Source organism: Paenibacillus harenae (assembly GCF_030812415.1).
GTDB classification, from domain to species: domain Bacteria; phylum Bacillota; class Bacilli; order Paenibacillales; family Paenibacillaceae; genus Pristimantibacillus; species Pristimantibacillus harenae_A.
On record NZ_JAUSST010000003.1, the window covers coordinates 1 to 57,671 of the forward strand.

41 protein-coding genes and 6 pseudogenes (1 of these 47 running past the window's edge) are annotated in these 57,671 nt (G+C 45.9%); 34 read left to right on the forward strand and 13 right to left on the reverse strand.

What is annotated here, in order from left to right; translation table 11 throughout:
- Nucleotides 1-605 precede the first annotated feature (605 nt).
- Complete coding sequence (locus J2T14_RS10120) at nucleotides 606-1,397, forward strand: phosphotransferase (protein ID WP_307470437.1); 792 nt, start codon at nucleotides 606-608, stop codon at nucleotides 1,395-1,397.
- 973 nt (nucleotides 1,398-2,370) lie between these two features.
- On the opposite strand, the gene J2T14_RS10125 is transcribed toward J2T14_RS10120, so the two are convergent.
- Together J2T14_RS10125 and J2T14_RS10130 are read right to left on the reverse strand one after the other, a co-directional pair.
- Nucleotides 2,371-2,655 (reverse strand): hypothetical protein, encoded by a 285-nt coding sequence (locus tag J2T14_RS10125; protein ID WP_307470438.1) that lies wholly within the window; start codon nucleotides 2,653-2,655, stop codon nucleotides 2,371-2,373.
- A gap of 115 nt (nucleotides 2,656-2,770) precedes the next feature.
- The gene (locus J2T14_RS10130) at nucleotides 2,771-3,430 is read right to left on the reverse strand and encodes a TetR/AcrR family transcriptional regulator (protein WP_307470440.1); all 660 of its coding nucleotides are present in this window, start codon (nucleotides 3,428-3,430) and stop codon (nucleotides 2,771-2,773) included.
- Nucleotides 3,431-3,709: 279 nt separating this feature from the next.
- Here J2T14_RS10130 and J2T14_RS10135 point away from each other — a divergent pair, with 279 nt between their 5' ends.
- The 11 genes and pseudogenes from J2T14_RS10135 to J2T14_RS30845 all read left to right on the forward strand — a co-directional run.
- Complete coding sequence (locus tag J2T14_RS10135; protein ID WP_307203420.1) at nucleotides 3,710-4,561, forward strand: SDR family NAD(P)-dependent oxidoreductase; 852 nt, start codon at nucleotides 3,710-3,712, stop codon at nucleotides 4,559-4,561.
- A 94-nt stretch (nucleotides 4,562-4,655) separates the two neighbouring features.
- Nucleotides 4,656-4,865 carry an alcohol dehydrogenase catalytic domain-containing protein gene (locus J2T14_RS10140; RefSeq protein ID WP_307471905.1) on the forward strand — a complete coding sequence of 70 codons (210 nt, stop codon included), beginning with the start codon at nucleotides 4,656-4,658 and terminating at the stop codon, nucleotides 4,863-4,865.
- Nucleotides 4,866-4,885: 20 nt separating this feature from the next.
- The gene (locus J2T14_RS10145; protein ID WP_307470442.1) at nucleotides 4,886-5,566 is read left to right on the forward strand and encodes a zinc-dependent alcohol dehydrogenase family protein; all 681 of its coding nucleotides are present in this window, start codon (nucleotides 4,886-4,888) and stop codon (nucleotides 5,564-5,566) included.
- A 31-nt stretch (nucleotides 5,567-5,597) separates the two neighbouring features.
- On the forward strand, nucleotides 5,598-6,020 hold the full coding sequence (locus J2T14_RS30835; RefSeq protein ID WP_373458136.1) for a hypothetical protein: 423 nt from the start codon (nucleotides 5,598-5,600) through the stop codon (nucleotides 6,018-6,020).
- Complete coding sequence (locus tag J2T14_RS10155; protein ID WP_373458137.1) at nucleotides 6,017-6,751, forward strand: SMP-30/gluconolactonase/LRE family protein; 735 nt, start codon at nucleotides 6,017-6,019, stop codon at nucleotides 6,749-6,751. Before J2T14_RS30835 ends, J2T14_RS10155 begins: the two co-directional genes overlap by 4 nt.
- Nucleotides 6,752-7,228: 477 nt before the next feature.
- Nucleotides 7,229-7,638: pseudogene (locus J2T14_RS10160) on the forward strand (WYL domain-containing protein); the annotation flags it as partial.
- A gap of 203 nt (nucleotides 7,639-7,841) precedes the next feature.
- Nucleotides 7,842-8,321, forward strand: a complete 480-nt coding sequence (locus tag J2T14_RS10165) for an EVE domain-containing protein (RefSeq protein WP_307470445.1) — start codon at nucleotides 7,842-7,844, stop codon at nucleotides 8,319-8,321.
- A 415-nt stretch (nucleotides 8,322-8,736) separates the two neighbouring features.
- Nucleotides 8,737-9,204 carry a coagulation factor 5/8 type-like protein gene (locus tag J2T14_RS10170; RefSeq protein WP_307470447.1) on the forward strand — a complete coding sequence of 156 codons (468 nt, stop codon included), beginning with the start codon at nucleotides 8,737-8,739 and terminating at the stop codon, nucleotides 9,202-9,204.
- Nucleotides 9,205-9,660: 456 nt separating this feature from the next.
- Nucleotides 9,661-10,143: an NUDIX hydrolase gene (locus J2T14_RS10175; RefSeq protein ID WP_307470449.1), complete on the forward strand. Its 483-nt coding sequence runs from the start codon at nucleotides 9,661-9,663 to the stop codon at nucleotides 10,141-10,143.
- A 214-nt stretch (nucleotides 10,144-10,357) separates the two neighbouring features.
- Nucleotides 10,358-10,438, forward strand: a pseudogene (locus tag J2T14_RS31085) (hypothetical protein); the annotation flags it as partial.
- A gap of 356 nt (nucleotides 10,439-10,794) precedes the next feature.
- Nucleotides 10,795-11,061 (forward strand): annotated as a pseudogene (locus J2T14_RS30845) (VOC family protein); the annotation flags it as partial.
- A gap of 117 nt (nucleotides 11,062-11,178) precedes the next feature.
- On the opposite strand, the gene J2T14_RS10180 reads toward J2T14_RS30845, so the two are convergent.
- The gene (locus tag J2T14_RS10180; protein ID WP_307470450.1) at nucleotides 11,179-12,144 is read right to left on the reverse strand and encodes a helix-turn-helix transcriptional regulator; all 966 of its coding nucleotides are present in this window, start codon (nucleotides 12,142-12,144) and stop codon (nucleotides 11,179-11,181) included.
- A 138-nt stretch (nucleotides 12,145-12,282) separates the two neighbouring features.
- Between J2T14_RS10180 and J2T14_RS10185 the strand changes: the two genes are divergently transcribed.
- Nucleotides 12,283-12,639, forward strand: a complete 357-nt coding sequence (locus J2T14_RS10185; protein WP_307470452.1) for a hypothetical protein — start codon at nucleotides 12,283-12,285, stop codon at nucleotides 12,637-12,639.
- A gap of 366 nt (nucleotides 12,640-13,005) precedes the next feature.
- On the opposite strand, the gene J2T14_RS10190 is transcribed toward J2T14_RS10185, so the two are convergent.
- Nucleotides 13,006-14,874 carry an RCC1 domain-containing protein gene (locus tag J2T14_RS10190; protein WP_307470454.1) on the reverse strand — a complete coding sequence of 623 codons (1,869 nt, stop codon included), beginning with the start codon at nucleotides 14,872-14,874 and terminating at the stop codon, nucleotides 13,006-13,008.
- A gap of 1,162 nt (nucleotides 14,875-16,036) precedes the next feature.
- Here J2T14_RS10190 and J2T14_RS10195 point away from each other — a divergent pair.
- Nucleotides 16,037-16,486: a VOC family protein gene (locus tag J2T14_RS10195; protein WP_307205358.1), complete on the forward strand. Its 450-nt coding sequence runs from the start codon at nucleotides 16,037-16,039 to the stop codon at nucleotides 16,484-16,486.
- 450 nt (nucleotides 16,487-16,936) lie between these two features.
- Here the strand turns inward: J2T14_RS10195 and J2T14_RS10200 are convergent, their stop codons facing one another.
- Nucleotides 16,937-17,119 carry a hypothetical protein gene (locus tag J2T14_RS10200; RefSeq protein WP_307205359.1) on the reverse strand — a complete coding sequence of 61 codons (183 nt, stop codon included), beginning with the start codon at nucleotides 17,117-17,119 and terminating at the stop codon, nucleotides 16,937-16,939.
- A gap of 1,078 nt (nucleotides 17,120-18,197) precedes the next feature.
- Here J2T14_RS10200 and J2T14_RS10205 point away from each other — a divergent pair.
- From J2T14_RS10205 to J2T14_RS10215, 3 genes are all read left to right on the forward strand, one after another.
- Complete coding sequence (locus J2T14_RS10205; protein ID WP_307470456.1) at nucleotides 18,198-20,552, forward strand: eCIS core domain-containing protein; 2,355 nt, start codon at nucleotides 18,198-18,200, stop codon at nucleotides 20,550-20,552.
- Nucleotides 20,553-20,839: 287 nt separating this feature from the next.
- Complete coding sequence (locus J2T14_RS10210) at nucleotides 20,840-21,181, forward strand: hypothetical protein (RefSeq protein ID WP_307470458.1); 342 nt, start codon at nucleotides 20,840-20,842, stop codon at nucleotides 21,179-21,181.
- 164 nt (nucleotides 21,182-21,345) lie between these two features.
- Complete coding sequence (locus J2T14_RS10215; RefSeq protein ID WP_307470460.1) at nucleotides 21,346-21,966, forward strand: NAD(P)-dependent oxidoreductase; 621 nt, start codon at nucleotides 21,346-21,348, stop codon at nucleotides 21,964-21,966.
- Between the two features lie 480 nt (nucleotides 21,967-22,446).
- Here J2T14_RS10215 and J2T14_RS10220 read toward each other — a convergent pair.
- Nucleotides 22,447-23,698, reverse strand: a pseudogene (locus tag J2T14_RS10220) (IS110 family transposase).
- Nucleotides 23,699-24,359: 661 nt separating this feature from the next.
- Between J2T14_RS10220 and J2T14_RS10225 the strand changes: the two are divergent.
- On the forward strand, nucleotides 24,360-25,322 hold the full coding sequence (locus J2T14_RS10225) for a helix-turn-helix transcriptional regulator (RefSeq protein WP_307203395.1): 963 nt from the start codon (nucleotides 24,360-24,362) through the stop codon (nucleotides 25,320-25,322).
- A gap of 110 nt (nucleotides 25,323-25,432) precedes the next feature.
- Nucleotides 25,433-26,059: a type 1 glutamine amidotransferase family protein gene (locus J2T14_RS10230; RefSeq protein WP_307203394.1), complete on the forward strand. Its 627-nt coding sequence runs from the start codon at nucleotides 25,433-25,435 to the stop codon at nucleotides 26,057-26,059.
- 438 nt (nucleotides 26,060-26,497) lie between these two features.
- Here J2T14_RS10230 and J2T14_RS30850 read toward each other — a convergent pair whose 3' ends face one another.
- Nucleotides 26,498-26,677, reverse strand: a complete 180-nt coding sequence (locus J2T14_RS30850) for a sugar-binding protein (RefSeq protein WP_373458138.1) — start codon at nucleotides 26,675-26,677, stop codon at nucleotides 26,498-26,500.
- A 12-nt stretch (nucleotides 26,678-26,689) separates the two neighbouring features.
- Nucleotides 26,690-29,686: an OmpL47-type beta-barrel domain-containing protein gene (locus tag J2T14_RS10235; protein WP_307470461.1), complete on the reverse strand. Its 2,997-nt coding sequence runs from the start codon at nucleotides 29,684-29,686 to the stop codon at nucleotides 26,690-26,692.
- Nucleotides 29,687-29,842: 156 nt separating this feature from the next.
- Between J2T14_RS10235 and J2T14_RS10240 the strand changes: the two are divergent.
- From J2T14_RS10240 to J2T14_RS10270, 7 genes and pseudogenes are all read left to right on the forward strand, one after another.
- Nucleotides 29,843-30,303, forward strand: a pseudogene (locus tag J2T14_RS10240) (ABC transporter ATP-binding protein); the annotation flags it as partial.
- A 636-nt stretch (nucleotides 30,304-30,939) separates the two neighbouring features.
- A complete protein-coding gene (locus J2T14_RS10245; RefSeq protein ID WP_307203393.1) occupies nucleotides 30,940-31,620 on the forward strand; it encodes a serine/threonine protein kinase in 681 nt (226 codons plus the stop codon).
- Nucleotides 31,621-32,088: 468 nt separating this feature from the next.
- On the forward strand, nucleotides 32,089-32,661 hold the full coding sequence (locus J2T14_RS10250; RefSeq protein ID WP_307470463.1) for a TetR/AcrR family transcriptional regulator: 573 nt from the start codon (nucleotides 32,089-32,091) through the stop codon (nucleotides 32,659-32,661).
- 61 nt (nucleotides 32,662-32,722) lie between these two features.
- On the forward strand, nucleotides 32,723-33,679 hold the full coding sequence (locus J2T14_RS10255) for a VOC family protein (protein WP_307470465.1): 957 nt from the start codon (nucleotides 32,723-32,725) through the stop codon (nucleotides 33,677-33,679).
- A gap of 391 nt (nucleotides 33,680-34,070) precedes the next feature.
- On the forward strand, nucleotides 34,071-35,009 hold the full coding sequence (locus J2T14_RS10260) for an NADP-dependent oxidoreductase (protein WP_307470466.1): 939 nt from the start codon (nucleotides 34,071-34,073) through the stop codon (nucleotides 35,007-35,009).
- Between the two features lie 225 nt (nucleotides 35,010-35,234).
- Nucleotides 35,235-36,434: a hypothetical protein gene (locus J2T14_RS10265; protein WP_307470467.1), complete on the forward strand. Its 1,200-nt coding sequence runs from the start codon at nucleotides 35,235-35,237 to the stop codon at nucleotides 36,432-36,434.
- The gene (locus J2T14_RS10270; RefSeq protein ID WP_307470468.1) at nucleotides 36,427-36,996 is read left to right on the forward strand and encodes a HupE/UreJ family protein; all 570 of its coding nucleotides are present in this window, start codon (nucleotides 36,427-36,429) and stop codon (nucleotides 36,994-36,996) included. Before J2T14_RS10265 ends, J2T14_RS10270 begins: the two co-directional genes overlap by 8 nt.
- 243 nt (nucleotides 36,997-37,239) lie before the next feature.
- Here the strand turns inward: J2T14_RS10270 and J2T14_RS10275 are convergent, their stop codons facing one another.
- Complete coding sequence (locus J2T14_RS10275; RefSeq protein WP_307470469.1) at nucleotides 37,240-37,779, reverse strand: GNAT family N-acetyltransferase; 540 nt, start codon at nucleotides 37,777-37,779, stop codon at nucleotides 37,240-37,242.
- A 20-nt stretch (nucleotides 37,780-37,799) separates the two neighbouring features.
- On the opposite strand from J2T14_RS10275, the pseudogene J2T14_RS10280 reads away from it, so the two are divergent.
- The 5 genes and pseudogenes from J2T14_RS10280 to J2T14_RS10300 all read left to right on the forward strand — a co-directional run.
- Nucleotides 37,800-38,093, forward strand: a pseudogene (locus J2T14_RS10280) (DUF2199 domain-containing protein); the annotation flags it as partial.
- Nucleotides 38,094-38,461: 368 nt separating this feature from the next.
- Complete coding sequence (locus tag J2T14_RS10285) at nucleotides 38,462-38,917, forward strand: DinB family protein (protein ID WP_307470471.1); 456 nt, start codon at nucleotides 38,462-38,464, stop codon at nucleotides 38,915-38,917.
- Nucleotides 38,918-39,519: 602 nt separating this feature from the next.
- The gene (locus tag J2T14_RS10290; RefSeq protein WP_307470473.1) at nucleotides 39,520-45,561 is read left to right on the forward strand and encodes a LamG domain-containing protein; all 6,042 of its coding nucleotides are present in this window, start codon (nucleotides 39,520-39,522) and stop codon (nucleotides 45,559-45,561) included.
- 97 nt (nucleotides 45,562-45,658) lie between these two features.
- Nucleotides 45,659-45,895 (forward strand): hypothetical protein, encoded by a 237-nt coding sequence (locus J2T14_RS10295; RefSeq protein WP_307470475.1) that lies wholly within the window; start codon nucleotides 45,659-45,661, stop codon nucleotides 45,893-45,895.
- Nucleotides 45,896-45,943: 48 nt separating this feature from the next.
- Nucleotides 45,944-46,615, forward strand: a complete 672-nt coding sequence (locus J2T14_RS10300) for an NAD(P)H-dependent oxidoreductase (protein ID WP_307203373.1) — start codon at nucleotides 45,944-45,946, stop codon at nucleotides 46,613-46,615.
- Between the two features lie 235 nt (nucleotides 46,616-46,850).
- Here the strand turns inward: J2T14_RS10300 and J2T14_RS10305 are convergent, their stop codons facing one another.
- Complete coding sequence (locus tag J2T14_RS10305) at nucleotides 46,851-49,748, reverse strand: RCC1 domain-containing protein (protein ID WP_307470477.1); 2,898 nt, start codon at nucleotides 49,746-49,748, stop codon at nucleotides 46,851-46,853.
- Nucleotides 49,749-50,100: 352 nt separating this feature from the next.
- On the opposite strand from J2T14_RS10305, the gene J2T14_RS10310 reads away from it, so the two are divergent.
- A complete protein-coding gene (locus J2T14_RS10310) occupies nucleotides 50,101-51,444 on the forward strand; it encodes a CARDB domain-containing protein (protein ID WP_307470479.1) in 1,344 nt (447 codons plus the stop codon).
- 69 nt (nucleotides 51,445-51,513) lie between these two features.
- On the opposite strand, the gene J2T14_RS10315 is transcribed toward J2T14_RS10310, so the two are convergent.
- Complete coding sequence (locus J2T14_RS10315; RefSeq protein WP_307470481.1) at nucleotides 51,514-52,530, reverse strand: alpha/beta fold hydrolase; 1,017 nt, start codon at nucleotides 52,528-52,530, stop codon at nucleotides 51,514-51,516.
- Nucleotides 52,531-52,675: 145 nt separating this feature from the next.
- Here J2T14_RS10315 and J2T14_RS10320 point away from each other — a divergent pair, with 145 nt between their 5' ends.
- The gene (locus tag J2T14_RS10320) at nucleotides 52,676-53,593 is read left to right on the forward strand and encodes a LysR family transcriptional regulator (RefSeq protein WP_307470483.1); all 918 of its coding nucleotides are present in this window, start codon (nucleotides 52,676-52,678) and stop codon (nucleotides 53,591-53,593) included.
- A 181-nt stretch (nucleotides 53,594-53,774) separates the two neighbouring features.
- Here J2T14_RS10320 and J2T14_RS10325 read toward each other — a convergent pair whose 3' ends face one another.
- Nucleotides 53,775-55,526, reverse strand: coding sequence for a sensor histidine kinase (locus tag J2T14_RS10325; RefSeq protein ID WP_307470485.1), 1,752 nt, complete (start codon nucleotides 55,524-55,526; stop codon nucleotides 53,775-53,777).
- Between the two features lie 21 nt (nucleotides 55,527-55,547).
- Nucleotides 55,548-57,176 carry a response regulator gene (locus J2T14_RS10330; protein WP_307470487.1) on the reverse strand — a complete coding sequence of 543 codons (1,629 nt, stop codon included), beginning with the start codon at nucleotides 57,174-57,176 and terminating at the stop codon, nucleotides 55,548-55,550.
- Nucleotides 57,177-57,390: 214 nt separating this feature from the next.
- Between J2T14_RS10330 and J2T14_RS10335 the strand changes: the two genes are divergently transcribed.
- On the forward strand, nucleotides 57,391-57,671 hold the 5' portion of the coding sequence (locus J2T14_RS10335; RefSeq protein WP_307470489.1) for an ABC transporter permease. It continues 706 nt past the right edge of the window; only the first 281 of its 987 coding nucleotides appear in the window; the start codon lies at nucleotides 57,391-57,393; its stop codon lies beyond the right edge, outside the window.

Sequence of the window (57,671 nt, forward strand, 5' to 3'; positions counted from 1 at the left end):
GTTCCACTGAAATGTTATCTGCAATGTGCAAACTAGGACAATATTCTAAGAAAACGTGAGCATTTAAGAGCATAGTGATTCTCCATAGAGGGAGGATAGCGTTGAACTTAGCGAAGTGTTGACATTGAAATTCATTATATGTTAGCCTTACTTTAATTGAGAAGAGCGGAGGGGTTACGTGTGATAAACTAATTCTTTGATATTCTTTGCACAATTGAAATTAAATAGTGGTTTAAGGCTATTTGTTTTGCGTGCATTGTAATCGAAGATTGGTTTGCCTTCACGGTAACCTAGTTTAGTACTATACGATTGGAGACAGCCGTAACTCTATCCTCATGTCGTATAGACTGGATTTAAAGAAAATGTAATGAACTTTTTTGATTTATACTGTGAGGGACTGCGAGTCTATCATAGGGTAATCATCTAATTACGTTCATGTTCAAATTCTTTATTCGATTACAGCATGCACAGGCCTATAGCCTGTGTTTTTTTATTTATACATTAATGAAGATCCGATTATCCCTTATATACATGTAAAAAATCTTCCTAATGAAAACAGAATTGTTTTACGGGTAATAGAAAGTCATATTTGGGAGGAATACTTAATGTCAAACCATGAAAATGAAGAAATATTAACAGGGGGAAATGTCTCTAATGTTTATCGTTCGGGAGACACTGTACGACGCGATTTAAAACCAGGTAGTTACAAAATTCATAATCTATTAAAGCATTTGGAGAACAAAGGTTTCAGTTATGCACCAAAATTTTTAGGCATCGATGAAAAAGGAAGAGAGATATTATCATTTATTAAAGGTGAAGCTGGTAATTATCCTTTAAAAGAATACATGTGGTCTGATGATGTCTTAATAGAAATAGCGAAAATGCTCCGTCTTTATCATGATTCTGTGCACGATTTTTCATTTGATGAGAGCTGGGAATCCTTAGATAACACCCCCCAACCATTTGAAATAATGTGCCATAATGATTTTGCAATATACAACATTATTTTTAATCATGAAAGACCAATAGGTATTATTGATTTTGATATTGCTGGACCTGGTCCAAGACTTTGGGACATAGCATATACCCTGTATACTAGCGTCCCCTTAAGTAGATTGCATCTTTCCGAAACAGGTGAAATCATTCATTATAATTCATTACAGCATGCTAACCTTATAAAACAAAGAGTTACATTGTTTTTTGAATCTTATGGTAAAGGAGCAGAAGAAGATTATTTGGAAATGGTATTGCTACGATTAGAAGGGTTATGTAATTTAATGATGAGAAAAAGCAGTGAAGGTGACATTGCTTTTCAAAAGATGATAGATGAGGGTCATCTTGAACATTATCAAAGTGATATTAAATTCATTCGAGAACGTGGAAAAGAGTGGATTTAAAGGTAGATATATTAAAGCAAAGTTATTCTGATACTTTTATAGAGGAATATAAATATGGAAAAATATGCATGTCTATTTAGGTTAGATTAATACCTTAATGATTCGACAGTTTGTTTTTCTAAAGTGCTTAATAGGAGATGATTGGGGAACCTGCTTATATCCCTGAATCTATATGCTCACGAACTCATATTGATTGATTATTCTTTAAGTATAATAGGAAATTAGCTTTGAACTAACGGGTACGTTAGTTCAAGTGATCAGTTTATCAATTGATTACTAGAAGAGAATTTTCTATTTTGGATATGAGGTGATATCAATGGAAAGATGTAAACAATGTCATCGCTCTGTTCAACCCGGTAGTAAGCATTGCGAAAAACATAAGGCAAGGAGAGGACTGCATCGGGTGAAATTCGTTGAGGGAGTCAAGAACCGCGTTCGAACTGAACATGGTCATCTCGTCTGCGAGAATCTAACAGACTGTCCTCTATACGGACTGGTTGAATATAAGGAGAATTGGCTCGATGCGGACCATATAATCGAAGTAATGGAGTTTGACGATAGAGCGACCTTGAAAGAGATTAATGATCCACGAACGAACGGACGGCTACTCTGCAAGCTATGTCATTCCGACAAAAATATTGAGAAACGTCCGGCTAAACGATGGGCATGAAGGTAATAGTAAAAATTTATGAAACCTTTGATAAATTCCATGAAAGCTATGATATATTGACGATATCATCCACATTACGAATTGTAAACTTCATTAATTCGAAACGAGCACTTCAATCGAAGCCAGGAGGCTACTCCGCCTATATTTTTATCTAAACCGTAAATTTCTCGATAGCAAATAAGCAAACTTGTTTTAAAGTCCAACAGAAAGTAGAGAGCAGTCTTGGTGGAGCTGAGTGAGGTTTTCTTATTCTTTGATCTATGAAGGAGAAAAAGCGTAATTGGAATCTATAATGGAACAGGATCAAGCATTAGACAGTGTGTTGAAATTGACATTAAGCAAACGGGAGGAAAGTTTCATCACTTCGCGAATAGAAAAGAAGAGGCAGATTTGCCATCGCGAACTGTAACCCGAAAGATAGACACTTAGAAAAAGTGCCCATCTTTCGGGTTTTAATGGCGTTGCAGTCTTTTCTTGTTCCTTTTGCGGCCATCGCAGAATGTTCTTCGCATCCTGACGCGGCAACAATTGTTCAGCTACAAAAGGCTCCTTGTTCGCCCGTTGGGCTGGTAACGTCTTTGTGCCCAAAAAAACAGCCCTTAGCAAATCCCGATCTTTTCAAGTTGGGGGCTATTTGACGTTTACGGAGGAGCATGGCATTTATATCTACGGTTAAACTTGTCTAACGAATCGGGATCCCGCATTAGGTGCTGTGATCTGGCAACAACGAACTGACTATCATTGACAGAGTTTTCCTGTATACGGCATGAGCCGATTGGACATCTCCCAAGTGTCCACCCATGTAAAGGTGAATAACGCCGTGGAGCGAGGCCCAGACTATTCGTACAACGGATTCCGTGTCGTACTGGCCGGGAATCAGTCCTTGCTCTTGCGCGTTGCTGATCAAGGTCAATAATTGCCGCATGGCTGTTACGGTGCCATGCAGGCTTTCTTCGTCCGGTTTGAAATCTGCGAAGGCTCCTCCGAACATCAGCTTATAATAGCTGGAGTAACGCTGCCCAAATTGCCAAAAGGTTTCCCCTAGATTCAGCAAATGCTGCACCGGATCAGCAGCTTGCGGCGTCCCCTCGAATTCGTTAGCGAGAAGCTTACAACCTTCCAGATACAACTGCTGAGCCAAGCCCTCTTTATTGACAAATAAGCTATAAATGATTTTTGTCGAGCAATCCATTTTCTGCGCTACTTTACGCACCGTAACGGCTTCCGGTCCCTCTTCTTGCAAGAGACTGGCTGCAGCATCAACAACGAGTTTGCGGAGATTTTCAATATTCTGTAAGCGAGCCTCTTGATAGGTTTTCAACACTCGTGTGTTCGTATTAACGGAGTTATCCTGGTCGCTCATAATCATCACCTTCGGTTATCGTGTTTTCGTCAGGAAACAAAGTTTCTTAATTTCTTACAAAGAATTTTATACAGTGAATGGATAGTTGTCAATGAGTCACGTGATGTTCCAAAATCGTATTGACTTTCTAAAAGAGTGTAGTTACAATGAAATCAATCGGAAACACTGTTACCAAATAACGAATGGCTCTTCATTTTCTTGGTAATTGAGGATTAATTCTGAGCACTTGGTAACACTGTTTCCATATCATAACATAGTATCTTAAAGGAGAGTAACACTATGACATTTCAAGGAAAATGGGCACTCGTCACGGGAGCTTCTTCCGGTATTGGAGAGCAATTCGCGAGACAACTGGCCAAACAAGGCAGTCATTTGGTACTCGTAGCCCGATCGGAGAGCAAGCTTGTGAGCCTGGCATCAGAGCTCAAAAAGATGTATGGCATCAAAGCCGAGGTTATTTCTATGGATCTTTCGAAAGAAGGCGCGCCCAGCGAGTTATATCAGCAATGTCGACGTTTGAAAGTGGATATCGAGCTGTTGGTCAACAATGCAGGCTTTGCTACACATGGTTTTTTTGAACAAGTGTCAGGTGAGCGTCAACATGAAGAAGTTATGCTCAATGTCGCCGCTGTTGTAGATATGACCCACTTGTTCTTACCGGATATGTTGCGCAAAAACTCAGGTGCAGTTATCAATGTTGCTTCAACCGCCGGATTTCAACCGCTTCCCTATATGGCTGTATATGGGGCGACGAAAGCTTTCGTCCTGTCGTTTACTCAAGCGTTATGGTGGGAAAACCGCGACCGAGGTATCAAATTCTTCGCACTTTGTCCCGGTTCGACGGACACCAGCTTCTTTAATGTTGTAGGAACGGAAGAAGCCTCTGTCGGAAAGAAAGATACGCCGGAAAGAGTCGTAGAGGTTGCACTTCGTGCGTTGAAGGAAGGGAAAATATACGTCGTTCCGGGTGTGCAGAATTATATCGGGGCGCAGTTATCGCGATTCATAACACGCAAGCAAGGTCTTCGACTTGTTGGAGGCATGCTTCGTCCACGCGGAGGATCCGGCAATAATAATAATTATAAGAATACAGGTAATCAATCCGATCTTGCTGGGAGGACAATACGATGAAAGCTATACAACTGACAACGGCTTCGGCTTTGAGGAATTAAACTTAACGGAACTCGACATACCAACGCCAGGCCCCCATGAGGTGCTGATCCGCATGAGGGCAGCCTCTCTCAATTACCGGGATCTAGTGATCCTCAGCGGATTAATGCCGATTGAAATCAAATTCCCCATCATTCCATTATCAGACGGAGCGGGAGAAATTGTAGCCGTTGGCCAAGGAGTAACAAGGTTTCAGGTCGGACACCGAGTAGCGGGTAATTTGCAACAGCGATTTTTTGCCGGCAACCCAAGACCGGGGTATTAGAAGACAGTCTGGGAGGCCCGTTGAACGGAGTAGCGGCGGAGTATGTCGTTCTACATGAAGACGGAATCGTCCATATTCCCGATCACCTCACTTGGGAGGAGGCCGCCACGTTGCCAATCGCGGCATTAACCGCATGGAGCATGCTAATCGAATACGGTGGTTTGCAAGCGGGGGATACCGTGCTGCTGCAAGGAACAGGCGGGGTTTCTATCTTCGGGCTTCAATTCGCTCTTATGGCTGGAGCACGAGCCATCATCACATCGAGCAGCAACGCCAAGTTAGAACAAGCAAAAGCTCTCGGCGCATGGAAAACGATCAACTATTCGGAAGTTCCCGATTGGGATAAGGCAGCGTTAGAGCTAACTGGCGGCGTCGATCACGTTCTGGATGTTGGAGGAGCGACTACGATGGTGAAATCCATAAACGCGCTTCGCATTGGAGGGACTTTGAGTATGGTCGGATTCTTATCGGGCTTGACTATTCCGGAATACGATGTCACGAGCATCTTGCAGAAAGCCGCTACGATTCGCGGCAGTCAAGTCGGCAACCGGGATCACTTTGAAAAGATGAATCGAGCGATTACCCATCATCGTTTACATCCCGTCATCGACCGAGTATTCCCTCTGGATCGAATTGGAGAAGCATTCGCGCTCTTGGCTGAAGGAAAGCAATATTTCGGTAAAATCGCAGTCCAAATTTAAGTCTCACTTAAAAGACACAGGAGGCACTCTAATGCCAAATACACAAGTTCGATCCGTTAAATCTACTGAAGGCGTGAATCGAATTAAGCGCTCACCACGTAAAATACGAAGATTAGGGCTATCGCTGCTTGCGGTGATCCTTCTTGGAGTCATCGTTTTCTTACTTGTTCCTTCACCCATAGAACCGGTAAAATGGTTGGCGCCGACGGCTCCCTCTTTTCAGAAAGCGGACCCTTGGAAACAGAACAATAAACTTAGCGCTGCTCAGCTGGTCAGTGATGCCCCACAATTCCCGGAATTCATAACATTCGATAAAGCTGGCCAGCTATATACAGGAGATTCAGACGGGAAAATTTACAAGGTTCCTTTCGATGCGGAGGGCAAAAGGCCCAAGTATTTGCAGACACCAAAGGAACGCCTAATGGGCTTAAATTCGATGCCAAAGGCGATTTGATCGTTAAGGATATCAAGATGGGACTTCTGTCTATAAACCAATCCGGAAGCATAGAGGTATTGGCCAATCAAGTAAACGGTAAGCCGATCTATTTAGCTAATGAGCTTGATATTGCCCAGGACGGCTCCATTTATTTTTCCGATACCTCGAACTATGGACGTGTGACATTCAAAGAAATTGCCGAGAACAAGCCGCATGGACGCTTGCTGAAGTACGATCCAATGACCAAACAGACGACCGTCCTGTTAGAAGGCCTCTATTTTGCGAACGGGGTTGCCTTGTCTGCGGATGGAGATTACGTGCTTGTGGCGGAATCGTATCATTATCAGTTGACCAGTTACTGGCTCAAGGGTCCAAAGAAGGGAACATCTGATATTTTTGCTGACAATCTTGCAGGGTTTCCAGACAACATTACGCGTGATGAGCAAGGTCATTTCTGGGTCGGGATCTTCACGACTCGCCTTTCTTTCGTAGATCAGATGCATCGTAGCCCGTGGTTGGCTGGTATCATGGCCAAAGTGCCAGAGTCGTTGCTTAGCGGCGCAAGCGCACCGGCGAAGCATGGGCTTGCAGCTGAGTTCGGCCCGCAGGGAGAGCTTATCGGAAGCTGGCATGATCCGGAAGGTTCGTTGTATGGCGTAACTACGGCTGCAAGCCATAACGGATATTTATACATAGGGACGGCACCAGGAGGTAGTAAGGGTGTTCATCGCGTGCTTTTAACAAAATAATGTTGGAATCTGGGAGGGGGCGAATCATAAAAAAATAGCAGCAATAGATTAATAAAGGGCGATATCCTTCCAAGGTTGTTCCATTTGATAATCAACTGTATTCTCATTTAAGTACATTTCAATTTTTTTGGGTTAGGTATCTAAAGTAATTATGAAAAGTGACTCTGTTTTAACGTACTGGTCGTTTGAGGCCATTTTATCTTTCACATGTATAGATAGAGTCCCATCTTTTAGATCTCATTTAATTGTTCTATAGTCGTAGCTAAGGTATTTTTTGGAGTAAATGAGGTAACGTATTTTCTTTCCTTGATCCTTATTTTCATTCATTTTCTTTAAGTAAATACCATTTTTTTTGATTTTATTTGCACCCATGTTTGTGGACTTGTTTCAAGATCAGATCGTTCAACATTCTTAGAAATTATTTGTTCATTTGAACATCCAAGCAATAGAAAGAAACAAATGGGATTCTTTTGCGGACAAGAGAAAGAGTACATCGAAACGATCCGTCGCGCAATATTGGAGGAGCGGAAGGTAAGATTCGGTTATTCGAAAGGCATGCCCGAAGTCGATGGGAATCGTCATAGTGTTCGTATTGCCGCACCTTATGGACTTGTGCTTGTTCAAGGATCATGGATGCTTATAGCGAATTGTGATCTACGGCAAGAAATTCATCAACATTGCGGATAAAGTGAAGGAATCAAACAACTTTTACATGGAAGCAGCAGAGGATCATCCGGATGGTTTGCTTGTAAACTTTCGCGTTCGTCAGCCCGAGGACTTACTGCATTGGCTGCTCGGCTGGGGAGCGGATGTCGTTGTGCTGGAGCACGAATCCTTCCGGAATCGAGTTCCGCGTTGAAGCTGGAAAAATGTTAAAACGCTACTGACATGCTGTTGTCAGTAGCGTTTTTATATACTCACATTAGATTATCATAAAGGAGCTGTTTGAAGAATATGAACACAATCGAAGCATTACAGCGGTGGTTTTTGCTCATCGAAATGCATGACCGACATCATCTTCTGCACATGGACCGTTTAAAAAATGGGAAATAGTGTATAAAATATGATGAAGAAGGAAGAGATCGGAACGATGTCAACGAATGTAATAAGCCAGCAAAGCCGCTACTGGATTGGCGTTGTATCTTCTTCTCATGTGAAACGGGGTGTGCTGGGTGGATTCGCCCAGCTCTGCCATGGCAAGTCTGCACCTTTGCGTAGGATGTGTCCTAGTGATTGGCTGATATACTATTCTCCACAAACGGACATGTCGAAGGGGGAAAAGCTCCAAGCATTTACCGCCATTGGACAGGTTGCGGATGACAGAGTCTACGAATATCAGATGTCCGAATCCTTTGTGCCATTCCGTCGGAATATACGCTATATTCCGTGTCGAGAAGTGAAGATTGCCGATTTAATGGACCAGCTTACCTTCACACGTGGGAATCGAAATTGGGGGTATACCTTCCGCTATGGTCATTTCGAGATCGGGTTCGAAGATTTTCTGACGATTGCTGGCTCAATGCTTGGCGCTGCGGAGACATCCAACATATTTCCCAGCTCTCTTAATTAAGCTGAATTTACCACAAGTTCGTTACACTAACGGAGAACTATAGTTCAATGTATTCCGCCAATCGAATTTTTTATGACTCGTTTCTTTGTTGGCGATAATTGTTTGTTTGAACAGGAAACAAAAGTTTCATTGCCTACCTTAATTACCGGTGATGTTATTGACATTTTCAATGAAACCTATGTAATTATAAGCAGGCATTTTGGTTTTAATGAGAATGCTTTTGTTACAGTATATGATATAAAGAAACGTTAATTAGGGCATTTAAGCATTATGCTAACGGAGAACGATAGTATAATGTTGAAGGGCTGCCACGTGGAAGCCCTTCGCTCAACTAACAGGCAGATTAGTTCCAAAGTGTGGTAATATAGTTTCTGTAGGACCAATAAATGAACACGGGCTAACCCAGGTGATTTGTATGAGTTTAACCCACGAATTTTATCTTCTTAGCGGCGATTTTGATTTGAATGACAGATATGAATGGTACCGAACTAATCGTTATACATGGGCTGAGAAGTCAGTAGTATCAGATGAGATTATTCAATACATGATGGACTTTTTGAACTGGTTACCTTCGTATAACCCCGAAACAAAAGAAAGTCACAGAGGGTTAAATTACTATGGGGTAACCGTTATTAATAAGCCGGGAGCAGAGAAGCTAATAAAGATATTAGATAAATGGCTTAAATTAATCGAAGAAGCACCCGACACATTCAGTTTAAGAGGAGATACTGTTTGGAAAGAAGAAGAGAATGAAGATGGCTACTGGGAACAAACGAGAAATTGGTTGAAGCGAGAAAGAATGCAGAGTGAATTAGCAGTTTTAATTGACTTAGCTGTCAAAGCTTCAGACAATAACCATTTGATTATTCATTTTGGAATCTAAGTACAGCCGATTAAGGAAAAAATATGAGCTCATAGGCTGGTTAGCAACCAGCAGTGATTGATGTGATAGTCGAAATTGATGGTTACTTTGAGAATGTACTGCTTACAGGCAAAACATGTTCAATCAGAGAATTAAGAAAGAAGTATAATATTGTCAAAAGACAATGCACAAACATAAAAGATTTTTCAGCCGTCTTTTGCAGACTATTTGAATATGAACTAATACCTGATTCATATAAAGAAGGGATTCGGATTGATTTCATAATTGATACAGATATAGACCATATTCATACACCAAGGAATTCAACTAATGGGGAACGATAGCGCAATAAAGACACGAAAGCAGCTGGTCATAACGATTGGCTGCTTTTTCCGTTGAAGTAACGGGCAGGAGAGTTGCATAAAGAAATGGAATTATGATAATCAAAATCTTAAAATAGGCTTGGGAGGGACAAGGATGGCAATGCCCACACATATTATAGCGGTAGGCGGTATAGTAGAAAATGAACAGGGACACATTCTCTTAGTGAAAACGCAACATGGTGGTTGGGTGTTCCCTGGAGGTCAAGTGGAAGTAGGTGAGAACCTAATGGATGCGTTAAGTAGAGAAATAAAAGAGGAAAGCGGAATAGACGTGGTTGTTTCTCACTTGATTGGAGTTTATTCTAATACAGGTATTCATAAATGGCATGACGGTGTTACCGATATTCCAACCAAGGTAATGTTAGACTTTACATGCCAGCCCGTTGGTGGAGAGTTATCTACTTCTGAGGAAACATCCGAAAGTCGTTGGTTTGAAAGGGATAAGGTACTGGATATGGTCACAGCTCCCGCCATACGAACACGATATCAAGCCTATTTGGATTTTGGTGGAAGCTCATTCTATATGGAGTATGTTACTCGACCCAATTTTGAAATAAAAGTGAGTCGGACTATATAACCGTTTTTCAGCGTCGTTCAACTAGCGGGTACGTTTGTTCAACGAGTTCTAGCTACCCGATTACGTAAACCGGATTCCTTTGAAGAGTAAAGGGTCCGGTTTTTAAGATATCGCCGGAGCCGGAATCTGCCTTTACCGGATTGACTGGCCAAGCTGCTGGACAAGCTGGCTTCGATCGAGACAAGCAGGGAGCAAGCAGGGGAACGCTTCCGTGATGTGCAACAATGATCCGTTCCCAAACAATTTCTTGGATGACGGTTTATTGCGCCTGCTGGATTGGGAATACGCAGGGATGGGCGACGTTATGTTCGATTTGGCGTGCCTCGCATGGGGATATCTGGAATGGCATGTGGGCAACGTTGCAAATCGGAACCTCTCATCCGACATTCAACTATGCGGAGATGGCCGGTCAAATGTTCGGCGGAATGGAGCAGCAGCTATGACAGACGGCTTCGGCCGTCTCTGCGAAGCCGTCTCTCATCTATCAATTCAATAAACGTAATGACGTAACCCCCCTCTTTGAAAATCACTTATCTCTTAAAATCTAACTCACCGTCTTAGTATATACATCCCTAGATGCTGCGGCTTTAAGAACGCAGGGATTTACTGGAATTAGATAGAAGTTAGTTACTAGGGTATAGCCGCGTATTTGATCTGCCATACAATGAGGATTTCATAGAGGGGCGGCTTTCTACGGTTTATACGCTGCATTTTGAAGGAACCGAGATTCTGCTGGATTCCAATAATGGCGCGGTACCAGCTCCCCACCCGCTGATGTTTTTTAAGACAGATGATATTTGGCAGACACTCCAGTTTCTGAAGGAATCCGAGATTGTGATACATAACGAGATATTAGAAAACAAAATCGTCATTTTTGAAGATCCTGACGGCAACCGTTTGATGGCAATTCAAATGTAGCACTGCTGAACTAACGGATACGATAGCTTCATAACTAGATATATTAGGCTGCCGGTGATCGGTGGCCTATTCCGCTAACTGCAACGCAACATTCTTTGTTGCAGATTTCAGGGTACTTTAACCGCCCGGACGGTTAGTGAAATATTGTTGTTCCATCATTGCAATGTTTTGTTCCATCATGTATACGGCTTCTTCTGGTTCTATGATCTTGGCGTCATAGCTTACTCCCCAAATCATGTCTACATAGAAAGCCAACTGCCGAACGGGAATCGACATTCGAAGTGTTCCTCCGCCATCTTCATGAAGGACGATGAAAGGATACAGCCTGCCGTTCGGCTCTAGCTTTCTGACCCCTGCCGCTGTCAAGCAAACAACGAGCACCGTTTTTACGGTGTCTGTTATCTCCATGTCTGGCCAATCGCGTATGGACTTCAGATCCAAATCTTCATGAAATGCAATGGCTTCGTTCAATTGCGCAGAAAGTATCCGATCCGCACGGAACAGACGGTAGGCTTTACGGTTAAAGCAATAAGCCGGACAATACCAATAGCCGCGGTCGGAATAAAGCCCAATAGGCTGAACATCCCTAGTTTCAAACTTTTTAATCGAACCGTATTCAATTGTTACCGTGCGCCGAACCATAATGGCCCGCAGCAAAACTTGAAGGCAAGCCGCAGACATTTCGCGGTTGGGACTCCAAATGGCGACTTTGTCCTTTAAACGATCGATTTGTTCTTTTATATCAGGTTGCAAATAGTGGTAAAACTTATCCATTGCAGATTCCGTCCCTTCTCCAAATGGGAGCGAACCGTAATATTTCAAGGATTGCGCTGAGAAAAAGATGGAGATCGCTTCACTTTCAGTGAACGCGATTGGCGGAAGCATTCGTTCGTTTAAGATCTTGAAGCCTCCCCCACGCCCTTGGATGGAATAGAGGGGTACGCCGAGCTCACTTAAATCAATTAAATCCCGGGAAATCGTTCGCTCCGACACGCCTAGATCAATTGCGAGCTCGCCGATTGTGAAGGATTTTCGTGCGTTAACCTTCATCATTAATAGAATTAATCGCTGGGATTTATGCATTCATCACCCAACCCTTACTGTTTTTTTTATTTTAACACGAAAAGACGTCACTACCTGTCATGTTTTCTTGCTACTCTTGAAATACGCGTCATTGCTTTTGAGTAAAGAAGACGCCAAAGTGGAGGAGGAAACGGCAATATGGTTGAAGTAAACGAGCTCATCCATAAATGCATCAGGATGTGGAACGAACCGGACCCCGTAGTCAGGCGCGAATTGATTACCGATCTTTGGGAGGCGGACGGTCTACATTATGCCGGGAATATCGAAGCAAGAGGACTCGAGCAGATCGAACAGCGCGTCGCGAACGCATACGACAAATTTGTGAAACAAGGCGGATATCAATTTATTTTAAGCGATACCGTAAGAAGCCTCCGCGACGTCGTTATGTACAATTGGGAAATGGTTCCGTCTGGAGGGGGAGAGGCTTCGGCAAGCGGGTTCGTTTTTCTGTTTATCAATAAAAATGGGCGTGTTCGTCTCGAATACCAGCTTTGAAATAAATGATAGACGAAGTCAACTCGAATACCAGTTTTGATTTCAAGCTGAAGGGACTTTAAGCGACCGGCCATATCGAAATGAGCTTGCTATCGTTTTTGAATTCAAAAATAATCAAATTTGTTCGTTTAAAGAGTTTGTAGGTATGACGCTAAAAAAATATGAGGACTAAAATTGAAAGAAGCAGAGCGCCGCGGCACTCTGCTTTTTTCTTTGAGGTACTGGCCGCAGCCAAACGGAGGATTTCATCCCTTTGTCGAGTCCCGTTAAAAATTCCGATGGAGCCCGGTGTTTTTCCGGGATATAAAAAGGCCGCAGGATGATCCCGATGTCGATCATTAAGTTTCCGTAAACATAGCAATATCTTCAGTGATTATTGTCATATTTGATGCTCACATAGACGAAAACCTTCTTATCCGGACTATAATCATTGTCCGTATGTCCCTTAACTCTCCACTCTGCTCTGTAACCCACGGGCACCTCGGCAGCACTGTACTTGGTACCATCTGTGAGTAACGTCGTATCTTCCGGCAATCGCTTACCCTCGCCCACAGTCTCTAGACTAAGATCATAATCTTCCCCTACAGGGGAAATCATGGAGACCTTAACAACTCCATGGAAACCATTAGGAGGGCTCCAAGATCCACTCAACTCTTGTCCTGAGGACGAAATGTACCCGTAATATAACAAAAACTCATAATTGGATCCGCCGTATGAATAAGTTTTGGAATCGGAAAGTTGAAAAGAAACGGGAGCCGTATATGCCGCAGTAGTGGCCGTCACTTCTTTTTTCACACTATGATTGCTATCGGCATCGACGGCGACCAATGAAAAGAGGTAGGACGAATTTGGAGACAGCCCCTTCACTTCATAGCTGTTCACGTCCCCGTTCAGGGTATTCAGCAGCGTATTGTCTTGGTATACCAAGTATTTGTCTACGCCCGTTTCATCCGTAGCCGGCTGCCAATTGAGCCGTAAGCTGTTATAGGTCACATCGGTAACCGTCAGCACGTCGCCTTCAGGCCACTGTGGCGCTTTAGGAGTCTCGCCAAGTCCTTGAACTTGTACGGGAGTATAACGGTTTGTCGTTGTTTTATCGCCGAGTTGTCCATAAGCATTCCATCCCCATGCCCAAACGGTCCCGTCGCTCTTGAGGGCCAAACTATGCCAAGTACCCGCAATGATGGCGGTTACCGAATCAAGACCCTGTACTTGAACGGGAGTATGGCGGTCTGTCGTACTGCCATCGCCGAGTTGACCAAATCGATTCTCCCCCCACGCCCAAACAGTTCCGTCACTTTTGACTGCCATACTATATTTATAGCCTGCAGCTACATAGACCACATCTGTGATGCTAGGAAGCTGAACGGGGACGGTATGTATTGTCGTTGTTCCATCGCCAAGCTGGCCATGATCATTCCCCCCCCAGACCCAAACGGTACCGTCGCTCTTGAGTGCCAAACTATGCCAAGTTCCCGCAAAGATGGCGGTTACCGAATCGAGACCCTGTACTTGAACGGGAGTATGACGGTCTGTCGTACTACCATCGCCGAGTTGGCCAAATAGATTCTCCCCCCACGCCCAAACGGTTCCATCGCTATTAATTGCCAAATTATGCGCTGCGCCTGCAGAGATGGCGGTTACCGAGTCGAGCCCCTTCACTTGATCAATATTCCTCGTGTAGTAATCGTCCGAACTGGTTCCATCACCCAGTTGGCCCGAATAATTTTTCCCCCACGCCCAAACGGTACCGTCGCTCTTGAGTGCCAAATGATGCTGAGACCCTTCAGAGATGGCGACTGCCGAATCGAATTTATTGCCAAGATTATCGGTAACTTGAGCCGGTGTTGGGTTGGCAGTCGGATCATCCCAGCTTGCAGAAGGCATCGTTATTCCCCACTCCCAGACGGTTCCGTCGTTTAGGAGAGCTAAACTATGCGAATCATCTGCAGCTACGCGGTCCACCTCTTTAATGCTTTTGATCTGAACGGGGGCATAACGGTCTGTCGTACTTCCGTCACCGAGCGCGCCCCAGTAATTATTACCCCACGCCCATACCGTTCCGTCCTGTCTTAGAACGAGACTATGACTCCCTCCGGCTGAAACCATCGTTACACCCGATTTCGAACTCTCTGCTTCCACCGTGGAACCGGCCTCAGCGGCGGCTGCCTGAAAGGGCAGAAGCAGCGTCAGCATCAGAAATCCACAAACCAAAAGAATAAACCGTCGTCTCATCAATCTTCACTCCCATCATTGTTCCAACTTGAATATTACCATATTACGGAAATTTTTTGACCTGCTCATTGCACTAGTACAAATCTGGTGCAATTGTCATAACAGAGGGTGCAGATAAAGGGATAAAGATCGTCCCAACAGCACTTTATTATGAATTTACTATCAAAAAATTTGGACGCATGGAAATTGGCAGTCTTGAAAATGGCTTAGAAGCGCCTCATCTCCGCCATTGCCTTCGTGTTGGCTGCTTGGTGCTATTGAACTACTATAGTTAAATGAATGAAGCATAAACTTATCTGGAAATTGGATCGACAATGTATATATCGATGTTTGTGTTGATTATTTTGGTAGATTTGTTTCATAATAGTGCGGTTACCAATGTAACCTATAACAGCGTACAGCTGAATTGGCAGCCGGCTATAGATGAAACGGGTGTAGACAAATACTTGGTATACCGATACAATACGCTGTTATGAGCCTCCCGGCTCTTTTCGGCTTTCCGATACCAAAACTTATTCATACGGCGGATCCAATTATGAGTTTTTGTTATATTACGGGTACATTTCGTCCTCAGGACAAGAGTTGAGGCGATCTTGGAGCCCCCCTGAAGGTTTTCATGGAGTCGTTAAGGTCTCCATGGTTTCCCCGGAAAGGGAAGATTATGACCTTAGTCTGGAGACCGTGGGCGAGGGTAACCGAATGCCGGAAGATACGACGTTACTCACAGGTGGCACCGAGTACAGTGCTGCCGAGCCCAGTGGTTACAGAGCGGAGTGGAGAGTTAAGGGACATACGGGCAATGATTTTAATCCGGATAAGAAAGTTTTCGTCAATGTGAGCATCAAATATGACAATCACTGAAGATATTGTTATGTTTTCGGAAACTTAATGGCTGGCCGCGGAGTCTCCCCGCGGCCTTCTTTGTACCTTCTTATGCGTGGTGATAATTAAAATATCTTCTTTACAAGCGAACGTGTATTCGGTATTATCTTTATGGGTTAATTTACCAGAATTATGAGGGAGTGATAAATGGTGGAGATTACCAACGAAATTCGTAAATAAGTCGTTATGCGCAACTTTATGACAGAGACGCTTAGACATAAACTTAATTGAGGAAAGCTTTATTAGAGATTATGACTTTTAATTCATAAGGAGAAAAACTATGACAAAAAATAAATTACTACGAATGGACAACGTCCTCATCGTCGTTGACGACCTCGAAGCCGCTAAAGCCTTCTTTCTCCAACTCGGATTCGAGTTGGAGGGCGAAACGACCGTCGAAGGCTCCTCCGTAGATCGTCTCATTGGCCTTCAGAACGTCCGTGCTACCCTCGCGTTCATGCGCACTCCGGACGGCCACGGACGGATCGAGCTGGACAAGTTCCACACGCCGGATGCAATCAGAACTGGGCCAGAGAAGGCTCCGGTGAACGAACTCGGGATCCGCCGCATCATGTTCGCCGTCGATGACATCGATGATGTGGTCGCGCGCCTGCTTGCCCACGGCGCCGAACTGGTCGGCGAAGTGGTGCAATACGAGGACACGTATCGACTCGCCTACATCCGCGGTCCCGAAGGCATCATCGTCGGGTTGAACGAGCAGCTCAAGTAATAAATCGGTAACGGATGTTTTAGGAAATCCACCATCAATATATCAAACAATAAAACCTCTCATTGGAGCAACCCTAGATTTATTAGGACTAATGGGAGGTTTTGTTATGAAATTAAGTGAGTTGTAAAAGCTTTGAATTGGGGGGAATGACAATAAAGGGTATGATTTCCTTCAAACAAGCACGGGGTAACTCCCTTTATTGAGGTGATAGCGTGGGGAAGAAGTGACGGATCAATGGATTTGTTCTAAAAATGGCTTCGTTTCGATTTTTAGATTTTTAGGGGTATAAAAACAGAGGCCTTGGCTTATAACCAAGAACCCCTATGATTTAAACAGACGTGTCGCTTCATAATCTTATTTCTGCTTCCCATTTAACTGTAGCAATGTTCTCTGGGCAGCCTTTTTCGATCAAATGTGGATATATCTTTATCTTAATAGCGTGATGATCTGTTACGCTTTGCTTAACAGGGAACGCACGCCAGTGATGATTAAGGCGACGGCGAATACGATCACGATTATGATGCCTACCGCGTCAATTAGAGGTTCCAAGCTTGGCAGCAATCCCGATACAGGGATGTAAATTAGGCTGAAACCACCGATGACACCGCCCAGGTAGTTAAGAAACTTAGACATAGTATTTCCCTCCTCTAGCGATAATACACAGCTTATGCATGAAGATTGATAGTGTGTTAGACAAATGAATGCATATAGTCGTGGGAATTGGCACAGTTTACTAATCCGTAGTTCGGTTAGTTGCGATGACCTTTCTAACAGAAGCTGTAAGAGGACAAGAACATATTTCGTTAGGCTTTATTTCATATACAACCGAACCTACCCTTGTATATGCAGAAATGGATAAGCTTATCTCAGAGGAAGATCTCTCCGATGAGGAATTGGAACAACCAGAGCTAGTCGAAAGATTGAAACGAGAAGGGATTCATCCTCTTGCGTCAACTTTTACAGAGTTAATTAACAGACTTTATTCGAGTGATGAGTAATAATACCTTGGTTCTTTAAGCTAACGGATACGATAGTTCAACCACAACATGACGGCAGCCGGCCACACGATCGGCTGCCGTTGTTCATTGAAGTAACGGGCAGCTATGCGTGGTGATAATTAAAATATCTACTTTCACTAGTGTTGGCGATGCTTCATGGTATGAGCGATGCTTAGATGATATTGTTAGTGAGTATAGTGGTAAGCCGTTTGCACTTCAATACCAAATGTTTGAGCAAATGATCGATTATTCATAATGTTAAGCAGGTTTGATAAATTGATTTCCGCAACGAAGGAGACATTAGTACGGCAGTTGAAGCTCATCGATTTTAAAGAAGGATTCAGGTTCTTCAATCATTCGATTGAGAGAGTCTTAGAAGAATATCAAAGAATAAATGTAGATATGGATTGTTATAATATAACATTCTGGGTTAACTCCTTGTGTATTAAGGATGGAAAGGCCATTAGAAAGCAAATTACATAACATGAAGTAAATATTATTTTTAGACGCCTTACTCGATGAATACATCGCCTTGCGGCTTATACGCCCTGGCGATGTATTTTTTATGCCTTGAAGTCGATTAGGCGAATCAGGAGATGCTGCTCCAGGCATTTCGGCTAATTTGTGCTGCAAGTGGTTACGAAACGTCTGGAGGGATTTATAAGATCTACTCCGAATTACTAGGGATAACAAGATAATCGGAGGGTTGAAGCTTGAAGGATCAAATGGCAAAGGCCAGTGAGCCAACTGCGGCCGTACAAAGAAAAACGGAGACCGCTGCTCCCGTCACGGCTGAGCAAGGCTTCGGCGGAGTTTACGGCGGGTATTCGCCGGAGTTGATTATGCAGCTTCAGAAAAGCGCAGGCAACCGTGCTGTTAACCAGCTGCTGGCAAGCCGTTCAGCAGGCTCGGTACTTGGCGGCTTGGAGGGTTCAAGTCCTCCTGCACAGCTGGCCAAGGAGGCAGAGCCTAATCGGACAGGCATGCCGGACAGTCTGAAGAGCGGTCTTGAGACGATGTCGGGCATGGATTTATCGGATGTATCCGTTCATTACAACTCCTCACGACCGGCAGAGCTTCAGGCTCACGCCTATGCGCAAGGCAATGACATCCATATTGCGCCAGGACAAGAGCAGCATCTCCCGCATGAAGGCTGGCATGTCGTGCAGCAGCGGCAGGGGCGTGTCAGACCGACCACACAGCTCAAGGGTGCGGCCATCAATGATAATAGCGCACTGGAGCAGGAAGCGGATCAAATGGGAGCGCAAGCGAGCAGGCTGGGAACAGCCTCGCACACGCTGTCGGAATCAGCAAACCGTGCAGCATCCTCTGCCGCTATTCCCCAGAGGAAGTCCTTTGGTCCTCTTCCGGTTGCCTCCGCGGATGCACCGATTCAACGTGCGCTGGTCCGGGATCAAGAGGTCATTGACGAACGCGGCGATACGTTTAGATGGGGCAAGTTCAAGGGCAAGAGGGATGACGTCAATCCTACCCATTCAGCCATCGAGGAAGGAAGAGGCACAACGCTGACCACCGGAGTCGATGCCAAAACCAAAGCGCAGTGGAGCCCAATCGACGGTTTGGCGGGTGAAGGAAAGCGAGTAGAGGCGCTCGTTGGTCCCGATCATAATCTAGGAACATCGCCTAGTCATGCCAATGCGGAGGCGAGGGTCAATGCATTCAAGGCGTTATCGGGCAAATCCTATATCTCGGGCCATCTGCTTAATGAAAAGCTGGGCGGACCAGGCAACGACCCGCGGAATTTGACCGCCATCTCGGGCTCGGCGAATACGCTGCAAAGCTCGAATATTGAGAAGCTCGTTCGTGATCCGGTGAACGAGGATGGCGATTGGTACAAGTACATCGTAGACGTACAGTACAAGGACGATTCAACGGTTATGAAAGACAGCAATCCGAAGCTGCAGGCCTATGATAAGCTTGCCAAGAAGCCTACTGGTGTTGTCATTACCGATTTAGGAGGCAAGAAGAAGATTGACGTGCGTTACGCCTCCAAGCTGACAGCCAACTGGTATCAGGTCAATACCAAGGGCGGCAGATACGGCGCGGAATTCAAGAAAAACCTGAACATGGATTCTCCGCTTGCCGGCGGAAAGTCCAGTATGGCCGAGAAGAAGGGTGAAGGCGAGATTGCAGTCAAGCCCGACAAAAAGACTAGAGGTAAAGCCGCTCGAACGGATATCGACGCCGAAGAATTGGTGCTGACGACAAGCAATCTGCTCAAGACCGTTATCGAAAACCGCGAAGGCTTAATCGAGAGGCTCAATGAGGTGCGCGGCAGCAACAAAGAGCTGGCGGAGCTTGTGAAGGAGCTTGAGACGCTCGTTGACCAGGGCGAAGGAGAGTCTATTGAGCTTCGTGACATCGTCTATGATTACGGGTATGACTGGGGCTACGATCATGGCAAGGCGGCCTATAATGATAATGTGGACTATTACGAGGATGACGGAAATAATGGTGCCTACAGCGAGGGATATGCGAAAGGCTACGAGCAGGGAAATTTTGATGCCAGGCAATATGAGCTCGGTCATTCCCATGGCAGAGAGGACGGCTATTATGAGTCGGGCTACACCGAGTACGAGAAATATAATGATATGCATGACAATCAATCTTACCGTGGCGGCTACGAAGCGGGTGATGCTGACGGCCGCTATGACTACTGGTATGAGCGTGGGGAGCAGGACGGCTATCGCGATGGTCTGGAGGATCAGGAATGGCATCTGGTCAGCCAAGAGGAGGGGTATCTGGAAGGCTACGAGAAATCCTATGCAGATGGCTTGAAGGAGAGTCCGTTCGCGAAGGGGAAAAGGCCGATTTGTGAGAACATAAAGCTGACCTATGACGCTAACGAGGCCAATCAATTTAAATATAAGGAGTTCGACGGCACGACCGTCGTTTCTCTGACGGGTGAAAGTGATTATTTCAACAATGAGAAGTGGTATGAGGTGGAAGTCATGTTCTCGACCCATCATATTTTGCAAAACTATATAAAAAACAATAAGTTTGCGAAAGCATTGATGCACAAGGATTGGATTCGAGAGGGTAAATAAGTATAATCCTCTGACGCATTACAGGACGTACGTGACTCGGAGTACATCGCTGTTGCGGCGATGTACTCATTGTGCTGTACTCCAATATGTCTAAAGTCTACAAAACTCCGATTACTCTGATATTGTCAAGCTGTCTATGACGAATTGTAACAAATAGATGAGCAGGTGCTGCGGCGGCCTGCTCATTTTATTAAGCTAACGGGCAGTTTACGTTAATGAGTAGCTGTTTTTAGAAGGAAATCCATTGGTTTATTATTAATATATCATACAGAGAGAGGTGAGATTTGATGTATGACTATATAAGCATCCATTCTGATGATTACACGAAAAAAGTAACGTCGAAGAATTTGGAACATTACTTAATTAATAATCTAGGTTTTGAAAAAGTTAGTCATCTAACATTTTACAAAGAACTCCATGGAGAACCAATCGAGCTAAGAGGCATCCCTGCTGAACTAGATGGTAGCTACGCGTTTAATACACTAGAGGGTGTTGAAGAAGTAAACTTAATTGAAATAGATTTGCCGAGATCCATTAGTGACATATTAGAACACGCCATAACTGGCATTGCTATTGCCATTTCTAAAGAGTTCTCATGGATTATAGATGAGGACCATGGATTAAGCTAACGGGTAGAACCGGAAGGGCTACCGCGTTGTAAACCCTTCGTTACGCTAACGGGCAGTTTTCGTTAAACCTTATTGAACAAAAGCCCCCATTAGTTGAAAAAGACGATATAATAACTTTTAAAGTATAGAGTAGTATTTGTATTCGCAAGAGGAGGTTCGTTCTCATGAATATTTTAATTTTAGGTGCAACTGGACGAGTTGGAAGTCAAATAGTTACTTATGCCCTTCATGACAGACATCATGTTACTGTATTAGTTCGCACTCCAGAGAAGTTTCAAATAAATAATGAAAATTTAACGATTATTCAAGGGAATGTTTTAAATAAAGAAGATATAGTACGTGCAACACATGGGATTGATGTAATTATTAGCTCACTAAATACTGATGGGACAACTACTCTATCAGAAAGTATGCCTCTAATTATCGAAGCAATGCAAAACGAAGGTATACAACGAATTATAACTATAGGAACTGCTGGCATCCTACAAAGTAGAACCACCCCAAATTCACTGCGTTATCAGTCAAGCGAATCAAAGCAGAAGTCAACCCGTGCAGCAAAAGAACATCATAAAGTTTACGATATGCTAAAACAATCAATACTCGAATGGACTATTGTCTGTCCTACGTATTTGCCTGATGGAGAAAGTGTAGGTAAATATCGTGTAGACCGTAATTTTTTGCCGGAAGGTGGTGTTGAAATATCCGTGTCGGATACAGCAGAATTTACATATAGCCAGATAAAAAGTAGCGATTTTATAAAATCACGTGTGGGTATCGCCTACTAATACTATAAAAGAAATACTTTCTTTGGTGGAGTGATCAAGGGAGAGTATGCACTACTGAAGGTTATAAGAGAAGATTACTTAACGAAAAACAGTCCAAATTTGATTAAGCTCCCTCGAAATGATTCAGTTTCCTCACTCAGACTCATGAATTCGCAGGATTTCATCCTGTAGTTAAGATGAAGAGAAGGATAATGGGGAGCCGGTGGCTATGAGATGGGCGGAACTGGGCATGCGGAAATAAAGGTGAATAGAAATCACCCATATTGTTCCATGATACGCACGTCTCCACTTCGCCTTAGAGATTCTCACTCCCATGTCTCAACGGGTCATAGCCCTTTCATTCCTTCGTCACATCTTAACTAAGGGGTGGAGGTCGGTCTTTCTAACGGAACGGGTCCGAGCCCTTTTGTTTAACGTATCCCGATACTCCGTGCTTCTTGTCATCCTGCGAATACTTGAGCTGGTGAGGATCGTTTAGTTTTATGCTGCTTGTGGGAATACTTTGGTCGGTTCGTAAACAATGCTGCTTCTAGCCAAAGCGATAAGCATTCGTGCTACTTTACCGATTAATTTCATGATGGATTTCATCTTCTTCATCTTCTTCTCCTCAACATTGTAGCGATGTGCCGCTCGAACTTCCGGATTAGTCATGACGGTACTCATCGTCATGAGATAGAGAAAATGACGTAAGCGTGGCCGGCCTCGCTTACTAAGCACCATCTTTCCTCGCCATTTCCCTGAGCTAGCCTCAGCAAGATTCAACCCAGCATGACGAAGCAAGGCATTACCATGCGCATAGCCACTTAGATCACCAGCTTCGCCGAGTATACCGGCTAGATTTGTTACATAAACACCTCGTATTTCAAGGAGTTTTTGTGCATAGGGAATGCGTTCAAGTATGATTCGAACCTCATGCTCAATTTGTTCAAGCTGACGCTGAGCGAGGTCATATTCTTCAATTAATTGCCCAAGATGGAGCTTGTAAGCATGAAGTGCTTGAGTAGTACCTACACTGGTTTTTGCAAGTGAAATGAGCTGTTCAGCACGTTTAACACCAGCATGACGCTTTACATACTGCTTCCAACCGGCAATGACTTGTTCCGTATCTAGCTGGCTGATTTCTTTCGGTAGAGGAAAGAGCCTAAGTGTTGCGATTGCACTGGTGCAAGTAAGGATTTTAAAGACCTGGCGAAGTTCGGGGAATACAATATCTACCCACCGATGAATCTGATTTACCGCGGCGTTGAGGCGTTTGGTAACAGTCTCTCGATTTGCCATTAAAATACGCAGTTCCTCGTAGTCTCCGGGATGGAAACGAACAGGAGAGTAGTACCCGTTTTTGACCATGTCTGCAATGACTAGTGCATCCTTATGATCACTCTTAGACGGTGTGTTATCCCGATTTTCCTTGTTCTTTTTGACGAGATGAGGATTCACTAGAACGGACTCAGAGCCAGCGTGCTAGACTAAACCAGTAGTGGCCTGTGGGCTCCATGCCAACGATGACGCTGCTAAGTCTGTAGGATTTGAGTAGATCTTGGATCCAACGTTCGAACTGATTGAACCCTTCACGATGGTTACCAAACTCGAGTGGGGTTCCCAAAGCAATCCCACGAAAGCTGACAGCGCGAGCCACATGGACTTCTTGAGCGATATCTACACCAATGACCAAGTGATGAACGGTAATGTTTTCAATGAGTTGATTTTGCTTGTCCTGTGCCTTAAACTTCATAGTAGAGCGACCTCCTGATGGGCTTTTTGAGGCTTTTGACCTCGTGCGTAATCCCATCGTACAGAGGCGCTCGTTTTTGTTCAAACTCCAAATTATTCGTTTTACAGGAATTCTAACGGGAAACGTTAGTTCAATAAACAGCGGCAGTTTTGGACTTAATATCTGAGTCCAAGGCTACCGCTGTTCCTATTTTTAAGCAGTCTAATCGATTTATTACTCGAGCATATCCCGCGACGATATGTTTCCTCAGACAGCGCATGTGGAGTCGGTCATATTGATGGTTCGAAAATGAGATGTGACAGTACCGCTCAAATGTAATGTTGATGAAGGTTTAGTAGACTTACCTCAGCTGAGAGGGCGCTTCGCTGGCAGTGAAGAGGTCAGCGGTTCGATCCCTCTAAGGTCCACCATACACGATAAACGCACGCAGTCCGTCGGGGCTGCGTTTTTCAAAATTGGGGCGTTCCATGCGTAGGGAGTGCTGAGAAACTTCAACGAATTGTCATCAACGGACGAAGTATCTGGATTGTCAACATAATAAGGAACTCGGGAGTGTATCAACACTACTAGGCTCAGAATAAAGGAATACAGTTGATTAGCAAACACTTAAAGTGTTTGTTAGAATTTAATTATAGTGTTAATCAAAGGTGAGGGTTATGTTATGCCAAAAAATGATAATATGCTAACCATTCTATGGATGTTGAATTCGGAAGAGAAATTGACTGCGAAGCAAATATCGGAAAAGTTGGAGATAAATATAAGAACAGTTTATCGGTATATGGATGCATTATGTGCCAGTGGCGTCCCTATCATATCCGACACCGGGCACAATGGCGGGTATAGCTTGCTGCACAATTTTATCAAATCTCCTCTGTTATTTAGTATGGATGAAAAAAAGACACTGCTTCATGCTGCCCTATTTGCAAAAGAAGCCGGGTATCCTTTGAGTGAGGCATTAGAGAATGCAACATCCAAGTTGAAAATGTATTCGAATCAGGAGCAGGAAAGGTTACTAAGCCATCATTTAGCCGGATTTGAAGTAATAAACCGCAGGGGATACCCCGCTGTACAGCCGGTATTGCAGGAATTGGAGCACGCTGTAGCAAATGAATGGTCTGTAGAAATTTCTTATCGTAACAGTCATGAAGAGCAGTCCCCCAATAGGGTAATAGACCCCTATGGCGTGGTTAATTGGAACAATAAGTGGTACACCATTGCATTCTGCCACCTGCGGAATGAGATCCGCAGCTTTCGGGTAGAACGAATTCTGAGCATCACACGCACGCCATTCTCATTTAGGCGTCCCAATGAATTTTCAGCGCGTACTTTTTTTATGAATAATCTGTTACCAGATGTAGCAGGTAAATCCGGATACATTTCTTTAATTATTAGTGGCAAGGCAGAGGCGTTGGATGATCTATGCATACATTGGTTTTTGGAGCATCATTTGCAGGAGCGGACATCGACGCAAGCCATTTTTTTACTTGAGGAAGAAGCGCTGTATACACATGTTCCGTTAATCATTCTTCCTTATGGGAAATCCATTCGAGTTATAGAGCCACAGAATCTAAAGAATAAACTTGTGGCGGTTGCTTCAGAGTTAATGGAATATTATCAAGTTTAACAGCTTCACTGACAGCAGTTGTCAGTGAGGTTGTTTTATTATAAGGATAACCACTCATTACAGATGAATGGTTGCTGTTACCTAATAAACTTGATGAGGAGCACTTAGAAATGAATAATACCGTATATCTTTATGTGTTTGATACCATGTCCGATTGGGAAATAGGTTATTTAGCCGCCGAACTGAACTCTGGAAGATACTTCAGACAGGGGCTGGCTCCTGCCAAAATAGTCACCGTTGGGATAGAAAAGACTCTAGTAACTACAATGGGCGGATTGAAAATAATGCCTGACATCAAAGTGGATGAGTGCAGCATTAAAAGCGTAGATGCACTGATTTTACCTGGTGGAAATACATGGACAGAAGCTGTTCACGTACCCATATTAAAAATGGCCGAGATGTGTTTAAAGGAAGGGATAGTCGTTGGAGCAATTTGCGGTGCTACCTTAGGACTTGCTCAAGCAGGATTGTTAGATTCACGTTGGCACACAAGCAATGATTTGGCCTACCTTAAAATGATCTGCCATTCTTACACGGGCGAAGAATATTACAAAGTGGAATCTGCTGTTACCGATGGGGAATTGATCACTGCATCCGGAGTAGCTCCATTAGAATTTTCTGTTCATGTTTTAAAAGCGCTAGATGTATTTTCTCCCAAAACATTAGACGCTTGGTATCGTCTTAATAAAACTCATGAACCTAAATACTTCCACGAGCTAATGAGTTCAATCCAATGATAATATAGGGATACAAGGCATGTGGAGTGTGTGGTAATGATATATCGGGATTGAAGAAAATGGAATATGATGAGATGAACTTCCATTTTCAATATATTAATGCAGCGAATGTAGTAGGCTGAAGAGGGAGAGAGACTACTAAGTGTAAGGTATTTATTGAAAAAAGACTCATGGAAAATATAAGTGGGCTGAGGATTATATTAAATAAGTTCAATTTAAAGGTGTGCGACCTGCGAGGTTCCGCTGACTTCCGTCAAGTATCCAAAGCAAAAACTCGGCAAAAAAGCCGACGAGTATTTGTTGAATATGATTCAAACCGATAGTCCGGGAAATGAGGGATTATGATACAGACCGTCATTGATAGCGCGTGCATCGACAGCGGCACCCAAGTGATAATGAAGCAGGCATAGACCAAAGCCCTATGCTACTGTCGTGTGTTTAGTACCGAATGCGGTAATGCCCAGAAGCGTTCGAGTACATGGCGCTGGAGCAGTTCGTCATGTCAACAACCATTTCGACTGAATCCTGCTCCCAAGGGTTTGCGTTCCCCTTGTCAATTTCAATGCAAAAAAGCCCGTATGCGATTACCGCATGCGGGCTGTTTCTGCAACGTGGCACTGCTGCCCTAGCTTATTTGTTGCCTAAGGACTGAAGGATACTTTGCACTAAAGCCGCATAACCGGACTCCAGTCCTTTCCCCGTCTGGGCACTTACTTCATTGCTAAGGGCGTTCAGGGCATTGCTTGTTTTCTTGGCGTCGTTGCCGGCCGCTTGCACCTGCTTCACCTTCGCTAATAGGCTGCTTAGCAGATCAGGTTTCGTAATGAAGCCGTTGTCACTGCCTGATTGGAACAACGAGTCCAGATGCGCGATTTCCATATAAACGGTTATCTGACGTGTGACCGTAACGGAATTTCCCGCCTTATCGCTTGCTGTCACGACGATGGAATGTACACCGAGCGATAGACTCAATGGTGTTGCTGTAATTAATTGGGAGGCAGGCTTACCGTCACATGTGACGGATACCGAATCCACGCCGCTAGTTGCATCGGATGCCACAATCGGATAGTTCAGAGCATCACTAATCAGAAGCTTCGAGATGTCAGGCATCGTAATAGTAGGGGCTGTCAGATCGATCTGAATGATCTTCTCCTTCACCGCTTCCTTGTTGCCTGCCTGGTCCTCGCTGTAGTAACGAAGAGTGTGAATCCCCTCCGATGAAATCGATACAGAATTGCCGGTGGTATAGGCTCCTCCGTCCAAGCTGTAGTACGTGGAAGCAACTCCGCTGTCTGCATCGGTCGCTTGAAGGACTACGTTCACGGGATGGGTCTGCCACCCGGTTGGGGCGTTATCCATGGTTACAGGAGGTGTTTTTCTCTGCGCGAACATCCAATCAAAGACGTCTGTGTAGTCATTGTTCCAAGCCGGCAAGTTAGAGGACTGCGCCGTGGGAGCTATGCTCCAAGTCCCCATCGTTATCTGGTTGTAAAGAACCGCAGCTTCAACCTCGTGAGCTATATAATCAGGCAGGGCAGGTGTGTTGGCCGGATTCGGCCTCTGACTCGGCTGATCGAATTGATTGTAGGGCCACGTAAGAGCCTCATTGCTCTCAAAGCGCGAAGCCCTCGCGTTGGTCATTTTCGGCATATTGGTGTTTATGAAGTTCGTGAGGTTAGTCTGGTATATGCCAACGTTATTAGCATTGATAAACATCCAATAGGCCAGTTTGGCGTGAGCGCCGTTGGTGCTCGCGTTCGGTGATCCGTTTACCGGAGACATAGGTGCGGCGGCTGCGAAGAAGCCGGGGTAGTCGTTAACTAAGCTGTTCGTATACAGGCCGCCCCATGAGAAGCCCGCCACGTAAATACGGTTAGGGTCTACTGCGCTGCTGGCAACCAGGTCGTCTATAACCTTCTTAACATTGGCTGTAGAGGGAGTAGATGTGCCATTATAGGAAATATTCAGTATATGGCTGGCGTATTTCTCGGGATTTTCTTCCATTTTCTTCATTAAAGCGACCGAGCCGTTGGCGGATTTCATGGCCGCTTTGGGGTCTGTTGCAGCGTCTGTGCCGCCACGTGACCTGCCGTGGGTATAGACATACAGCGGTAATCGTTGCACCACATTACCGTTGCCATCCTTGTGAAGGTAGAGCGCGCGATTGACCGAATCGCTCGTGGATGTTGTAAACTTGTCAAGGATCGGATTCACAACTTTGTCCTGTTCAAAAACCACGTTGCTAAGCGAACTCCCATCTGTCAGTGCGATCCCGTCGTTCTGGACGATGTTGTAAACCTGCTTTGTCGAGTTACTGATGCCATCCAACGTTATATTGCCGCCGCTCTCTGAATAAAACTCAAACTCAACTACGATGTAACGGCCGCTTGCCAGTCCTTCCTGATAATCTGGGGAATTGCTTACCGTGCCCTTATAGCCGCGTACCTTTGGTTTGTCATTGGCGTATACCCTTATGATCTTGCGCGTCCCTTCAAAGGTCACCGAGTCGCCCTTCAGGGTCGTGTTCCTAGCCGAGACGGTAAACAAGCCCGGTTTAAGCGAGGAGCCTAACGCCGCCTTCCCATCGCCTAAGTCAATGATGACAGCCGTCGTGTACTCGCCACGGGCGAAGTTGTCATTCCATACGATAAAGGGAAGCTGCTTCGCGTTCGGATCGTTTTTGAATGTCACGTGAATGGTATGGTCAGCCTCAATATTTGCAAAGGTATAAGTGCCAGCAGATAGAGTCACGGCCTCGCCGTCTACCGTTACGGTATCCACGATTTTGCCGTTATTGGGGGTAAACGTAAATTCTTTGCTTGAGCCCTTAGCTAGTCTCAGAACATCGCCTGGTGGGTTCGGCGTTATTGCACCGCCCGATCCCGCCGTGGCGGTGATTGAGAATCTGTTGTCCACTTCATTGGCTGAAGAGAGCTGCAGGCTGTCTCTAAATGAAGCATCGCTGGAATAACCCGCGTCCGGAACTCCGAAAGAGGAAACGACTTCATAGCGGTCACCGCCCTTGTCCGTCGAGTTATTGATATAGACCTCAAAGGTAAGCTTGCCTTCCTGTAAGGTCAAGGTTCTTTTGGGTATTCTCATCTCCACGATATATCCTGTATCCGTGATCTGGGTCCACGCAGCTCTGCCCGGAGCGGACTGCCCTGAGAACACGCCCGTCGCGCTGACACGCCATTGGTTTGAGCCTCCGGATCCGTTGCCGACATAAAACTCCAGGCTGTCGTACGTGTGATCTCCGCCGGCTCCCTGATATAGATTGCTGTCCTTCACAACTACGCGGGCATACAGGTAGTCGTGGTCCCACAGGATTCTGGCTGTGCCCGTGGCATGGGGTCTGGGGTCGTCGGGTACAGTGCTTTTGTTGATGAGATGCTCCATTGTCAAGGCCCATAGTGGGTCGTTTGACCCGAGTTCGGGAGTTCCGAAAATGGCGGTCGGCGTATCATTCGCCTGCAAGGTTGTAGGAGTTGTAGAACTGAGGTCGCCATCAAGTGCTTCTGCGTACTTGATGTTGTCAGTGGCGACGGCAAAGCTGGCAGGCATTAGCGATGCCACCATTACCAAGCAACAGAGGAACGCGAGTACTTTGCTAAATCGTTTTAGCATCAATGAAAATCCTCCTTATTTTTCGATCCGGTGCGCCTACGGCTTACCCGCATCGTATTCGGACACATTGTCAATTTGACAAACGCCCAACTATATGATGTGGTATATTTACCAGGTTTTCAACCTGTCAAAATATAGAATCTATGGAAACGCTTTCTCCTAGAAATCTTTAACAATAATCATGATTCAATTCAAATAAATGCTGATGTTAAAGTGGCTTGTTTATCTCAGATTCAAGGCGAAATGCTAAAGGATTCTAATACAATACTAGAAGAATTCATCGATGCTGGGTTTAAAACTTATAAGGAGATTAGATCATATATTTCAAAGTATTGCTTTGAAGGTACCTATACACAAATAGCACTGGAGAAAGCCATTGAAGACCATAAAGGTGCGATTCTCATGATTTCTATTCTGTGGTAAATGGTATGGATTATGTTTTAATCATTGACGATAAGACGATTCGAAAAATGAGTATTCAAAAATTTAGAAAGATGATTTATGCTAGTCATTTTGATAGAGACTATTTAGAAACTGAACAAAAGAAAAAAACAGTTGAAACGAAAATAGATTTGGCTTTAGGTGGAAAAGTATCAACAAAAAAGACACTGGAATAGGATCTCAGTGTCTTTTTTTGTATGCAACGTGGGCAAATTTGCGTTCTAAAACATGGGATTACAGGACCAATTGGATATTAAGCTAACGGGTACGTTAGCTCAATGAATTAAGACACGGCAACCGACATAATGGCTGCCGTTTCTCAACTAACTGGGAGTATAGCAGAGAAACTAGTTCTATTATTAAGCTTGCACCAATAAAATAGAGATGTGAAAGCGATGTAAGGCGCGACATCGTTTAACGTAAAAGAAGCCTAATGGTTCCTTATTGAACAAAAATACAGTTTTTGAAAATTGCTGCAGAGTCATCCTCAACAGGATGGCTTTTTTGTACGCTAAACATTCGTAACAGAATATGTATTCTGTTACGAATCAGTCGAAAATTTATTTTCACGAATGGAAAGTGGTCTTGTGTCCCTGTGTTTAGTGAAACAATACGGCGTTCCGGCTCTTAAGAGCTGCTATTAACTTTCGGATTCCTGGCTGCGTCATTAAGCTAACGGGCTGAATAACGCAACACTTTCTATTCCATTGAATTGTCGTGCTGATTTGTGCATTGCTGGCTCAGTATGGATTAAAATAGGGAAATGGGTCCGTCGGCAAAAATAATGCCAAAACAACAAGGAGAAGATGATTATGATTTCAGATTGGAAACAAGCGGAGGAAGCATTGAGGGATATTGAGGTCGTTGGTCATGAAAACAATAAACCTGTTTCCGTCATCGGTTTTGCAGAAGATTTGCGTTGCATTGGCATCGGAACGGACGCCGCGGTCTTTTATTACCAGGACACCCCTAATTACGCATATAAAGTGTATTCCGCTCAGTCATTAGAGAAAAAGGAAGTGGAAGCAGGTATATACAAACGCTTAAAAGGATCGCAGTATTTCCCCCAATGTTATGGAGTCGGACCTAACTATTTGGTTTTAAGTTTTGAACAAGGAGTTACCTTATATGATTGTCTTCTACAAGGTGTCCGTGTTCCAGAACAAGTGATCCAAGACGTTGAGGAGGCCCGCGAGTTTGTCCGAAGTCAGGGGCTGAACCCAAGGGATATTCATTTAAAAAATGTTCTTTTGCAAGAGGGAAGAGGAAAAGTTCTTGATGTTTCGGAATATATCAAGGAAGGAAACGATAGTCGATGGGAACACTTGGTATGGGCATACAAACATTTTTATCCTCTGATATGCGAGTTACAGGTACCTTTATGGATCTTGGAAACCATAACGAACTGGTATAACCGGATCGATACGGCAAGTTTTGGAATAGAAGACTTCTCTAAACGTGTGAGTCGGCTTTTCTTTGGGGAACGCAAATGAACGGGGACAAGATTACTATCTCAGACCCTTGTTTATATTTCTGTTGAAATTTTATATATTCGAGCCTTAATCCTCCAAAAAGAACAGAACAGCTCGATTATGTGCGAAGAGTTGAACGATGGCAGAGATAAGCAGCAACTCGTGTTAGGCGAATACGATGGATTGGAAGAAGATTCCACCACCGAAATGAATTTTTTACTCAATGGCGATCTCACTCTATAATAAGTGAACAAATGAAGCTGGCATTAAGCTAACGGGTAACGATAGTTAAATCCTGAAGGGCTGCCGCGTGGTAGCCCTTCGCTCAAGTAACTGGCAGGATAGTTTCAATGGTATTACTAGAATTAAGGCCTTTTGTTGCATAAACAAGGAAACAAAAAGATGGGTTTCTTCAGTCGAACGTTCATGTTATTGTATTTTCATACAGAGTGCTCGCTATGTTCCAGGCGATGGAGGTGAAGGAATCGGGTGAAAACTACACGGGAGACTATCGTACGCGTCTCGTTTCAGCTTTTTCTGAGAAAGAGCTTCAAGGAAGTTACGATAAAAGAGATTGTAGAAAACGCGGGAGTGTCTCAAGGTGCCTTCTTTCATTATTTTAAGACAAAAGACGAACTTTTTCTCGAAATTGTGGAGAATTCTCTTCAGACCATCCTTGATATGCATTTTACTAAATTTGACAATAGTTCCCTTTATAAATATTATCACGATTATATAGAGTGGTTAACGGGAGAAGGTCGTGATTTCGATTTGAACTACTTCTCTTTGTTCTTCGACGTGTTAAAGCTATTTCCGCATTTTCGGGAGAAGTTGGCTAAGATCCAACAAGCGGAGTTGGATGCTTGGATGAATGTCATTCACGGTGCCAAAAGCATTGGGGAGATCCGAACATCTATGAGTGCCGAACAAATTGCAAAGATGTTTGTTTCTACTTCCGATGGAATCGGCATACGAAGCATCCTAGTAGGAATCGATGGCCTCTCAATGAAGCGTACGTTGATGGAATTGTGGGATGGAATATACTTAGAGCTAAAAGCATAATTTTTTTTAAATAAAACATAGCGAGCACTCGGTTTGTATATATTGATGAGGAGGTTGTATCATGAGTACCGAAATTAACAAAATTCATCATGTAGGACATGTTGTCTATGATATGGAAATGGCGTTGGAGCTGTACAGGAAGCTAGGTTTCATATGCAAGCCGCCTGCCTATCCGACAATGGTTGAACAAGAAGGCGGGACACCTAGACCGTTTGGAGCAGCTAATGCTCATATCGACTTTGTCGAAAATTTTATTGAAATCGTAACGACCGTGCAGGAAGGGGGGAGAATTCCTCATGATGCCCATTTCATACCGCTTTCGGCGCCTCCAGCCGTACTTTCACGAATCATCGCCTCGATCAAGCGTACTGTTGCCACTATCTCTCGCTGTCTGGCCCGCTTTGAAGGAACGCATATTTTGGTCTTCTCCACTTCCGATGCGATTACTTCTGCGGCTCGTCTGGACCAGGGAAAAGTAGGACACGGAGGTGTCAATACGATACAACGTCCCGTGGAGACATCGACCGGTACGCAAATGGTTCCTGTACGCTTGCTCGAAATCGATGACGAACAAGTGTCCGAAGGACGGTTAGCATTCGCTGAAAATCCACCATCGGAAGCTTTGCAGACACAGATTCATACGGAGCATCCGAATGGGGCAATCGAGTTAGTCGAAGCGATCCTGTGCGTCGAAGATGGAGAGCTTGATGCATGTGCGGCGCGATATCGACTTTATTTGGGAACTCAGCCGCAAAAAGAAGGGGAGGTATGTGTGTTTGATCTCGATGGCGGGCGCATTACGATCATTCCTAAGTCCCGTTTAACCGATTTGCTTCCGGGAGAAACCCTCCCGTCTTTACCGGGATTTGCAGGATATGCAGTAAAAGTGCGTGACCTTTCTGTTACCCGACAGCATCTTGAATCAAATGGATTTCAGGTTATTGAGACAGTGAGGGAAGATGTTTTTGTACCGGGCGCCTCCCTTCTCGGAACGGCTCTCATTTTCAGGCAAGGCTGAACATTAGACTCATAATTATAACCAACCGACTTTAAAAGATATTCTAATGTGAAGCTTATAAAACATAAGCTTTTATCAGAATGAATAAATAGGCGATCACAAGGCGGCATTGACTCCAAGCGGACTGACCTGCTTGGTCGAGCGGCTGTAAAAAGAGGGGCTCGTTCACTTCGAACGAACGCAGGAGGATCGGCGAGGCTCTTATGCGGTAATTACTCGTGAGGGCAAGCGGGCATTTTTGAAAGCTTGTCCAACGTATGAGCAGGGGATATATGCTTATTTCATAAGTATGCTTGATGAAGAGGAGTGCCGAGTTTTATGGTATTGTCAGCTCTCCGGCATGGTAAATACTCTATGCTGTTTGACACTTATATAGAGAGGATCGTTCAATTTGCCGCAAAAAATGATTAACGTCATCCGTTTTCATGAATATGGCGGACCCGAAGCATTAAAGCATGAACGAATTCCATGTCCTGAACCAAAGGATGAAGAAGTACTTATTCGTATACATGCTGCCGGAGTATTACCTGCAGATTGGAAACTACGTCAAGGATTGTTTAAAGAGGTTCGTTCGATTCGATTCCCTTATATACCAGGAACATCTTTTGCTGGCATCGTTGAGGATGTAGGAGCAGGTGTTACGAATTTCCGGAAAGGACAGCAGGTATTCGGCAGAAGTACTACGGGAACATATGCAGAATATACAGTTGCTTCTACAGATTTTCTTGTTCTTAAGCCACATTCGATCAGTTTTGATGAAGCAGCCACGATATCAGGAGGTGCAGCAACCGCATGGCGGGCACTTATGTATGATGGAGAGTTGAAAGCCGGGGACCGAGTCCTGGTTCATGGGGCAGCCGGCGGTGTCGGTTTGTTCGCTGTCCAATTCGCCAAATGGAAAGGTGCGCATGTGATTGGAACAGCCTCAGCGGCAAATGTGGATTTTGTACGTTCTTTAGGCGCTGAGACGGTAATCGATTATACCTCCACATCGTTTGAACAAGTGGTGCAAGATGTGGATCTTGTGCTTGACACCGTGGGTGGAGAGACACTTGAACGTTCTTGGTCTGTAGTAAAAACTGGGGGGACCATTGTTTCTTTACTGGAACAACCGTCTTTGGAAAAAGCGAAGGGGCTTGGCATCAAGGCATTAAAGCCGAGCCAACTTTCTACAAAAGAAGATTTGGAAACCATTGCCCACTTGTTCGAAGAGGAAATCGTAAAGACCTTTATTGCGAGAACGTTTCCTTTGCATGAAGCCGGGTTTGCCCACGAATTGAGCCAGCGAGGACACGGAAGTGGCCGTATCGTGCTCCATATTTCCGACTAACCCAAAATGGGCAGTTCTTGAAGAGGCAATTGGCGACAGTTCTCTTTCTGGAATCATTGCAAGCTTGCATCAGGCCGGATGTATCAGCTCGCCATGGTATTGCTATGAATGAACTTATGGATACCTTTTTTCGTGTCTTTATTGACGGAATCCTGGAGCCGATATATGCGTCTGAACAATAAGTGGTCACCGTACCATTTCGAACGGAAGAGAGGGATCTCAAATATGGAAAACGCTAGATTAACAAGTCTCTTAACAGTAGTGTCATCCACCATTACTTTATCCGTCATGCTGTTCATTACTATAGGATCTGGTATTGCCATCGAGTACGGTCTGATCAGCTTACTTGCATTAATTGGTTGGTTAAAATTTTCATATAAGTCAACACCTAGTCAAACTAATACCTTACCAAAATATATATTAGGCATTGTATTGATTGTTGCTTTAAACACAGTTCGATATACAGCTGACTTCTCACAATTTGTTTATTTGAATTACAATCAGTGGTTCACAGAATCTTTCACACTTAATCACATGCAATGGTTTGTATGGATGGTATGTCTGCCAGTCTCCCTTTTACTTTTTGGTGGATATTACTTGAGCAAACGTCAAACCGTCGGTTACTTCTTCGCTTGGTGGGGGTTTATTTATTTCACAATTGAATCTCTCATACAATTACAGGTAGAGTTAGGAAATTATTCATCCTATAATCATGTTTACTATTTGGGTCTCATTTTAGCGATGTTGCTATTCTATATCAGTGTATCTGGTATCTTGAAGCTCATTAAACCTAAAGAAGAAGAGCAAAAAATTGAAGATTATCAGCCTTTGACCAAAAAGCAAAAGAATTTATGGTCTTTACTATTGGTGACATTTGTTGTGGTATATGCTGTAACCCTTTATACGCAAGCTGGTCCCTTACCCGTTGGAGTAATTGTAGGGTCCATGATGGGAGGAATGATTGGTTGGCGGAAAACGACTTCCAATATTCCAGCAGATCCTTATAAACTAGTTCCTTTATACCTTTTATTACAAGCACTTTTTTACATTCACGTTGGAGAAGAAGTGCTCACACACTTTAACCGGGGAATTGCATCCATTTCAGGACACCCATGGTCTGACGTGGAATTTGATTACGTTATCACTTTCTTAGGACCCATCTTTTGGGTATTTGGAGCATATAGTCTATGGAAAAGACAAGTATTTGGAAATTTCATCTTATGGTTTATGATTGTTGGAATGATTTTAGGGGAACCAACCCATTTTCTTGTATTCCCTATCGTAAGAATGGTCAAAGAGGGAATCGGTTACGAATATTTTTCAGGCATGTACACGGCTTTGTTCCCTATGATACCAGCAATATTAGGATTAATCATAATTGTAAAAGATCATAAGAAACATAAGAAGGCGATAAATAATGTTTAGATATTGTTTACTCTTTGTAATATTTTTTATATTATCGATTGACACCTCTTATGCGCACGGATTTGGTGGAAGTGGGTTTCTACATCCATTAACAGGAATTGATCATCTTTTTGCGATGGTAGCTGTAGGGCTTTGGAGTGCTCAAATAGGAGGAAGAGCAGTGTACCTAGTACCTTCTTGCTTCTTATTTATGATGGCAGTTGGGGGGATTGTTGGGTTTCAAGAAATTCAACTTAGCAATGTAGAGTTTATGATTGCCTTATCAGTTTTGTTATTAGGCTTAGCTATATTTTTAAACAAAAAGAGCTCAATCGTCTTGGCCGGATTGGGAGTTGCCATTTTCGGATTTTTTCATGGGTATGCCCATGGTGCTGAAATCCCCAATACATTAAATCATATTGAATACATGATTGGATTTCTAGTTACAACTCTAGGTTTACACATCATTGGTGCAGTTAGCGGATTACTCATCCTAGAAAAAAGAAAAGGATCGACCACTTTAAGGTTCTCAGGCTTAACGATTTTTGTTATTGGAGTATATTTAACAATATTAAAGATTTAAAATGTCATTGGGCTCTAGTAATGAGCCGCCCAGTTTCAAACCCGGGCGGCTCTTCTTCGCGAAAAGGGGACTGGGATCAATCCGGTGATGAAATCCTGCGAATGAGTGAGTATATGTGAGATAAACCCTTAAAACCGAGGGACGGGTACGATAGCATAATAATTACCGGCCGGTGGCCGGCTAATTTTATACACGAAATGAGGAATGTACAAATTCCTCGGCTACGTTCACGCCCAGAAGACATCACAGGTAATACGTCTTATTCCCATTTCTGTCTAGCCACTCTTCCTGCAGAAGACCCATGATCACCTGATCGCGGAAGCCATTCATCGTCCACATGGCTTTGCGCCGCACACCCTCCACAGTGAAACCCACTTTCTCATAGCAACGAATCGCCCGCTTGTTATCAACAAAAGTGTCCATGTCGATACGGTTCAGGTTGTAGCGCGCGAAGAGAATCTTTACAAATTCCGATAATGCAGCCGCCCCGTACCCTTTGCCCCAGTAGCGGCGGTCACCGATCAGCATGCCGATTGTGGCCCTGTGCGCCACCCGGACCATGTTGCGGAAGGAAATCTGGCCAATCACTACAGGCTCCTCTTGAGCATCCTCTTGCACCTCAATCACGAAAAAGCGTCGCGTATCGAGGGGCGACTGATTCCGGAACTCCTCAACCAGCTGCTCTCGCGCCGGAATCGCGTTGCCAAACCCGCCTGACGCCCAAAACATCACTTCTTCATCCAACCGAAACCGATAGATCGTATCCACATCACGGAGTTCCACTGGTCGAATCTTGATCAAACGAATTTTGGGATGAAGAAGGCAGAGAAGAAATTGTGGAACCTATGTTTGGTTGGCTTTCAACTTCGCTTACACGCTATCCAGAGACATTAAACGTAAAAACCATGGTACATACTCGCTCGGTAGGTATCCGTCCATATATTAAACTTGAACCAACAGACCACCCACTAGCTATTGAACAAACAAATGGGATCAATACCGGCGATCGCAACGAACTGAAGCTAAACCTTACCCACCCGGAAGAACTTTATATGAACATCTTTACTTTCCTGGGTAACCGAAGTAAGCAGTCATAGTGGCATGCATCTTGCAAAGGAAAATAGCTTCAAATAATTACCCGGAATTAGTTAACAGACAGGGTTGCCAACGGCAGTCTCCATTGTGCTAACGGGTACTATTGATTAATACGTACAAAACAGCTACCATGTCGCAGGCAACAAAGGCACCAATTTTCCCTAAGAGCTCAGCTATCCATGGTGGTATACTTGATAAGTCTAGGGAAATTTTATGATTTTGTTCAGTGTGCTTCTTATGTTTGGGCTCCAAAGAAATAGGAGGCTAATAATGTTTGTATTACTTCTCATCACAAGAAGTACAGCTGGGCTTAAGTTAACGGATAACAGTTGGTTCAAGTAATCGAAGAGACGAAGAGGGGGAAACCGAAATGAAGACGATCAAGTGCATGATGGATCACCTGTACTGGGCGGACGGACGCATCTTGGACGCGCTCGAGGAGAGTGGGACGAAGAACAAGGACCTTCTGAAGCTGGCTCGGCACGTCGCGGTCGCGGAACGAGTCTGGCTGTCCCGATTGCAGGGCAAGGGCAGCGCGCAATATTCGTTGTGGGAGGAAGCGGAAGACCTGACGGCGGTCCGGACGATGTTCGAAAAAAACGCCGCGCAATATTGCGTCTATATCGAAGAGCTTGAGGAATCCGAGTTGGACGAGATGATCGACTATGCAAACCAGAGCGGGGTTCCGTTCCGAACGTCCGTCCGGGACATCCTGTTGCAGGTCCTCTTACATGGGCAATATCACCGAGGACAGATCAACCGGGCGCTTCGGATCGAATCGGCAGAGCCTGTCCAAGTCGATTACATCACGTTCGCGAGGCTCTAACAGGGCTTAGGGGCGGTAACGGATGTGGGGTTATTCAAAAAACAGAATTTTGATAAACTTACAGTTGAAGTGATCGTGAATGTAAGCAAAACATATATGAACGTGTCTAAGTACAAGCGTGTGCTAACTCCTGCAATCTTCGAAAGCGTGTATCTCTAGGTAAATGAAATTAGGTTAAACTATCAGAATCGAACGACTTACGAATAGAGAATGGACTTCAAGCTAATTATGACATTCAATACTTTAGAACAAAGCTTGAAGTATTTCTCAAGGGTGTATAGATGTGATATGGGAAGCCGGATTTCCTTTGCGTAAAGGAATCTGGCTTTTTGGTTTTCAATATTATGCTTAACGTACAATTTTCCCGAAATGGTACGGTGAAACGTTTTTCTTTAAAAACATACAGTTTATCCTTAAAAAACCGCATTGTATTCAAGCTATAGGTGATGTATTTTTTAATAGAGTTTGTAAACGTTTTCATTGAATGATTTTACCTAAGGCAAGAAATAAGGAGGGAGATACATATTCATTTGATAGATTTAACTGCATCATATTCGTAAATCGCATATGGTTCAATCCAATTGAGAAATGAGGAGATCATCATGATAACAAAACATTTCAAAAGTGTCCTGGCTGTTTGCCTGAGCGTCGCCTTGATGCTTCCGGTAGCTTTACCGTTGCAACCCAAGGCCGTGCATGCTGAACCGATTGCAGCTGCTAGTCCATATACCGATAAGCTGGTGTTTGGCCAAACAGAGTCAGAACAACAACACCAGTTCAAAGGTGAATTTACCAACGCCATCGTCGGCGCATTGGGTGAGCCTGCACGGGTCTCCCTGCCGCGTATACCAGAGGATATTCAAGGCGGAGAAATGACTTTTACGATGAAAGTCGATCCTGCCGCTCAAAACTACTTCACCATGAAGTTTTGGGGAAGCGACGAATCCTTCTACAAAAGCATGGTATTCATCAATGGCGAGCAAGTCGGCTATCGCCGCGTTGGAGATTACCAACCGATCAACATGGGTATTAGCAAAGGTTTGCCGGAGCGGTTTTACTATAATACAACCATGCTTCCGTTAGTAAGCACGCATGGACAAGATGCCGTACAAATTACCGTCAGAACGTACAGCGGTAATTTCGGCGATAAAGTGAACGCACCATCCAGAGGGTATTACAACGCCTATACGCACACGGGGGCTCACTTGGATGTATCGGATGAAACCCAGGGCGATATTGCAGAAGATCCGGTTTCAATGGTTAGAGAGGATCTGACGGATGAGGAAAAGCAAGCCCTCATTAACGGCTATACGCAAAGTCTGGTAAAGACGTTCAATGATTATTCCAACCGGGTAGATGCCAGCGCAGCCGGCAAATTATCCATTGTGCGTTATCAGGATGAATTGAAGTTTTATGCGAGCGCGCTTCATTACGATTGGTCGCCGGCTCAAACGGCCGAAGCAAAGAAAGCGGCGCTTGGACGGATTTTTAAAGTGATTGACAATCATGTCAAGGATTATTATGGAAATATCAGATTGGTGACAAGGGGCGGACATCAAGGCGATTGGGGCGGCTATTACGGCGCATTAGGCGAGGCGTTGTATATTGTCGAACAGCTCATCAAGGATGACGCCGTCTATGGCGAGGCGGCATTCAACGCGTTCCTCGATCAGCCGTTTGCGACGGGAACGGTCGACGGACTGTACTCGCTTGCGGGAGTGGACTGGAATGGCGGAGATTTATCTCGCCGTGAAGCGTGGGAGCGCGTGCTGAAAGCGAATTTCGATTTTGCCCGTACGAGACTGTCCTACATCTATAATCAAGTGGTGTATACGTATGAAGGCGCATGGGAAGCGCACGAAGGTCTGCGCCTGATCGGTTCTCCTTTCTTTGAAGGCAGAGAGCGCAGCCATCAGATTCTTCTTGAAGCGTTAGGGGGGCAACCGTTCCTCGGGGAAGAAGTGCTGGTCGGCCCGGGCGGCGAGGAATTGGATTTGTACCATTCTTTGTTCTATCATGACCAGACGGCCAGATTTACGGAAGATTTTTTGCAAATCGTAGCTAAGGGACTCGCGAAGAGCAAGCTGGATACGAGCGGGAACGTCGTCAGGCGGGTGCCGTACGGCGAGCATTACAACGGCCTGACGGAAGCGGGACTGACAAGGGAAAACGGATATGTCGCCAATTACGGCGAGGCGGCCAACTACCTTTTGAAGAACTTCTACAAAACGTTAAACCACCCCGGCGATGAGGAATTGAACGATAAAATTCTGAAGCTGGCATTGAAAAACATGCATGCCCGCGGGTATGTCCGGTACACGTCTTTGGATGACGACGGGAAACGAATTATGAGAGCGGAACAAGTCACGGATGAGAGGAACACGGCTCTGCCAGGTTTCTACGCGTATGGCGCGAGAACTTCAACTGGAATGTCGCTGCAGTACGCTTCCTTGGAAATGGAGATGGTCCACAACGAGCAAAGGTACAGCGGTCCGGAATGGGACGAGTACTGGCGGTATGCGAAGGAAGCGGTCGGTTTCGCGCAGCAGCAGCTTGCGGATCACCAACTGTTCAATTTCACTTTCGGAACTAGAGGCACGAACAGCGCAGAGGATTACCATCTGGCAGACACTTATAAATACGTCTCCGGCGAGCGGGCCGATTTCAGCCGCTTCGGCGGTCAGGTGACGGCTGGCGCCGTTCTTCCGCAGACGGATTTCAATTATTATACGGAAGAAGAAATAGCGGCGCTTGATGTGAACCCGGCCGACTACGAACAGTTTGCCTGGGCGGACGTTGACAATATGTTCCTCTCGATCCGTGATGGCGACCTTCGTATGTTCGCTAACCTGAACGAGCTTAATAAAGGTTACAGCGGCAACGGCAGACTTCATGTGATTAACGACAACTATGACAATATCGTACAAATTGCAACCGACAGCAAATTTCAGTATCAGGACTATTGGATGCGCATGGAAAATATCGACATGATATTTTTTGAAGATCAAATAACGAATGGTGCTGACGCCCCTCAAGCTCTTGCGGGAGAAATTTTACCGATTACTTATCAGTCTGGCGTCGGCCGGACGGAACGGGATAATTTTGAGGCTGACACGCCTTATGCCGGTTATCCGGATCTGTTATCGGCAAGGTACGGAAAGTATCTCATGGTTTTCAATACAACCCGTGACGAACATGGAAATAAACGATCCTTTGACGTGAAAATGCCTGCGGATTATAAGGGGAACAGTACCGTATTAGACCTTGTATCGGGAAAACAAATTCCGGTTACCAAAACCGGAAAGGTAACGATTCCGCCGAAATCTGCGATGGTGTTGAAATTAACGTCCGATGTCCATATAGACCCGTTGCCGTTTACCGTTAATTTCGTTAAAGCATTCGCGGGCAACGGATATGCGGGAATTACCTGGACTACGACCGCAGGAGCGGAATCGTACACCATTAAGCGTTCCGAAACGGAAAATGGTACGTACCAAGTCATTGCAGCAGGAGTAACAGGCAATTACTATAAAGATTCGACGGTTCAAAATGGAAAAGTATACTACTATAAAGTTTCTGCAGTAAATGATCTAGGTGCTGGAGATGACTCCTATCGCGCAAAGGTAAATTTGACCGCACCGGTATCCTTAATCGATCCAGGTGCGATATGGCGTGATGACCGCATCGGCACAACAACAGGCGTCGCAACAAATACAGGCACAACCATTGCAATCGAGGGTGCCGACGGCACAGGCCTGGGTGAAGGCGACGACTTGAACATATACGATAGAGATATCAACGATTCGCTGCATTTCGTAAATCAGGTCGCAACCGGCAGCAGCTCCATCCGTGCGAAATTGGACAGCCATAGCGGGAACGCAAGCGGAATTATGATGCGTGATCTGCTGCAGTCCAATACCCGGTACATTTATTTTGGAGCCGATCAAGACGGCAATCTTGTATTGCAGAACCGTACAAGGGATTCCCGACACGCTTTCTCGGAAGAGAAGAAAAGTCCGATGAATGCGAAACTCATTGGATTGCACGCGGATGATTATCCGTATCTGAAATTGGTGCGTGACTACGATTCGCACTATATTCATGCCTATGTGTCCAGGGACGGAGCGGATTGGATCATGGTGGAGAAAATGTTCACCCCATTCCCTTACGCTATCTATTCGGGCGTTGCGGCCGCAGAGCAAGCGCAGTTCAGCGAGGTCACTGTCGAAGAAACGGCTCGCGGCAAGCTTTATCCTTATATTCAAAGAGTGGATAACGGCAACGGCATTTCTCTTTCCTGGAACAAACCGAAGCATGCGGTAAGCTTCGATTTGTACCGTACCTATGATAAGGAGGCCGGCTTAACAAACCCGGTATTTAAGGAAGGCACTGCGGAGCTGGCGGAAGGCTCGCCTTGGACAGCTCTCGTTTCGAATGCGACGGCATTGTCATTTGTTGACCCGGAGCCGGGTTTTGAAGATACGCCAGGTTATAAGGTAGTTGCCAGGTATGCGGACGGAACGTTGGGAGAATTCTCCGATACGGTCTATCCTCCTGCAGAAACGGCACAGCCTTCCGTAGCCGGCATTATGGTATCCAACTATCTTGAAGGACTTGCAGATAAGGTAAAAGTGACCGGTCTGGCGGAAGGCGATGTTGTAAAGGTATACGGAACGGCTACGGATCTTGCTGTGCTTGGCACAACCGTTGCCGAAAGTACCTACGCAACCGTCAGCATCCCTCAAATAGGCGAGGAGTCCGGCATTCTGTATGTAACCGCAACAACTCCGGGCAAAATGGAAAGTGCCAGAACGGCCAAGTCATATCCAGGGGAAGACGGACTAATTAACTTGAAGGCGGAAAAGGATGCAACGCTGCGTTTTAACACGACTGCACCTGGCGGAGATCCGCAGTTAGTTATTCTTTCCAATGGACCGGACGAAGGGGCTAAACGATTTGGAATCGTTACCTTTAACAACGTACCGGATTTCGAGGATGCGAATATTGAATCGGTAACGTTAAGAATGTATCGGAATAATGGAAGAACGGCGACTCTGCGTGCGCAGCATATGGAGTGGGATAACTGGAAGGAGCCTGGCGCAGGCGGTACGCTTGGAGCGGAATTGAAAAGCGAGTACTTTAATGGAAGCTGGGAAGCGGCCACAGACTTTTTGGCAGGACCGTCTGCTTCAGCCGTTGTTAAACCGGAAAGTGCGTACGCGATGCATGCTATTAATGGGAGCTGGACTCTTGACGTAACCGAGATAGTGAAAGCCAACGTAGGGAACAGAGCAACCTTCCTATTGTCCGTTCCTAGCGGCGAAGTGAACCCGGTTACGAAAGAATATATTTCCGGTAACAGCAGCCCTGGTCAATACGGACCTGAATTAATTATTAAATATAAATCGGATAACATCACTGTACCGCCTTCTGAAACCAGTATCAAAGTAACCAATGATTCGGAAGCAACTGCGGACACGGTTGAAGTTTCTGGATATGAGGCAGGAACGGTTGTAAAGGTTTACCGAACGGCCTCGGATACCGATGCGCTTGGCTCAACCGTAATCGAAAGCACGTACGGAACTGTGAGCATCCCGCAAATCGGCGCAAGTCCGGGCACGCTGTATGTTTCTGCAACTGCTCCGTTCAAGCTGGAAAGCGAAAAAACGGCAAAGACTTACATCGGCGAATCTTTAAGCTACACGAAAGGAAGCTACTACACGTATCAGAAAGAAGTGGAGCGGATTGAATCGGAGATGAATCAACCGGGAGCCAATAAAGAATTGCTTGCGGCTGAACTCAAGCAGGCCGAAGGCTTGCTGGTTCTGGTTCCTCTGTCACTCTATTCGTTTGATGGCCATGCGGACAATACATTCGGGTCGACTCACGCAACCGTGAACGGGACGTCCGCGTATGTGGAAGGAAAGTTCGGTCAGTCGATTGATCTGAACGGAACCGGCTCCGTTACGCTGCCTTCGGCGCATGCTCTATCCACATCCGATGCCGTCACAGTGGCTACCTGGGTGAACTGGAAGGGTGGAAATGCGTGGCAGCGCATCTTCGACTTTGGCAACAATACGAACCAATACATGTTCCTTACGCCAAGTTCCGGCGGCAGCAATACGCTGCGTTTCGCCATTAAGAACAGCGGAACCGAACAATTGGTGCAAACCGCGAAGCTTCCCGTGGGAGAATGGGTCCATGTAGCGGTGACGCTTGGCGGCGGTTCGGCGAAGTTGTATGTAGGCGGAGAGTTGAAGGCTACTAATAGCAATGTAACAATCAAGCCAAGCGATTTCAAACCCGGCGTTAATTACATCGGCAAGAGCCAATGGCCCGATCCGCTGTTTAACGGCATGATCGACGAATTCCGCACTTATGATCACGTCTTGAGTGCGGAAGAAATTCAGGCAGCGATGAACAATACGGCGAAGCAATGGATTGACAGCAGCCTGGTCCATATCTTGCTGGAAGAAGCTGCTGCGCTCGATGCAGCGCTATATACCGAATCGAGCTGGCAAGCGCTTGAGGCAGCGGTCGCGGAAGCGAATGCACTGCCTGCGGATGCTGCTCAAGAGACAATCGACAATGCGGCTGCACAGCTTCGGAATGCGCTTGAGTCGCTGGAGCAGAAGAACGTTTAAAAGCAAAAGCCCCGGGGCACGGGGCTTAGTCATCAATCTTAGCGAGTGTATGTTAAATCATACGCTCGCTGTTTTTTTTATAAAGGAGATCATTGGAGTGTTTGGGAAATCGATTCCAAAAGAAAATCTGGACTATATATCAATTCCTTTGCATAAATCTGATGGCAAAACTGTAATCGGTGAATTTAGACTTGGGACGATCGGCTGCCTAGTTGTTGAGTTAACTGGCAGTTTAGTAAAAGAAGCAAGTCAATCAGAAGAGACTTTAATGGACATTAATCCAAAAATTGGTTACAATTATAGCGGATTGGTTATCAAAGAGATAAAACGGTGATTGTCCGAAAAATCTGTTTACAAAAAAAAGAAAGAAGGTTGATTCCACATGATAGGAACGGAGAGTAAAAAACAAGAAATTTTAAAAGCTTACCAGTTCAGACATGCTTGCAAGTCATTTGATTCCAACAAAAAGATTTCGGATGAAGATTTTCACTTTATTTTGGAGACAGGAAGATTGTCTCCGAGTTCATTTGGCTTCGAGCCGTGGAAGTTTGTCGTGATCCAGGATGCTTCCCTTCGCGATAAATTAAAACCGGTATCTGGCGGTGCCCAGGGACAACTGCCCACAGCCAGCCATGTTGTAGTTATATTGGCCAGAAAAAAAGAAGGCTTAAGGCATGATTCGGATCACGTAATCAAAATGATGAAAGACATTCATCATATGCCTGAAGAAGTTGTGCAAGGTTTTTCCGATTTCTATAAATCCTTTGTTGAAACCGAACTCGAAGATAATGACCGTCTCATTTTTGAATGGGCAAGCAAACAAACATATATAGCATTGGGAAACATGATGACAACCGCGGCTCAAATCGGTATTGATTCCTGCCCGATCGAAGGTTTTGATAAAAAGCAGGTGACTGCTATTTTACAAAATGAGGGTATCATTAACGGTGACGATTTCGGTGTAGCCTGTATGGTCGCTTTCGGATATCGTCAAGAGGATCCTAAACGTCCAAAAACAAGACAAAATCTCGATGAGATTGTTGAGTGGCGATAAAATTAACATGATAATTCTCAGCATCAGGTGACATAGTTCGTTAACAGGTGCTTAAGCTCCCTCGGTACGATAGTTGAATGCAAAGCGACGGCAACCGGTCTGAGGGATCGGTTGCTTTTTTCATTCAACTACCATGAAAGAACGGATTAACTTTCATGCGTCCTGCCAACCAAATGCAAGGCCGCGGGGCGATCCCGCGGCCGGCCATTAAGTTTCCGTAAACATAGCGATATCTTCAGTGATTGTCATATTTGATGCTCACATAGACGAAAACTTTCTTATCCGGACTATAATCTTGGTCCGTATGTCCTTTAACCCTCCACTCCGCTGTATAACCTCCGGGTACCTCGGCAGCACTGTACTCGGTACCATCCGGGAGCTTCGTCGTATCTTCCGGCAATCGGTTACCTTCGCCCACGGCCTCCAGACTAAGGTCATAATCTTCCCCTTCCGGGGAAATCATGGAGACCTTAACGACTCCATGGAAACCTTCGGGGGGGCTCCAAGATCCGCTCAACTCTTGTCCTGAGGACGAAATGTACCCGTAATATAACGAATACTCATAATTGGATCCGTCGGCTTGATAAGTTTTGGAATCGGAAAGCTGGAGTTTGTTCGGATCAACCTGATACAATGAACTGCCGTCAATCCGGTACCAAACGCCATCCCGGTACTGCAACTCCCCCGGACCGTTGAAGGAATACAAGAGTTTGCCTTCTTGGGCGGAATAAAGGTAAGTTGTGTCTTTAAAGGTGTACGCTACCGTGCCGTCCGATCCCAACTGCTTGATGGAGAGCGGAACGCCGGTCAACTGCCACCATTTAGGGGCTGTATAAGCTTGTTTTGTCTCGCCTTCCGGCGACCGGACTCTTACGGTCCAACGCTCTATTTCCTTGTTATATTCCTTATAGGCAATCCATCCGTTATTAATCTGATACGATGTTCTCGGGTCGGTCGAATAATAATCCGCATTATCGATAGGGTTCAAGGCTATCGAGGTAACCTGGCCATCGGCGCTGCGAACTTGAAGCGACCACTTAGAATAACCTTCATATTCCGTGTATGCGTTGTAGAGTATGTTTTTTCCGTCCGTCAAAGGCCCGTTGTAAGTATTAGGGTATTCGAGCGAAGGCGGATTAAACGTCGTGAACGTATCGTCGGGGAGGTGGCGGCGAATGCCGTTATTGAACTCATACACTACCGTTCCGTCAGCCGACAGATCAAATGAGTTCCTATTTTTAAAACTCGAGTTCAGCAGGTAACGGGACTCTCTCGTCTTTACATTCACAACGATGTGGCCAAATACCGCAAAATTCCCTTTTACTTCGTACGGTCTCGCCGTGTCCAATGTGTCCCAACTATTTTGAACCGCGCCGTCCTGCCAGTAATGAGTCCCAGTGCCGGATATGGAATACACAACGCCGTCAGCGGATAGCTTCGCAGTTCTAATGGTAAGATTGGACCCGTTGGCATCGTAAACTTTTGTTTGGCTATTATCAGTACGGTTGTACAGCCAGAGCACTTTATCGCCGGTCTCTTTCCAAATGATACGACTTTGGTCAAAGTCTAGAATGGTTCCGTTAAACCGGTAAAGCAGCGTTTCTGCTTCTGGTATCGGAATATTTGCAGCAGTAGTGACCGTCTCTTCTTGTTTCACACTTTGGTTGCCATCGGCATCGACGGCGATCAGTGAAATGAGGTAAGACGAATTTGGAGACAGCCCCTTCACTTCATAGCTGTTCACGTCCCCGTTCAGAGTAATCAGCAGCTTGTTGTCTTGGTATACCAAGTACTTGTCTATACCCGTTTCATCCGTGGCATGCTGCCAATTCAGCCGTACGCTGTTATAGGTTACATCGGTAACCGTCAGCACATCGTACTCAGGCCACTGTGGCGCTTCAGGATTGGCAACTTGTACGGGAGTATAACGGTTTGTCGTGGTTCCATCGCCGAGTTGGCCTAAATAGTTATTCCCCCACGCCCAAACGGTTCTGTCGCTTTTCACCGCCAAACTATGCGAACCATCACTCGTCGCGATGGCGGACACCGAATCGAGCTCGGATACTTGAATGGGGGAAGAACTGCCGGTCGTGCTTCCATCGCCGAGTTCGCCAGAAAAATTATCTCCCCACGCCCAGACGGTTCCATCGCTTTTCACCGCCAAAGTATGCGAAGAGCCCGCAGCGATGGCGGTCACCGAACCGAGATTGGTTACCTGAACGGGAGTATAACGGGTTGTTGTGCTTGCATCGCCCAGTTGGCCAGAACTATTCGATCCCCACGCCCAGACGGTTCCGTTGCTGTTGAGTGCCAAACTATGCGAATAACCCGCCGCGATAGCGGATACCGAATCGAGACCCTGTACTTGAACAGGAGTATGACGGTAGGTGGTTGTGTAGGGTCCATCGTTGAAGGTTAAGCCGCCGGGCACCCCATGTTGGCCTGAGTCATTGTTACCCCACGCCCAGACGGTTCCGTCGCTTTTAAGCGCCAAACTATGGAGATGACCCGCTGCAACGTCGACCACCGAACCGAGACCCTGTACTTGCACGGGGGAAGAACTACCGTTCATGCTTCCTTCGCCCACTGCAGCATCGTGGATATTCCACCTCCCATCGCCCAGTACACCGTGGATATTCCACCCCCACGCCCATACCGTTCCATCGCTTTTTACCGCCAAATTATGATAATGCCCTGAAGCAATGGCGACCACGGAGCTTAGAGTGGTTACCTGAACGGGAATATTACGGTAGGGCACGCTTGAATCGCCCCGTTGACCATTCCAATTCCCTCCCCACGCCCAGACGGTTCCGTCACTTTTGAGTGCCATACTAAACCCGCTACCCGCAGAGATGGCGACAACCGAATCGAGACCCTGCACTTGAACTGGAGTATAACGATCTATCGTAGTTCCATCGCCCAGTTGGCCATATTCATTGTTTCCCCACGCCCATACCGTTCCGTCCTGTTTTAGATCGAGAGTATGATCCGTTCCTCCTGCAACCATCGTTACACCCGAATTCAAGCTCTCTGCTGCTACCGCGGAACCGGCCTCGGCGGCTGCTGCCTGAAAGGGTACAAGCAGCGTCAGCGACAGAAAGGCACAAACTAAAAGCAAAAACCGTCGTTTCATCAATCTTCACTCCCATCTTTAATCTACCTTAAATCTACCATATTACGGAAATCTATTGATCTGCCCGTTGCACTATACAAATCTGGATCATTTGTCATAACACAGGGTAAAGATAAAAGACTAAAGATCGTCCCAACAGCACTTTATTATGAATTTATTGTCAATAATTTTGGACGCATGGAAATTGGCAGTCTTGAAAATAGCTTAGAAGCGCGTATCCAACATCGGGACTAGGGTATGGATATTCTTTTACAACGAGCCAGGTTTATGGTTCTCGGGAGGGATGCGCTTGTCTTTGATAAATATTAAGATAATTAGAGACATTTATTGTAAATGAAAGTGAGATGTTGTTATGAAGCGTATGTTGTCAGTGCTTATGGTGCTTCTCTTGCTGCTCTTCAACGTAGGGACCGTATCTGCAGTGCCTGCGAATGAAGGTGCGAAAAACTCTTATGACCTTGCTTTGCAAGCATTAAAAGGAAAAGACAGCGTAACCGATTTGTATGTCAAGATTACTCCTAAATCAAATGATAATATCCCCCCGGACATACTCAAGAAAATCCAGCTTAAGTCCTACGATTTGGAAGGAAAACTCATCTACACCAAGAATCTTTTCAACGTTGCCGCTTCCCCGGAACTAACCGACATAAAGCTCAATGATGTTGAAAGATACCAATCGTTAGAAACAAGGATTCATGTACAAAACGATCAGACAGCGGACGAGGAAGTGTTAAGCGGAAAAACAAACGTCCTGCTCAAACCGGACCTTGTTATCGCTGAAGTGCAAGCGCCTGATAAAGTCAAAGTAAATGAGCCATTCTCCGTAACAGCGAATATTAAAGAACTGAACGGAGATGCCGGCGCTGCTGCAAACGTGCAGATCCTTGATGGTTCCAATGTGCTCAATACGTCAGAGAAGTTAGCGGTGAATGCAGGAGGACAAGAACAAGCCTCTTTTATGCTCACTCTTGCCAAGGCCGGAACATATTCGCTTAAAGTGAACATTACCGGAGCGGAACCGGGAGATTATGACGATTCCAACAATGATTTGACCTTTACTGTTGAAGCCGTTGAAAATATCAAAACCGTGGAGTACCGTTCTCATTACGATTACACATCCGATTATGAAATCAACTGGAAAAACGAAAACGGCGAATCTCATCAAAAAGGCTCTTCGGAAACGTTCGGCGTATATTCCTTTACCCCTGATCGAATCAACCCGGAAGAAGTAAAACTGACGCTGACCAGCGAAACGGGCAAGAAAAAGACAGCAAACGTGACTTTGTCTTATGAGGAGACAAGGGACGGTTACATCTATTGGTCCGGATCTGATCCATCGACGAGTACGTCGGTGCGGGCTTATCAAAATTCAAAGGGTACCCATGTGGAAGTCGTTCAATTTATTGACCATATATCCAGTTGGGAAACGGAATCCGGGAATTACAAAGCGATCAGCGATGAATATTTAGGAGCAAAACAAACGGTTTCAGTCCATTTCGATATTTTATCGGATAATGGTACCACTTACGGCAATAGCTATTCCATCGCTTTGACGCCGTTTTACAACGCTTGGGATTATGTCGATCCCCGGGAGCCGGGCAATGCAACGCGGAATTGGGGGCTATACAACAGTTACTCCGGTTTATGCGAAGGAGTGCCGGCAGCCGATACCCCACCTGTTTTAACCGTTCAATAATCGAAAAAGCTGTATGGCAGAACGGGAGTATGCTCCCAGATGCCATACAGCTTTTTTTTGGAACGAATTTCAAATAATTTTAAGCGCCAACAAGCGTTTTAGGTTGTCATCAATAAATTTATTATCGGCACTGTTGATTCCGCGACCGGCTAAATGGCCCCAGATTGACTTGATAGGATTCAAAACAGCATTAGGTATAAGCTTAGCCTCGTATTCGTTATCGTCCGCCGTGCAGAAGAGATCCGTGCTCCCTGGCATGACGCAGGCAAGCGCTTTAATGCTTTTGAGCGCCTCATCGAAATCTCCGTTATAGGAGGGGTTTGCACTAATATCTGCAAATTGGCCCGTCCATAACATGGCCAGGACATTGTGCGGATCCATCTTCATAAAGCTATCTTCCCAGACGCCAGCCACAAAATCTGCCAATGAGTCATATCCCAGCTCACGATAAAGTTCCTCTCTGTAGAACGCCTGCGATAGGCCCCATCCCGCATAGACACGGCCAACGGCGCGCATGTCTGCAGAAGTCAACTGGTTTAGTTTACTTGAATCGAAGTGGGCCGCAGCCATGAGCGGAGCTTTCATTCCTTCTAGGACCACATACGTTTGGGGCCAAGTTCTTGCAACTCCGGCAAAAGGTGCAATTCGTTCTACCATGTCTGGATAACTTGCCCCCCATTGGAATGATTGAATGCCTCCCATTGACCATCCAACTACCAGAGCGATCTTTTGAATGCCGAATTTTTCGGTCACCAGCCGATGCTGTAATCTAACGTTGTCATAGATGGTTACCTGCGGAAAATTAGCCCTGTCGAATGGAGGTGGCGTGTTACTGGGAGACGAAGATAATCCGTTTCCCAGCAGATTTGGAACGATAATGAAATATTTTTGCGGATCTAGTGCCATGCCGTTTCCAATCAACCATTCGTTCTGAACATGCCGGTCGCCAAAAGCAGTTGGATAGACGATGACATTATCTTTCTTTTCATTCAATTTTCCATAAGTCTTATAAGCAAGAAAAACGCTCGGTAACGTCACTCCTGATTGCAAGGTTACGTCACCCAAATCAAAAATCTCATAATCCATCGTATTGTTTGCTCCCTTCAAAATGAAACCATACATTTAAAATGTATTTCTTGTTGCTAGTATAGATCTGTGATACTTTCAATAAAAGTGAATGAATTTCAAAGCAGTATTCAATATTTTTGAACGTAAAAAGGGGGATAGTAGGATGGAATTGCGCCAACTGAATACGTTCCGCACGGTTGCGTCAACATTAAATTTCAGTCGGGCTGCGGAAGCGTTGAACTACGTCCCCTCCAACGTCACGATGCAAATAAAAGCATTGGAGGATGAGCTTGGTGTTCGTCTCTTTGACCGCTTGGGCAAACAGCTCGTTCTCACAACTGCGGGTAATCGCTTTTTAACTCATATCCAAAGCGTTCTAGACAAATTGGATGAAGCTCGCAGCGCCGTTCATGACAATGAAAATCTAAGCGGCACCCTAACGATAAGTGCCAACGAGGTTCTTTGCGCCTATCGACTTCCAGTTGTCTTTCGCCTATTTCGTTCGCGCCATCCGGGAGTGCGTCTCATCTTCCGCTCCGTTTCCAATCAGCAACTCAAGCAAACCCTCTTTGAGGGAACCGCGGATGTCGTCTTTATGTTGGACGAACCCATTCGCTCAACGGGACTTGCAGTGGAACCGTTGCTGGAAGAAACTTTCCGATTTTTTGCCGCTCCAGACCATCCACTCGCGAAACTAACTGCACTGCAGCTGGAAGATTTTCACGGAGAAGTGTTCCTGACTAATGAAAAGGGTTGTACCTATCGAACTATGTTTGACCGGGGATTTGAGAAAGAAGGCATTGATAGCATTACGTATTTAGAGTTTCAAAATGCCGAAGCCATTAAACAATGTGCAATTGCGGGAATCGGTATTGCCTTTCTTCCTGAAATAACGGCGGAAGCCGAAGTTCAACGGGGCGAACTTATTGCTCTTCCATGGCAAATTCCGGACTTGCACGTGTATACACAGATGTTATGGCATAAAGACAAGTGGCTTTCACCAATCATGTTATCTTTCATAGAAGCAGCAAGGGAGGTTATCGCTATAGAGCAGGAGAATAAAACCGAGAAGGAACAATGATAAGCAAATCGGCCGAAGCGATGAAAAACGACGAAGAACGATAGTCAAATAAAAAGCGGTAGTCTTGGACTTTTTCTGGTCCATGGCTACCGCTGTTTCCTTTATCGAGGTCCATTTAATCCTTTATTTTCTTTGAACAACTTCGCATCTTATTGCTCATCTGAGAGCTTGAATTGCAGGCTCATCTGCCCGGAATGCGGATCGACACGGTCGTGCCGATACCGAGTCGGCTGAAGATGGAGACGCCGTAGGATTCGCCGTACAGCAGCTTGATCCGGTTGTCGACGTTGCGGATGCCGTAGCCCGACAGATTGTCGCCGCTCTGCGGCAGTTCGCTGTCTCCCCGGAGCCGCATGCCCATGCCGTCGTCGATCACCTTAAGAACGATGTCGCTGCCGTCGCGGCAGGCGCGGATCGTAATGTTCACGCCACGCTCATGATCCCAGATCGCATGATTGATGCAGTTTTCGACGAAGGGCTGGAGAGTTAGCTTAATGATCGGACACGGCAGTACCGCATCGTCGATATCGAAGTGAACGCGCAGCAGGTTGCCGAACCGCACTTGCTGGATGGAAATGTAGTACCTTGTCAGTTGCAGCTCTTCATGAACGGATAACGTGTTCTTCCCTTTATTCAACGAGATGCGGTAAAATTTCGCGAGATCGGTCACCATTTTGTTCATGCGCGGGTCCGCATTGCGGATCGCAAGCGACGAGATCGAAGCGAGCGAGTTGTACAGAAAATGCGGATTGATCTGCGCTTGCAGCACGTTCAGCTCCGCTTCCCGCTTGTCGATCTCCTTCTTGTACACGTCGGAGATGAGCGAGCTTAGCCGCTGGCCCATCTTGCGCAGGGCGTTGCCGATCTGTCCGATCTCGTCGCGGCCGAGCGGGCGGATGTCGGTTAGCTCGAACTCTTCCTTCTCGATCCGCCTCATCATGCCGACAAGCGTCTCCACCCGTTTCGTGAACAGCCGCGCCGTTACGTAGATGAGCAGAGCCATGACGGCGAGGCTGGCGATCGCGTAAGTGAAGATGCGCTTGGCGGCCAAGTTCGCTTTGGACAGGAAGCTGCTGTACGGAATAAGCGAAACGCTCTTCCACCCATATTTAGTCGTGTTGTAGACGACCAGCACATGCTCTCCGTTATACGTACTGTCGAACCTCCCCCCGCTGCCGGCGGGAAAAACATCCGGAAGGCCGATCGGCTGATTCAGCAAGCTTTTGTCCTTGGCCGACATGACGATCCCTTGCTCATTCATGATGAGCACCGTCTTGTCCGACGATTCCTTCTCCATAAGCCGGAAAATATCCGATTCCAAAATATTGATCGTCAGTACGCCGTACGCGTTGTTCATGCTGTTGATATTCAGCATGCGCGAGAGCGTGAACATCGGCGGCGTGTCCGGCTCGGAAGGCGACGTCACGAAACGGACGTTGCCGAAGCTGCCGCTGAGCGACTTATAGGCAAGAGACTGGCGAAACGTCTCGTCCATTTTTTTGATAAAAAGATCGTCGGCGGGCAAGGTGTCGTTGTTGATGTAGATGGACATCGAATCGATGTCCGGATTCGTCGTCAACATGTTAACGAACGAGTTGTTGATATATTTGTAGGCATCGACGAAAAGGGAAGGATCCTTCGAATAATCGTTCGTTAAATACGCGCGCAGCGTACTGTCCAGGTATACCGTCGCGGACAGCTTTGTATACGTATCGAGCTTGTTCTCAAGGTTCGAGTTGATCTGCGCGACGGTCGAAGCGGTGTTCGCCACCATCTGGTCGGACAGCTCGCTGCGAATCGTCAAATAAGAGTACAAGACGAAGAAGAGCAGCGGCAGGATGCCGCCGAGCAGGAACATGACGAACAGCTTCTCGCGAAGCCGCCAGTTGTACAAAGGCTTCATCAGCCAGCCGGACAGTTTTCTCATTCTCATGCGCGCACGCTCCACTCCAGCCTATAGATGCATTTTGCGATACTCGTTCGGGGTGCTGCCTTTGTGCTTCTGGAATACCGAGCAGAAGTAGGATACGTTCTCGTAGCCGACCTTATGGGCAATCTCGCGTACCTTCAAGGACCGGTCCTTGAGCAGTTCGGAGGCATGCCCCATGCGGATACGGGTCAAGTAATCGAGAATCGTCTCGCCCGTCTTGTCTTTGAAAATAGAGCGAACGTAGTTCGGCGACAAGTATACCTCCTTCGCAATGTCCTCTACCGTGATCGGCAGATGATAGCGATCGGCAATAAGCTTCGTGATCTGGTCAGCCACCGATTGATTGCGGTCGAGATCTCGCTCGCTGGCCGCCTTCAGCAGCTCGCCGCAGAAGCGCAGCGTATACGCATGGAAATGGGCGATCGTCGGAAGCGTCGACAGCTCTTTCCAATGATCGGCAAGCAGATGGTCTCGCACGGTGCCGGCCATAAGCATTGCGAAGTGTTGTTCCAGAGAGGTCAGAAGCTGAATAATGGCCCTTACGGCGTAGTTCCGCTCGATTCTGTCTTGTCTCATCCCGGTGAACCAATCGTCTAACACCTGCGAGACACGATCCGCCTCGGACGCTGAAATCGCTCCGATGAGAGCGGCAACGGCATGCTCGGCGTTAAGTTCTTCCGATTGCTTTACCCCCGATACCGTGCCGGGGGAAATGACAGCGCCTGCTTGCCGATAAAGCTTCTCGTCATTGCATCGCTTCGACTCCTCGTAAGCTTCTTTGAGCAGGGGGAAGCCCTTGTACGGGTTGGACAACCCAATCGATAAATCCACGTTACCGCCAACCGCTTGCGATAGTTCTTCACGCAACAGCTCCCAGTACGAGTGCTCCCATTGCTGTGACTTGCCCTGAAACAGGACGAACAACGTGCTCGCGCCGGTCTCCAGCACGATCGCGGCGTCCAGCCTCTGCTTCAGCACGGCGCGCGCGCACTCCGCCGCATCGTAAGCTAGCTCGCCTAACGCCGCAGCTTCGGATGCCGTGCCTTCATTGTCAGCGGCATCGCGAATCGCCGTGACGGCGGAACGCATGCCGCCCGGAAAAGCCGGCAGCTCGAACGTCATGTACACTGCGCCGTAAGGTAGATGAGCCGTGAAGCCCGATGCCTGGCTCTCCCACTGGCGAATCCATTCCATGCGCCGCTCCTCAAGCGGCTCGCGCACGATTCGAAGCAGCAGCCTCTCCAGCAGCCAACCGCCGCCTTGACCCGCAAGCTGTTCCTCGTCGCACTTCTTCTTCACCTTCTCGAGCAGCGCGAGCAGCTCCTCCATATCGATCGGCTTCAGCACGTAGCCGGCCGCTTCAATATTAAGCGCCGACTTAATATATTGGAATTCATTATGACCGCTTAAATAAATGAGCTTGACGCTCTTGTCGATTTGCTTCGCCCGGCGTCCGAATTCGAGGCCGTCCATAATCGGCATTCGCACATCGGTTACGATAATGTCGGGCTTGAGCTCGGCCAGCTTGCCAAGCGCCTCCTTGCCGTTGCGCGCCGTTCCGGCTACGCGAATGCCCACTTGCTCCCAGGGCACATAGTGAACCATCGTTTCAAGCTCGATCGCTTCGTCGTCGACCAGCAGCACGCTGTACATGTAGCCACCCGCCTTTTTTTCATGAATATCATTCCATTGATGCTGCGCTTTCCTCCAGTGTAACGGCAATGCCGTTATTCAACAACGGAGGAAGAGGAAGTGTGTGGGTTTGTAGCACGAATTGTTAAATCCTTATATAGAACGGCTATAGTGCCGGACCTATAATGAGGACACGAAGCAAAGAAAGCGCAAACCATTTACGGGAGGCTACACGATGTCCATGCTATCGAAAGCGCAACCTAACCATCGCAGCGCGCCTGCCGTCCGTAAGCCTCGAGGGGGCGGACTGCTCGGCAGATTGAAGGAGCAGCGCTTGCTGTACGTGCTTATGCTGCCGGCGATTATTCTGACTTTCATGTTCTCCTATGTGCCGATGTTCGGGCTGTATATGGCATTCATTAATTATCAGCCGGGCGGCGGGTCGTTCTTCAGACAGTTCTTCACGACCGACTTCGTAGGACTGCAATGGTTCGAATATTTTTTCACGAACGGCGA

Bases quoted from the DNA above. Each gene is read 5' to 3' on its own strand.
- J2T14_RS10120 (WP_307470437.1), top strand. From the start codon at position 606: ATGTCAAACCATGAAAATGAAGAAATATTAACAGGGGGAAATGTCTCT.
- J2T14_RS10130 (WP_307470440.1), bottom strand. From the start codon at position 3,430: ATGAGCGACCAGGATAACTCCGTTAATACGAACACACGAGTGTTGAAA.
- J2T14_RS10135 (WP_307203420.1), top strand. From the start codon at position 3,710: ATGACATTTCAAGGAAAATGGGCACTCGTCACGGGAGCTTCTTCCGGT.
- J2T14_RS10140 (WP_307471905.1), top strand. From the start codon at position 4,656: ATGAGGGCAGCCTCTCTCAATTACCGGGATCTAGTGATCCTCAGCGGA.
- J2T14_RS30835 (WP_373458136.1), top strand. From the start codon at position 5,598: ATGCCAAATACACAAGTTCGATCCGTTAAATCTACTGAAGGCGTGAAT.
- J2T14_RS10165 (WP_307470445.1), top strand. From the start codon at position 7,842: ATGTCAACGAATGTAATAAGCCAGCAAAGCCGCTACTGGATTGGCGTT.
- J2T14_RS10170 (WP_307470447.1), top strand. From the start codon at position 8,737: ATGAGTTTAACCCACGAATTTTATCTTCTTAGCGGCGATTTTGATTTG.
- J2T14_RS10175 (WP_307470449.1), top strand. From the start codon at position 9,661: ATGGCAATGCCCACACATATTATAGCGGTAGGCGGTATAGTAGAAAAT.
- J2T14_RS10180 (WP_307470450.1), bottom strand. From the start codon at position 12,144: ATGCATAAATCCCAGCGATTAATTCTATTAATGATGAAGGTTAACGCA.
- J2T14_RS10185 (WP_307470452.1), top strand. From the start codon at position 12,283: ATGGTTGAAGTAAACGAGCTCATCCATAAATGCATCAGGATGTGGAAC.
- J2T14_RS10190 (WP_307470454.1), bottom strand. From the start codon at position 14,874: ATGAGACGACGGTTTATTCTTTTGGTTTGTGGATTTCTGATGCTGACG.
- J2T14_RS10195 (WP_307205358.1), top strand. From the start codon at position 16,037: ATGACAAAAAATAAATTACTACGAATGGACAACGTCCTCATCGTCGTT.
- J2T14_RS10200 (WP_307205359.1), bottom strand. From the start codon at position 17,119: ATGTCTAAGTTTCTTAACTACCTGGGCGGTGTCATCGGTGGTTTCAGC.
- J2T14_RS10210 (WP_307470458.1), top strand. From the start codon at position 20,840: ATGTATGACTATATAAGCATCCATTCTGATGATTACACGAAAAAAGTA.
- J2T14_RS10215 (WP_307470460.1), top strand. From the start codon at position 21,346: ATGAATATTTTAATTTTAGGTGCAACTGGACGAGTTGGAAGTCAAATA.
- J2T14_RS10225 (WP_307203395.1), top strand. From the start codon at position 24,360: ATGCCAAAAAATGATAATATGCTAACCATTCTATGGATGTTGAATTCG.
- J2T14_RS10230 (WP_307203394.1), top strand. From the start codon at position 25,433: ATGAATAATACCGTATATCTTTATGTGTTTGATACCATGTCCGATTGG.
- J2T14_RS10235 (WP_307470461.1), bottom strand. From the start codon at position 29,686: ATGCTAAAACGATTTAGCAAAGTACTCGCGTTCCTCTGTTGCTTGGTA.
- J2T14_RS10245 (WP_307203393.1), top strand. From the start codon at position 30,940: ATGATTTCAGATTGGAAACAAGCGGAGGAAGCATTGAGGGATATTGAG.
- J2T14_RS10255 (WP_307470465.1), top strand. From the start codon at position 32,723: ATGAGTACCGAAATTAACAAAATTCATCATGTAGGACATGTTGTCTAT.
- J2T14_RS10265 (WP_307470467.1), top strand. From the start codon at position 35,235: ATGGAAAACGCTAGATTAACAAGTCTCTTAACAGTAGTGTCATCCACC.
- J2T14_RS10270 (WP_307470468.1), top strand. From the start codon at position 36,427: ATGTTTAGATATTGTTTACTCTTTGTAATATTTTTTATATTATCGATT.
- J2T14_RS10285 (WP_307470471.1), top strand. From the start codon at position 38,462: ATGAAGACGATCAAGTGCATGATGGATCACCTGTACTGGGCGGACGGA.
- J2T14_RS10290 (WP_307470473.1), top strand. From the start codon at position 39,520: ATGATAACAAAACATTTCAAAAGTGTCCTGGCTGTTTGCCTGAGCGTC.
- J2T14_RS10300 (WP_307203373.1), top strand. From the start codon at position 45,944: ATGATAGGAACGGAGAGTAAAAAACAAGAAATTTTAAAAGCTTACCAG.
- J2T14_RS10305 (WP_307470477.1), bottom strand. From the start codon at position 49,748: ATGAAACGACGGTTTTTGCTTTTAGTTTGTGCCTTTCTGTCGCTGACG.
- J2T14_RS10310 (WP_307470479.1), top strand. From the start codon at position 50,101: ATGAAGCGTATGTTGTCAGTGCTTATGGTGCTTCTCTTGCTGCTCTTC.
- J2T14_RS10315 (WP_307470481.1), bottom strand. From the start codon at position 52,530: ATGGATTATGAGATTTTTGATTTGGGTGACGTAACCTTGCAATCAGGA.
- J2T14_RS10320 (WP_307470483.1), top strand. From the start codon at position 52,676: ATGGAATTGCGCCAACTGAATACGTTCCGCACGGTTGCGTCAACATTA.
- J2T14_RS10325 (WP_307470485.1), bottom strand. From the start codon at position 55,526: ATGAGAATGAGAAAACTGTCCGGCTGGCTGATGAAGCCTTTGTACAAC.
- J2T14_RS10330 (WP_307470487.1), bottom strand. From the start codon at position 57,176: ATGTACAGCGTGCTGCTGGTCGACGACGAAGCGATCGAGCTTGAAACG.